Origin of the sequence: Candidatus Arsenophonus nilaparvatae (genome assembly GCF_045346035.1) — a bacterium.
GTDB lineage: Bacteria > Pseudomonadota > Gammaproteobacteria > Enterobacterales > Enterobacteriaceae > Arsenophonus > Arsenophonus nilaparvatae.
This window is the reverse complement of sequence record NZ_CP158508.1, coordinates 57,672-115,342: the sequence shown is the minus strand read 5'-3', so window position 1 is coordinate 115,342 and position 57,671 is coordinate 57,672. Positions and strand designations below refer to the sequence as shown.

General features: G+C 40.7%; 59 protein-coding genes and 6 pseudogenes (2 of these 65 cut by a window edge). 50 read left to right on the top strand and 15 right to left on the bottom strand.

The features are described from left to right. Both WH390_RS15110 and WH390_RS15105 read right to left on the bottom strand, forming a co-directional pair. Positions 1-557 (bottom strand): annotated as a pseudogene (locus WH390_RS15110) (IS91 family transposase); it reaches 659 nt to the left of the window's first position. A gap of 305 nt (positions 558-862) precedes the next feature. Further along, complete coding sequence (locus WH390_RS15105; RefSeq protein WP_406850760.1) at positions 863-1,849, bottom strand: LeuA family protein; 987 nt, start codon at positions 1,847-1,849, stop codon at positions 863-865. Positions 1,850-2,470: 621 nt separating this feature from the next. Between WH390_RS15105 and WH390_RS15100 the strand changes: the two are divergent. The 8 genes and pseudogenes from WH390_RS15100 (at position 2,471) to WH390_RS15065 (ending at position 7,636) form a co-directional block, all read left to right on the top strand. Further along, a pseudogene (locus WH390_RS15100) lies at positions 2,471-3,686 on the top strand (IS91 family transposase). A 431-nt stretch (positions 3,687-4,117) separates the two neighbouring features. Then, a complete protein-coding gene (locus WH390_RS15095; RefSeq protein ID WP_187290943.1) occupies positions 4,118-4,294 on the top strand; it encodes a hypothetical protein in 177 nt (58 codons plus the stop codon). Positions 4,295-4,493: 199 nt separating this feature from the next. After that, entirely contained in the window at positions 4,494-5,414 is a 921-nt protein-coding gene (trfA, locus tag WH390_RS15090; protein ID WP_052044849.1) for a plasmid replication initiator TrfA, read from the top strand. Between the two features lie 218 nt (positions 5,415-5,632). Further along, complete coding sequence (locus WH390_RS15085) at positions 5,633-5,926, top strand: autoinducer binding domain-containing protein (protein ID WP_395971566.1); 294 nt, start codon at positions 5,633-5,635, stop codon at positions 5,924-5,926. Positions 5,927-6,029: 103 nt separating this feature from the next. Next, positions 6,030-6,377 (top strand): helix-turn-helix transcriptional regulator, encoded by a 348-nt coding sequence (locus WH390_RS15080; RefSeq protein WP_052044847.1) that lies wholly within the window; start codon positions 6,030-6,032, stop codon positions 6,375-6,377. Further along, a complete protein-coding gene (locus tag WH390_RS15075) occupies positions 6,374-6,994 on the top strand; it encodes a helix-turn-helix domain-containing protein (RefSeq protein WP_052044846.1) in 621 nt (206 codons plus the stop codon). The genes WH390_RS15080 and WH390_RS15075 overlap by 4 nt, the downstream gene beginning before the upstream one ends. A gap of 47 nt (positions 6,995-7,041) precedes the next feature. Then, positions 7,042-7,332 (top strand): hypothetical protein, encoded by a 291-nt coding sequence (locus WH390_RS15070; RefSeq protein WP_032115171.1) that lies wholly within the window; start codon positions 7,042-7,044, stop codon positions 7,330-7,332. A 109-nt stretch (positions 7,333-7,441) separates the two neighbouring features. Continuing rightward, a complete protein-coding gene (locus WH390_RS15065) occupies positions 7,442-7,636 on the top strand; it encodes a TraY domain-containing protein (RefSeq protein WP_032115170.1) in 195 nt (64 codons plus the stop codon). A gap of 495 nt (positions 7,637-8,131) precedes the next feature. Here the strand turns inward: WH390_RS15065 and WH390_RS15060 are convergent. Then, positions 8,132-9,288: pseudogene (locus WH390_RS15060) on the bottom strand (IS3 family transposase). A 128-nt stretch (positions 9,289-9,416) separates the two neighbouring features. Here WH390_RS15060 and WH390_RS15055 point away from each other — a divergent pair. The 4 genes from WH390_RS15055 (at position 9,417) to WH390_RS15040 (ending at position 11,345) form a co-directional block, all read left to right on the top strand. Next, entirely contained in the window at positions 9,417-9,662 is a 246-nt protein-coding gene (locus WH390_RS15055; protein WP_238565720.1) for a ProQ/FINO family protein, read from the top strand. After that, on the top strand, positions 9,659-9,847 hold the full coding sequence (locus WH390_RS15050; RefSeq protein ID WP_032116592.1) for a hypothetical protein: 189 nt from the start codon (positions 9,659-9,661) through the stop codon (positions 9,845-9,847). The genes WH390_RS15055 and WH390_RS15050 overlap by 4 nt, the downstream gene beginning before the upstream one ends. A 166-nt stretch (positions 9,848-10,013) precedes the next feature. Then, complete coding sequence (parM, locus tag WH390_RS15045) at positions 10,014-11,018, top strand: plasmid segregation protein ParM domain-containing protein (protein WP_032116591.1); 1,005 nt, start codon at positions 10,014-10,016, stop codon at positions 11,016-11,018. After that, complete coding sequence (locus tag WH390_RS15040) at positions 11,019-11,345, top strand: plasmid partitioning/stability family protein (RefSeq protein ID WP_032116590.1); 327 nt, start codon at positions 11,019-11,021, stop codon at positions 11,343-11,345. It abuts the gene before it with no gap. Between the two features lie 80 nt (positions 11,346-11,425). Here WH390_RS15040 and WH390_RS15035 read toward each other — a convergent pair whose 3' ends face one another. The 4 genes from WH390_RS15035 to tnpB all read right to left on the bottom strand — a co-directional run bounded on the left by WH390_RS15035 (position 11,426) and on the right by tnpB (position 16,002). Further along, positions 11,426-14,329, bottom strand: coding sequence for a Tn3 family transposase (locus WH390_RS15035; RefSeq protein WP_395971562.1), 2,904 nt, complete (start codon positions 14,327-14,329; stop codon positions 11,426-11,428). 28 nt (positions 14,330-14,357) lie between these two features. After that, positions 14,358-14,981, bottom strand: a complete 624-nt coding sequence (locus WH390_RS15030) for a recombinase family protein (protein WP_395971560.1) — start codon at positions 14,979-14,981, stop codon at positions 14,358-14,360. Positions 14,982-15,087: 106 nt separating this feature from the next. Continuing rightward, on the bottom strand, positions 15,088-15,633 hold the full coding sequence (locus WH390_RS15025) for a hypothetical protein (RefSeq protein ID WP_395971558.1): 546 nt from the start codon (positions 15,631-15,633) through the stop codon (positions 15,088-15,090). Between the two features lie 114 nt (positions 15,634-15,747). Beyond that, positions 15,748-16,002 (bottom strand): IS66 family insertion sequence element accessory protein TnpB, encoded by a 255-nt coding sequence (gene tnpB / locus WH390_RS15020; RefSeq protein WP_395971556.1) that lies wholly within the window; start codon positions 16,000-16,002, stop codon positions 15,748-15,750. A gap of 709 nt (positions 16,003-16,711) precedes the next feature. Here tnpB and WH390_RS15015 point away from each other — a divergent pair. From WH390_RS15015 to WH390_RS15000, 4 genes and pseudogenes are all read left to right on the top strand, one after another. After that, entirely contained in the window at positions 16,712-16,915 is a 204-nt protein-coding gene (locus WH390_RS15015; RefSeq protein ID WP_406850759.1) for a hypothetical protein, read from the top strand. 341 nt (positions 16,916-17,256) lie between these two features. Continuing rightward, the gene (locus WH390_RS15010) at positions 17,257-17,646 is read left to right on the top strand and encodes a hypothetical protein (RefSeq protein ID WP_395971555.1); all 390 of its coding nucleotides are present in this window, start codon (positions 17,257-17,259) and stop codon (positions 17,644-17,646) included. Positions 17,647-18,021: 375 nt separating this feature from the next. Next, the gene (locus WH390_RS15005) at positions 18,022-18,546 is read left to right on the top strand and encodes a hypothetical protein (protein ID WP_395971553.1); all 525 of its coding nucleotides are present in this window, start codon (positions 18,022-18,024) and stop codon (positions 18,544-18,546) included. Continuing rightward, positions 18,482-18,937 (top strand): annotated as a pseudogene (locus WH390_RS15000) (Tn3 family transposase); the annotation flags it as partial. The gene WH390_RS15005 and the pseudogene WH390_RS15000, both read left to right, overlap by 65 nt. Before the next feature lie 80 nt (positions 18,938-19,017). Here WH390_RS15000 and WH390_RS14995 read toward each other — a convergent pair. The 6 genes and pseudogenes from WH390_RS14995 to WH390_RS14970 all read right to left on the bottom strand — a co-directional run bounded on the left by WH390_RS14995 (position 19,018) and on the right by WH390_RS14970 (position 23,688). Beyond that, complete coding sequence (locus tag WH390_RS14995; RefSeq protein ID WP_032116590.1) at positions 19,018-19,344, bottom strand: plasmid partitioning/stability family protein; 327 nt, start codon at positions 19,342-19,344, stop codon at positions 19,018-19,020. After that, positions 19,345-20,349, bottom strand: coding sequence for a plasmid segregation protein ParM domain-containing protein (gene parM / locus WH390_RS14990; protein ID WP_032116591.1), 1,005 nt, complete (start codon positions 20,347-20,349; stop codon positions 19,345-19,347). Positions 20,350-20,699: 350 nt separating this feature from the next. Further along, positions 20,700-20,945, bottom strand: coding sequence for a ProQ/FINO family protein (locus tag WH390_RS14985; RefSeq protein WP_238565720.1), 246 nt, complete (start codon positions 20,943-20,945; stop codon positions 20,700-20,702). Between the two features lie 355 nt (positions 20,946-21,300). Further along, positions 21,301-22,295: pseudogene (locus WH390_RS14980) on the bottom strand (IS110 family transposase). 82 nt (positions 22,296-22,377) lie between these two features. After that, the gene (locus tag WH390_RS14975) at positions 22,378-22,731 is read right to left on the bottom strand and encodes a hypothetical protein (protein ID WP_032116594.1); all 354 of its coding nucleotides are present in this window, start codon (positions 22,729-22,731) and stop codon (positions 22,378-22,380) included. 3 nt (positions 22,732-22,734) lie between these two features. Then, on the bottom strand, positions 22,735-23,688 hold the full coding sequence (locus tag WH390_RS14970) for an Rpn family recombination-promoting nuclease/putative transposase (protein WP_395971549.1): 954 nt from the start codon (positions 23,686-23,688) through the stop codon (positions 22,735-22,737). Between the two features lie 643 nt (positions 23,689-24,331). Between WH390_RS14970 and WH390_RS14965 the strand changes: the two genes are divergently transcribed. From WH390_RS14965 to WH390_RS14945, 5 genes are all read left to right on the top strand, one after another. Beyond that, on the top strand, positions 24,332-24,493 hold the full coding sequence (locus WH390_RS14965) for a hypothetical protein (protein WP_395971547.1): 162 nt from the start codon (positions 24,332-24,334) through the stop codon (positions 24,491-24,493). 144 nt (positions 24,494-24,637) lie between these two features. Next, the gene (trfA, locus tag WH390_RS14960; RefSeq protein ID WP_395971545.1) at positions 24,638-25,534 is read left to right on the top strand and encodes a plasmid replication initiator TrfA; all 897 of its coding nucleotides are present in this window, start codon (positions 24,638-24,640) and stop codon (positions 25,532-25,534) included. 51 nt (positions 25,535-25,585) lie between these two features. Then, complete coding sequence (locus WH390_RS14955) at positions 25,586-25,726, top strand: hypothetical protein (RefSeq protein ID WP_406850758.1); 141 nt, start codon at positions 25,586-25,588, stop codon at positions 25,724-25,726. Then, complete coding sequence (locus WH390_RS14950; RefSeq protein ID WP_395971543.1) at positions 25,723-26,343, top strand: helix-turn-helix transcriptional regulator; 621 nt, start codon at positions 25,723-25,725, stop codon at positions 26,341-26,343. Before WH390_RS14955 ends, WH390_RS14950 begins: the two co-directional genes overlap by 4 nt. Before the next feature lie 38 nt (positions 26,344-26,381). Beyond that, positions 26,382-26,630, top strand: coding sequence for a helix-turn-helix transcriptional regulator (locus WH390_RS14945; RefSeq protein ID WP_395971541.1), 249 nt, complete (start codon positions 26,382-26,384; stop codon positions 26,628-26,630). A gap of 62 nt (positions 26,631-26,692) precedes the next feature. Here WH390_RS14945 and WH390_RS14940 read toward each other — a convergent pair whose 3' ends face one another. Then, the gene (locus WH390_RS14940; protein ID WP_395971539.1) at positions 26,693-27,970 is read right to left on the bottom strand and encodes a purine-cytosine permease family protein; all 1,278 of its coding nucleotides are present in this window, start codon (positions 27,968-27,970) and stop codon (positions 26,693-26,695) included. 216 nt (positions 27,971-28,186) lie between these two features. Between WH390_RS14940 and WH390_RS14935 the strand changes: the two genes are divergently transcribed. The 19 genes from WH390_RS14935 (at position 28,187) to traN (ending at position 42,476) form a co-directional block, all read left to right on the top strand. Beyond that, the gene (locus tag WH390_RS14935) at positions 28,187-28,894 is read left to right on the top strand and encodes a LuxR C-terminal-related transcriptional regulator (RefSeq protein WP_395971537.1); all 708 of its coding nucleotides are present in this window, start codon (positions 28,187-28,189) and stop codon (positions 28,892-28,894) included. A gap of 411 nt (positions 28,895-29,305) precedes the next feature. Further along, positions 29,306-29,530: a hypothetical protein gene (locus WH390_RS14930; protein ID WP_406850757.1), complete on the top strand. Its 225-nt coding sequence runs from the start codon at positions 29,306-29,308 to the stop codon at positions 29,528-29,530. A 145-nt stretch (positions 29,531-29,675) separates the two neighbouring features. Beyond that, positions 29,676-30,029, top strand: a complete 354-nt coding sequence (locus WH390_RS14925) for a type IV conjugative transfer system pilin TraA (protein WP_395971533.1) — start codon at positions 29,676-29,678, stop codon at positions 30,027-30,029. Beyond that, positions 30,030-30,326, top strand: a complete 297-nt coding sequence (gene traL / locus WH390_RS14920) for a type IV conjugative transfer system protein TraL (RefSeq protein WP_395971531.1) — start codon at positions 30,030-30,032, stop codon at positions 30,324-30,326. Between the two features lie 9 nt (positions 30,327-30,335). Beyond that, positions 30,336-30,905 carry a type IV conjugative transfer system protein TraE gene (gene traE, locus WH390_RS14915; protein ID WP_395971529.1) on the top strand — a complete coding sequence of 190 codons (570 nt, stop codon included), beginning with the start codon at positions 30,336-30,338 and terminating at the stop codon, positions 30,903-30,905. After that, positions 30,902-31,615, top strand: a complete 714-nt coding sequence (locus tag WH390_RS14910) for a type-F conjugative transfer system secretin TraK (RefSeq protein ID WP_395971527.1) — start codon at positions 30,902-30,904, stop codon at positions 31,613-31,615. Before traE ends, WH390_RS14910 begins: the two co-directional genes overlap by 4 nt. Next, the gene (locus tag WH390_RS14905) at positions 31,612-32,934 is read left to right on the top strand and encodes a TrbI/VirB10 family protein (RefSeq protein ID WP_395971525.1); all 1,323 of its coding nucleotides are present in this window, start codon (positions 31,612-31,614) and stop codon (positions 32,932-32,934) included. The genes WH390_RS14910 and WH390_RS14905 overlap by 4 nt, the downstream gene beginning before the upstream one ends. After that, positions 32,931-33,311: a hypothetical protein gene (locus WH390_RS14900; RefSeq protein WP_406850756.1), complete on the top strand. Its 381-nt coding sequence runs from the start codon at positions 32,931-32,933 to the stop codon at positions 33,309-33,311. Before WH390_RS14905 ends, WH390_RS14900 begins: the two co-directional genes overlap by 4 nt. Next, positions 33,308-33,841, top strand: a complete 534-nt coding sequence (traV, locus tag WH390_RS14895) for a type IV conjugative transfer system lipoprotein TraV (protein WP_406850755.1) — start codon at positions 33,308-33,310, stop codon at positions 33,839-33,841. Before WH390_RS14900 ends, traV begins: the two co-directional genes overlap by 4 nt. Further along, complete coding sequence (locus WH390_RS14890) at positions 33,841-35,031, top strand: TraC family protein (protein ID WP_395971519.1); 1,191 nt, start codon at positions 33,841-33,843, stop codon at positions 35,029-35,031. The genes traV and WH390_RS14890 overlap by 1 nt, the downstream gene beginning before the upstream one ends. Beyond that, entirely contained in the window at positions 35,025-36,425 is a 1,401-nt protein-coding gene (locus WH390_RS14885) for a hypothetical protein (RefSeq protein WP_406850754.1), read from the top strand. Before WH390_RS14890 ends, WH390_RS14885 begins: the two co-directional genes overlap by 7 nt. A gap of 248 nt (positions 36,426-36,673) precedes the next feature. Next, entirely contained in the window at positions 36,674-37,246 is a 573-nt protein-coding gene (locus WH390_RS14880; RefSeq protein ID WP_395971515.1) for a hypothetical protein, read from the top strand. Between the two features lie 4 nt (positions 37,247-37,250). Then, positions 37,251-37,592 carry a TrbI F-type domain-containing protein gene (locus tag WH390_RS14875; RefSeq protein ID WP_395971513.1) on the top strand — a complete coding sequence of 114 codons (342 nt, stop codon included), beginning with the start codon at positions 37,251-37,253 and terminating at the stop codon, positions 37,590-37,592. Next, positions 37,585-38,208, top strand: coding sequence for a type-F conjugative transfer system protein TraW (traW, locus tag WH390_RS14870; RefSeq protein ID WP_395971511.1), 624 nt, complete (start codon positions 37,585-37,587; stop codon positions 38,206-38,208). Before WH390_RS14875 ends, traW begins: the two co-directional genes overlap by 8 nt. Beyond that, positions 38,205-38,558, top strand: coding sequence for a hypothetical protein (locus WH390_RS14865; RefSeq protein ID WP_395971509.1), 354 nt, complete (start codon positions 38,205-38,207; stop codon positions 38,556-38,558). Before traW ends, WH390_RS14865 begins: the two co-directional genes overlap by 4 nt. Beyond that, complete coding sequence (locus WH390_RS14860) at positions 38,555-39,259, top strand: hypothetical protein (protein WP_395971507.1); 705 nt, start codon at positions 38,555-38,557, stop codon at positions 39,257-39,259. Before WH390_RS14865 ends, WH390_RS14860 begins: the two co-directional genes overlap by 4 nt. A 5-nt stretch (positions 39,260-39,264) precedes the next feature. Next, entirely contained in the window at positions 39,265-40,251 is a 987-nt protein-coding gene (gene traU / locus WH390_RS14855; RefSeq protein WP_395971591.1) for a conjugal transfer pilus assembly protein TraU, read from the top strand. A gap of 10 nt (positions 40,252-40,261) precedes the next feature. Beyond that, positions 40,262-40,684: a type-F conjugative transfer system pilin assembly protein TrbC gene (trbC, locus tag WH390_RS14850; protein WP_395971505.1), complete on the top strand. Its 423-nt coding sequence runs from the start codon at positions 40,262-40,264 to the stop codon at positions 40,682-40,684. Next, positions 40,677-42,476 (top strand): type-F conjugative transfer system mating-pair stabilization protein TraN, encoded by a 1,800-nt coding sequence (gene traN, locus WH390_RS14845; RefSeq protein ID WP_395971503.1) that lies wholly within the window; start codon positions 40,677-40,679, stop codon positions 42,474-42,476. Before trbC ends, traN begins: the two co-directional genes overlap by 8 nt. On the opposite strand, the gene WH390_RS14840 is transcribed toward traN, so the two are convergent. Next, a complete protein-coding gene (locus WH390_RS14840) occupies positions 42,471-42,620 on the bottom strand; it encodes a hypothetical protein (RefSeq protein ID WP_406850765.1) in 150 nt (49 codons plus the stop codon). The genes traN and WH390_RS14840 overlap by 6 nt on opposite strands. Between WH390_RS14840 and traF the strand changes: the two genes are divergently transcribed. The 10 genes and pseudogenes from traF to mobF all read left to right on the top strand — a co-directional run. After that, positions 42,557-43,234 (top strand): type-F conjugative transfer system pilin assembly protein TraF, encoded by a 678-nt coding sequence (gene traF / locus WH390_RS14835; protein WP_406850762.1) that lies wholly within the window; start codon positions 42,557-42,559, stop codon positions 43,232-43,234. The two genes, WH390_RS14840 and traF, sit on opposite strands and share 64 nt — an antisense overlap. A gap of 2 nt (positions 43,235-43,236) precedes the next feature. Further along, positions 43,237-43,764 carry a type-F conjugative transfer system pilin assembly thiol-disulfide isomerase TrbB gene (gene trbB / locus WH390_RS14830; RefSeq protein WP_395971499.1) on the top strand — a complete coding sequence of 176 codons (528 nt, stop codon included), beginning with the start codon at positions 43,237-43,239 and terminating at the stop codon, positions 43,762-43,764. After that, positions 43,761-44,633, top strand: a complete 873-nt coding sequence (locus tag WH390_RS14825; protein ID WP_395971497.1) for a conjugal transfer protein TraH — start codon at positions 43,761-43,763, stop codon at positions 44,631-44,633. Before trbB ends, WH390_RS14825 begins: the two co-directional genes overlap by 4 nt. Before the next feature lie 229 nt (positions 44,634-44,862). Continuing rightward, positions 44,863-46,078, top strand: a pseudogene (locus WH390_RS14820) (IS91 family transposase). Between the two features lie 226 nt (positions 46,079-46,304). Next, on the top strand, positions 46,305-46,829 hold the full coding sequence (locus WH390_RS14815) for a conjugal transfer protein TraH (RefSeq protein ID WP_406850753.1): 525 nt from the start codon (positions 46,305-46,307) through the stop codon (positions 46,827-46,829). After that, positions 46,830-49,646: a conjugal transfer mating-pair stabilization protein TraG gene (traG, locus tag WH390_RS14810; RefSeq protein ID WP_395971493.1), complete on the top strand. Its 2,817-nt coding sequence runs from the start codon at positions 46,830-46,832 to the stop codon at positions 49,644-49,646. Next, the gene (locus tag WH390_RS14805; RefSeq protein WP_395971491.1) at positions 49,643-50,314 is read left to right on the top strand and encodes a hypothetical protein; all 672 of its coding nucleotides are present in this window, start codon (positions 49,643-49,645) and stop codon (positions 50,312-50,314) included. The genes traG and WH390_RS14805 overlap by 4 nt, the downstream gene beginning before the upstream one ends. A 90-nt stretch (positions 50,315-50,404) precedes the next feature. After that, on the top strand, positions 50,405-51,145 hold the full coding sequence (gene traT / locus WH390_RS14800; RefSeq protein WP_395971489.1) for a complement resistance protein TraT: 741 nt from the start codon (positions 50,405-50,407) through the stop codon (positions 51,143-51,145). Positions 51,146-51,227: 82 nt separating this feature from the next. After that, positions 51,228-53,315 carry a type IV conjugative transfer system coupling protein TraD gene (gene traD / locus WH390_RS14795; protein ID WP_395971487.1) on the top strand — a complete coding sequence of 696 codons (2,088 nt, stop codon included), beginning with the start codon at positions 51,228-51,230 and terminating at the stop codon, positions 53,313-53,315. Positions 53,316-53,326: 11 nt separating this feature from the next. Next, positions 53,327-57,671, top strand: partial view of a MobF family relaxase gene (mobF, locus tag WH390_RS14790; protein ID WP_395971485.1) — the 5' portion only. 602 nt of this gene lie beyond the right edge of the window; only the first 4,345 of its 4,947 coding nucleotides appear in the window; it begins with the start codon at positions 53,327-53,329; the stop codon falls past the right edge of the window.

Genomic DNA, 57,671 nt, shown 5'->3' with positions numbered 1-57,671 from the left:
TTAGCGAGGTCAAATTGCATCGACTTCCATTTTTCATTTTGATTGATGCCGCCCATTGTCCATGAGAGATGAATATGCGTGTTCCAGTTTAGTTTTCTCCCATAGGTATGTAGCGCACCAAAAATACCCATTGTTAATCCCCGTTTTTTTGCTGCATAAAGTAAATTGTCCGCAGCAAACGGGAACAGTTTCCCTAGTAACCATCGATTCAATTCAAAGAGAAGCCAAAGACTATCCGGCATCGTAAACGTACCATGTTGCCATTCGACATCCGGTAAACGCATTATATTTGTGTCTATCCAAGTATCCGTGGCTTTTGTTCCACAGGATGGACAACCTCGTCCCTTGCAGGTAAAACAAACTAACTTCTGATGAGCACAATCTTCATTTTCACAACAGTATTGACGGAACCCCATCATCGTTGTGCCACAGGCTAACATTTTTGTTACCACCTCGATTTCAATATCTCTCAGTTGGGTAGTTTCCATGATCGCCGCCCATGCATTATTCCGCTCAAAAAGCAATTTTAACGGTTTGGGTTGAAAATCAGCTCTCATCGGGAAGTTAACTCACGGAAAAAAGAAACGAAATTAGCCATTTAACGATTAATAACTGTCATGTTTTAGGGTGAAAAAATAATCAATTTTAACGTTGCAGGATTATTTAACCAAATCTTATTTAACTAACCGACAAAACACGCTATAAAACGTCCTGTATCACTTTTTATGAAGAGATATACGATGGGTAATAGGGAATGATAGGTTTTTTTATTTGATAGCCTTAAAATCAATTACAGGCGGTTTTTTTTATGTCTGTACTTACTGGTTATCGATTTGCAGCCGTAGGCTGATTCGTTCATAATCTATAATCTGTTGTAATGAAAACTCCGCTTCATTCCAATGCTTTCCGAGTCTATAAACTCGTATGTTTCTGGGTGCTTTAAAATAGCGCTTTGGTGAATTCCCGCACAAGTGGAGAAAGCATTTTCACCGAGAAGTGGTTTATTGTGATTAGGTTTTTTTCCAATGAGAGTGTAAAAGTATTGGCACACATTAACTATTTCACGAAGTTTTATTTTGCTAAAAATTTTATCTTTGTAGGGATAACAATTATTCAATATTCCTATAACTTCTTCAAAAGAAGCGTTACCGCAGCGTTCACCTATTCCTCCAAGGGTTACTTGAACCTCCTTTACTCCAGCCTCTATGGCCTCTATAGTATTAGCTACCGCTAAACCAAGATCATTATGAAAATGAACACTTAAATTCAGATTTGGGTAATTTTTTACAAAATTATTCAACCGAGATCTTACAGATGATGGCGTCATTGAGCCAACCGTGTCTGCAAAGCAGATGTTGTAAATACCATTCATAATAAGATGGTCTATTAGACCACGTAAAAAATATTCACTACCTCTGCTTGAATCTTCAAGTATCGCATAGATATTACCTTGAAATTTCATTTCTCTAACTTGCATAATTGTGCGATTTAATAAGTTTAATGCCTCAGATTGACTAATTTGAATCTTTTTTTCCAGATGCAGTTCTGAGCCAATACACAAAAGATTGATAGTAGAGTTTGGAAAAGGCCGCAATACCTTAATTGTTTGAGTAATGTCATTTTCGTTAAGGCGGCACAAAGCTGCAATATTAGTATCCCCAGCGATCACCAAAGCTTTCTCAAAAAGTTCTTTACTTTCTTTATCCGTCACCATTCCTAATTCAATTACTGACACGCCGAGTTTAATTAACCTTTTTAATAAATTCAATTTCTGCTCGTTGGTAAGAAGATAACCTATACCTTGTTCACCGTCTCTCATAGTTGTATCGAAAAAACGAATATCATTCATAATAATCTCTACCTTAAAACATTCGTGATCCATATTTTTAATACTTATAATTTACTTGGTAGAAGTGAATATAGCTATAAGCAGAAGATAACTCAGAATGAGTCAGATATATCTGACTCATTCTGAGTTATCTTCTGCTTATAGGGGTTTGGGGAGCAACGGAACGGTAAACGCCGTTAAGTGGTCAATTTAAATAGCCATTAATTTATTTATCAATAAATTAGGTTCTGTCGCATTAAGAATATCTATTTGATAAAATGAAAAGTTAGCTATTTTTATACCGATATGAGATGCCACTATGAATATAGTTAAACAAACTTTGAACGAATCAGCCTACGGCTGCAAATCGATAACCAGTAAGTACAGACATAAAAAAAACCGCCTGTAATTGATTTTAAGGCTATCAAATAAAAAAACCTATCATTCCCTATTACCCATCGTATATCTCTTCATAAAAAGTGATACAGGACGTTTTATAGCGTGTTTTGTCGGTTAGTTAAATAAGATTTGGTTAAATAATCCTGCAACGTTAAAATTGATTATTTTTTCACCCTAAAACATGACAGTTATTAATCGTTAAATGGCTAATTTCGTTTCTTTTTTCCGTGAGTTAACTTCCCGATGAGAGCTGATTTTCAACCCAAACCGTTAAAATTGCTTTTTGAGCGGAATAATGCATGGGCGGCGATCATGGAAACTACCCAACTGAGAGATATTGAAATCGAGGTGGTAACAAAAATGTTAGCCTGTGGCACAACGATGATGGGGTTCCGTCAATACTGTTGTGAAAATGAAGATTGTGCTCATCAGAAGTTAGTTTGTTTTACCTGCAAGGGACGAGGTTGTCCATCCTGTGGAACAAAAGCCACGGATACTTGGATAGACACAAATATAATGCGTTTACCGGATGTCGAATGGCAACATGGTACGTTTACGATGCCGGATAGTCTTTGGCTTCTCTTTGAATTGAATCGATGGTTACTAGGGAAACTGTTCCCGTTTGCTGCGGACAATTTACTTTATGCAGCAAAAAACGGGGATTAACAATGGGTATTTTTGGTGCGCTACATACCTATGGGAGAAAACTAAACTGGAACACGCATATTCATCTCTCATGGACAATGGGCGGCATCAATCAAAATGAAAAATGGAAGTCGATGCAATTTGACCTCGCTAAAGTCAGAAAACGTTGGATGTGGAATATTCGACAATATCTTCTTTCTGTCTGGGGGAAAATTTACCTACCTGAAAGTTTACAGCACATAAGAGATTATGATGAGTGGAAGCGGTTTATTCTGAATGCAGGGAAAAATGCTGAAGGTAAAGATTATTGGCATGTTTATTTTGCCGACCCGACATCCAATGCCCAAAAAACAGCAAAGTATATTGGGCGTTACCTGAAGAAACCGCCAGTCTCTGGCGCAAGGCTAGCGCATTATGATGGAGGAAGTCGCATTACGTTGCGGTTTTTCGACCATAATACCGGTCATTATAAAAATTTAGATTTAACCCAGAAAGAATTAATTTTACGGCTTATCAAACAGATCCCCGAGAAACATTTTCGGATGATCCGTTATTTTGGTTTTTGGCAAATCGAGTGGTGGGAAAATTACTCGATATTGTTAGAAAAGCAGTGGGACAATCGGCATTCAAAAGAAAACGTTCGATGACTTTTACCCTGCTAAGCCAGCGGTTTTTAGGAGTCGATCCGTTTAGTTGCATTCTTTGTGGTGGCAGGATGAAATTTTCTCGTTTTATCGAAGGATTGAGGATAGCTCAATTAGTCGATCATGCTTTAGAGATTGCTCGAATGCGTTACGTCCCCTTTTTGGGGTAAGGGGAGATCTACTTAAAATCCACTCAATTGTACAAAGTTAACTCATATTGTTCATAAAAACATCATTACCGCTTATTGACAAATCTTTCTCTCGCCTCAAAAAGAAAAAAATCACGTTTGATACCCGTTATGCTGCTTAATAATTAATGTTAATTTTTCGTTAAATTATTTTTGAAATTCTTATACATTTATTTTGAACGAATATAAGTTATTGTATTTATTTATTTTTTATTTTTATAACTGCTTTTAGTTAAAGCTATTTACATGTCAATTTTTTTTAGTAATTGTTCCACCCTACCTGCTATCCCGTGCCACCCTACCTGCTATCCCGTGCTTTATTGGGAAATATATATCTGAAAAAATGTTGACAGGAATTATTGGTCACTATATAAGTGTAAGTGTAAGTGTAAGTTTTGCATTATGGGGGAAAATTGAAAAGAATAAAATATGCAGATTATGAAAACGATATAGTTAGGTTGAGAAATGAAGGAGTTAGCTATGCAAACATTGCTCTTTGGCTTGCAGAAAACAAAAAAGAAATGGCCTCTGTTAATGGTGTCAGAAATTTTTTGCTGAAATTGGAGATAAAAGAAAAATCAAGTAAATAAGTGTTGCCCTTATCCAGACAAGAACGCAGGGCAACACTAGGCATCTACATCAATAGAGGAATATTGATATGTCTGCAAAGAACATGATAAGTGTTTATAAAAGGTTATGTAAAGAAGTTACTCTGCGTTTTTTTACAATGCGTGGGGATGCGTTTGCATTATTGTTGTACATACTGACGACATTACGAGCGGAGGTTATGTGAGCAAAAACGTGAAATCTCGTTGGGATGACATTGGTAAACGCATTATGGAGAGAAAAAATAAGTCTCCTGATAGGGTTGCTGATAAAATTAATGCGATCCTTAACCGTGAAGATGAGTTATCAGCATCACCAATACCAAATACAACAATGAATTCTCAATCTCTTAATACTATTTCTAAGGAAGAAAATAAAAAAAAATACTTACCCATTAGTAAAAAAACACAGATACCTGCACCGAATGTGGTATTACGCAGTGCTTTGTTTGGTGTTGTAAAAAGAGGTTCTAGGAAATATGAAAAAAATGTTCTGAAAACTACACTAAATGGCTACACCGTAAAATTTACAGGTGAACAATTAGATCAGTCGGATTTGGATGTATGGCTAGAATGTTTACAACGTTGTCAGGATTCTCCTCTAGGGTATACGGTTCGGTTTGCAGCTCATAATTTTTTGCTTTCAATACAGCGGAATACAGGTAAATCAGATCATGAATGGCTGAAGAATAGCCTCCTACGTTTAAAAGCCAATGCGGTTGAAATTTCTGACGGTAAATATACTTATATCGGTAGTATTATTGATTTAATCTACCGAGATGAGAAAACAGGGGAAAATTGCTTGGCGCTAAATCCTAAAATATCAGCCTGTTTTGGTGATGCAGGTTGGACAGGAATAACTAAAGAAATAAGACTCAAACTTAAAGGTAAACCTTTGACTCAGTGGTTATATGGTTTTTACAGCAGTCATGCTAAGCCGTTTCCCGTAAAAGTAGCGACACTGAAAGAATTGTGTAGTAGCGAAATAAAAGAATTATATAAATTTAGGCAGATATTACAAAAATCTTTGAACGAATTATCTGCTGTTACTTGTTGGTTATATGAAATTGATAACACAGATAAGGTAATACTTAAGAAACATTGAAATAAAAATAACGCTCTTTATACGTGTAACTAGCACGCACAAAGAGCTAACCCAAACCCTAATAACGCTAGGAGTCGGACTATGCGAAATAGTACGCATATTGCACGCATAATGAAAGCGTGCGGCATATCAATCGAGCAGCTTTTGAGCTTTGCTCTCACATCGAAATACCTTACAACCCGTCAGCGTCAGTACCTTCGTAGTATTGGAGGTGAGGTATGAAATATTTAACTTCAAACAACCCACCGAATTTATTTTTGAATGACAAAGAGATTAATTATGTCATCAACTCTTCTTTGGAGCGCGAAATTAATAAAATTGGCACGTTGAAATACTCCTATTCTGTCATGGATAAAAATAATCCGAACCGTTATTTTTGTTTGTCAAATTATCCCGAAGAATGGGTTGAAATTTACAAAGCAGAAAGCTACCAGTATGTTGACCCACTGATTAAAAAATCATTAAACCGGACTTTACCGTTTTTTGGGATGAAAATATTCTCATCAATTTGAAATTGACGTTAAAAAAGATAGTGAATGCCACAAAAATTGTGATTGTTGTGGTGGTCATACTTTCATCTTTCATGACCTCAACCACTATTTGGCGCGGTTAAATGTGATAGTCGATGAGCAAAATTCCCCTGAATTGGAAACACAAATCAAAGAAAAACTGCAAATGTTGCTGATGGTCACGCACAACAAACTGATTGACGCTTATACCGAACGCAGCAATGAGGGTAAAAAGGCGACGGTAATATTTAGCCCGAGGGAAAATGAAATCCTTTACTGGGTGAGTTTGGGAAAAACGTATCTTGAAATCGCGATGATATTAGGTATTAAAACAGGCACAGTTAAATTTCATATGAGCAACGTAGTGAAAAAACTGGGCGTATGCAACGCGAAACAAGCGATAAGAGTCAGTGCTGAACTCGGCCTTATCAAGAGACTTGGGGGTGGTGCATGAAACCTGAGATGATTAAACTTTCGTTGAGCGCTAATGTTCCCTGTGGTTTTAGCAATAGCGAGGGAAAAATTCAGACTGATGCCAAAATGACAGATTTACTTTTTAAGTTAATCCGTACTCCTGAAATGAAAACATTGATAGAAAAAGTACAGATTGAAAGATCCCCATTTTTCGTAATATGCCATTTGCCATCTGATTACAACAAAGCGCCCAAAGTTTGGCAATTCCATTTTTTACCGCTTTTTTGTAGTGAAAATGGCTATCTTGGCACTTTCTTCCACGCCCACGAGTTCTTGTTTTTGTCGCCGCTGGATTATGTCGATGGCATGCAGCCTTATGCGGTTACTACTGAAAAACCAAGCAAACTGTTTACTGCTAAAGAGTGGCAAATTCTATTTTTTATGATGCAGCGATTAAGTCTCAAAGAAATTGCAAGACGATTAGATATCGGAACGAGAACAGCACGCAATCATTTAAATATTATCTATCAAAAAGCCGATGTGCATTCAGGTTGCCAATTAAGGGCATTTGGTAAATCGAAAGGCTTTGAGCGCTATATTCCTTCTGAACTACTGTCTTCTGGCAGACAACGTATTAGTTCCAAAACGGTTAATTGAGCTTATTGCTCTGGTTTTTAATCGAATAGTTAAGGAGCTAATTAATAATGCGTAATGTTGATAGGGGTTATTTTTCTCTATTTTATCCAGTATTTCCTGAGTTATCAAACAATCAAGTTGACACCGTCTTATGGATAAGAATGCATTTTTCTCCAAAAGATATTGCTAGATTGAAAAGCATAAGACATGACTCTTTGAAGAAGGAGTTGTCCAAAATAAAAAAAAAGCTGAATGTTTTTTCCCAAAAAGAGTTAGAGGCGCTTGTAGATAAAAGACTTTTTATCTTCTCATTTTGCCCAGGTGCTTTGTTAGAAATGACAAAAAATCTTTCAAATTAAAATTTCAGATAATGAAAATAAAGCCCCCTACGAGGGGGCTATTCAAGCTCCTTTATTCTTTTATACTTTACACAAAAGTCATACTGGATTTTAAGGATACAAAAACCCTATGAAGAAGGATGAAACGTTTTCATCGGTAGCGACGGTAGTGGAGTTAACACCTGAAATGAATCGCTTGTTATCTCAAGCGGCTGCTCGTTCCAGACGGAGCAAAACACAAGAGGCGACCATTCGACTTTTTGACCATTTAAAGAACTTTCCGGATATTGCAACAGAAGGTCGACGATTTAGAGAGCATAATTAAAAAATATAGCAGATAAGATAATGTTAGGTGTGATTTTTCTGAAATATTTTGTTACAAAGTTAAGAAAAATACCGTAGAAAATACTGTACCCGCTTTTTTTTCTGGCGACTACGTTTAAAGAGTAATAGGAGCAATAACGCTTGTTATTCATAAAAATGCACGATTCCCGATAAAAGAGGCTTGAAATGATAACAACCAAAGATACCGAAAAAAACATATTGTCATTGGATTCATTAAATCAAATTCCATTGATAGCAATCATGGAGCGATCTGGGCTTCCTTGGGGAATTAAAGACACAGAATCTCGATTTGTTTATATGAATCAAGCCGCCATGAACTTTTGTAATATCCCTAAAGGGTTTGATTTTGAAGGTCGTCTAGATGAAGAACTACCTGTTGCTTGGTATGACTTAGCGCCCGAATTAAAAGCCCATGACAGGAAAGCAGAATCAAGCAAAGAAGGGGCTGTAATGGTCAACAAATTCTGTAGAAGATCTAAGCGGCATTCTTTAGTTCATGATATTTTTGATGTGGCGTTAAATAACCAATTGTTGAATGGCGTCGATAATAATTATAAAACTGAATGTAATTTTCAACTTCATAGACAACAGATTGATGATTCATAAACGATAAATGGTTAAGCTTTTCTGTCTTTAAACTCCTAAAAATCTTTCCATCACGGCATTATCGAGGCAATTACCTCGCCGACTCATGCTTTGAGTTATTTTCCGTTCAAAGAGGTGCGCCCTAAACTCCTCCGATGAATATTGGCAACCTTGATCTGAATGGAACATCAAACTTGTCGTATCCGGTAATTGCCGTTCAATGGCGTTATCTAAGGCTTCTTTCACTAATTTCGTATCCGGTTTTGTTGATAAGGCATAACCAATAACTTCTTTGGTGGCTAAATCTAACACGCAAGCTAAATAGCTCCACCCATAGTGATATCTAATATACGTGATATCACCGACATAATAGTGATTATGCTGTTGAGGGGAAAATTGTCGTTTAAGCAAATTAGGGGCATATCGATGTTCGTTACCCGATGAGGGATAGTAATGCTTTTTCGTTGGTCTAATTGCAACTAATTGATTTAATTTCATGATGTTTGATATTTTATAAGTGCCAATCTGGCACCTAAACCCTTTAACTCAGCTTGGATACGTCTTTTGCCATAAGTTTGGCCCGATGTATAAAAAATACGTTTGATTTCGCCACACAGCCTTTCATTTTCAACTGTCGGTATTTTCGTTTCATAATAAAAACTACTACTGCTTACTTCAAAAAGATGGCATAACTCAGTGACCGTAAAATTGGGGTACATAATTTTCATTTGCTTCACGATTTTGAGTTTTGATTGTCGAGGATGAAGTAAGCCGCGGCTTTTTTAATATGTCATTATCCCTCTGAGCACGCTTAAGTTTTGCTTCTAATTCTTGTATGCGCTGTTGCTCGGGCGTTAACGCTTTTGATTTTACAGGCGTATTCCCATTCAACTCGGCAAGATATTGTTGCTTCCAGCGCGATACGGCAGATTTACCCGCACCGGATATTTTTTCAACTTGGATATTGCTATATCCACCTTCAACCATGAGTTTTGCATATTCCAGTTTTTGCTTTGCGCTAAAGGTCACTTTTACTTTTCGTGGCATGTTTATACCTATAAGATTTTGCTTAATTATAAGCTATAAATCTCTACAGTTTTATTAGACCACTACAGTTAGAGGAAGCCATCTCACAGATAACTACGTTTTGGCCTAATCTTTTTCCTGATAGCAAGTTGTGTCCGATGAAAGTGGGTATCCAGCAAGATATGTGGCAAGAAGTGAAGGGAAAAGGCTTACCACTAGCCAGAAGGCGTTTAAGCGCCTGTTTAGGGAGTATTGGACATCACGCTGATTATCGCGCCCTTATCCAGTTAGGCGCGTTTCGTTATGACAAAGACGGCCAGATAGCAGGCGTTGTCACCCAAGCGGATGTTGAGGATAATTTGCAACGTTTGGCAAGGCGAAATAAAGATAAATGAAGGAATCTGAATTAATTGCTCATGCAGAGAATGCGGCTCTGTGGAAAAAATATCGGACATTAACAAGTTGGGAAGTCCGTTTTTTAAATAACGTCATCACTTCATATCGGCAGTGGAATAACATTTCACCAAAACAAAAAGCCACTGCATTTAAAATCCTCCAAAGAGTTGGCGAAATTAAATAAATTTCTTATTAAAAAGTAACACCAAAATAAAACCATATTGGTTTTATTATTTTATTTTTTCATTATCTGGTTTTATTTATTTAACCAAATTGGGTTTATTTTGTGTTTTTATTTTTATTTTTGGTTTACTATTGGTAATTAAATTAATACCAATAAGGATTGTTTTATGAAAAAGATATTTTGTGATGATGGCTCTACTTTCGTGAAGCTGGCTTACGCTGATGAGCAAAAAAAGCTAGTGACAAAAATAACAGAAACCTCATTTTTAGCGGGAAACTGGAATTTTGCTTTTGGACAAAACATTTATAACTATGAAATAGAGGGCAAACGTTATTCTTTTAACGATGGGATTAATAACGCTAGCGAAACCACAACGGTTAATTATCAATATAGCGATGAAAATTTGCTCTCGGTTCATCATGCTTTACTGAATACCGATTTAACGCCCTGCGAAATAGAATTATATGTGACATTACCTTTATGCGAATTCTTCAATGAACAGCGTCAAAAGAACGCAAAAAATATAGAAAGGAAGAAGGTTAATTTATTAAGAGAAATAAAATATCATGATGGAGAAGGTTACAAAGATACCTTCAAAATAAAAAAAGTTCATGTTAGTCCTGAATCTTTAACCGCTTTGCACGAAAGGTTTAAACATGACGACGTTAATGATTATGAATCATCTCTTATTGTAGATTTAGGCGGAACAACGTTAGATTGTGGTGTTGTTTTAGGAAAATTCAGACAATTAACGCATGTTATTGCCGAGCCGTCATTAGGTGTTTCTTCCGTTATTAAAAGAATACAAAAAATAGTTAAATCCGAGACGAATATCGGCTTAAGTTACGCTTCTGCTAATAATTTAATGTTAGATATTTTTTATAAAAAATATGCGTTTTTAAGTTCGTTGGTCAATCGAGAGCAGCAAAAATTAGACATGATAAAATCAGAAACTGAAGATGCTATAAATAATTTATCGGTATTGGTATCCGGTAAGCTAAAAACGTTTAATGAATTTCAGCGAATTTATCTCATCGGCGGGGGTTCATCTTTAATTAAAGATAAAATTGTTAAAGATTTTGAACATTTAAAGAACAAGATATATCAAGTTCCTGATTCGCAATTTGCCTTAGTCAAATCGATTGCTAATATGATTTTAGGGGACGATTAAATGCGTGATAAAAGAAAGAAAATCATTGTACATATTCATCCAGATTCCTTCAGAGAAGACCAATTCGCCGATGAAATGCTTGATCAACCGTTAATCAAAAAAGGCGATTTTCTGAGGAAATGTTTCTTATCAGGCTTGGCTTTGCATTTAGCTGATCATCGATTGCCCAATATGATCTCCTGTCTATTAGATGAAAATTTTAATCTTGAACAATTGCATAACGTTTTGGCTTTGATCTCAAAGTCAGATAACCCTACAAAAAAAGAAGATATTCCAGAAGAAAAAAAAGTTTTAGATGAAATCAAAAATAACTTGTTGCTTGGGTAATATGGGGTTTGGGGAGCAGAGGAACAGTAAACGCCGTTAAGTGGTCAATTTAAATAGCCATTAAACTATTAATCAATAAATTATGCATCTTCATTGAAAGCTCTCAGCTCTCCCTTACTGACAGATTCCGGTACCGTAAATGAATAACGCCCCTGCATATTGATATGCCCACACTGTAATGGTGAAAGTTTCTCAACGTCTGAATCCAGAACCGGATAACCCTCACGCCTGAGCTGCTGAATTGCTGCATTCATGTAAATCGTGGTCCACAGAACAATAATATTGAGCGCCAGACCTAACGATCCAAGCTGATCTTCCTGCCCTTCACGGTAAGCCTGTCTCAGTTCTCCCCGCTTACCATGAAAGACATTTCTGGCCACTGCGTGGCGACCCTCTCCAAGGTTGAGCTGTTGCAACGTTCTTCGACGTTTGTTTTCATCGTCGAGGTAAGTCAGCATATGGATAGTTTTATCAGCACGGCCTATTTCGGCTATAGCCTGCGCCAGACTGGTTGGCCTGTCGCCCGTTTGTAGTGTTTTCATGATGGACATTACGTTCAGTCGACCAAGTTTGAGGGACGCAATCAGCCGCAGAATATCATCCCAGTGTGGCTCTGTTTTTTTTCCAAAATTAAGGCGATGCGAAGATATCGCGTTAAACGGACCGTAATCTGCTTTAGGGTCGGTGCGCCAGAATCTGGCTCCCCCTGTGTCCGCGATCCTTGGACAAAAACGATATCCCAGCAGGCGGAAAAGCCCGAAAATAACATCGCTGTATGCACCAGTATCGGTCATTATCTGGTATGGTACTTGATCCGTTTGTTGCTCCAGAACGACAGCCAGAATGACCAGACTATCCCTGAGCGTTCCAGGAACAACGATGTCGTTTATCCCCGAATACTGGTCAGATATCAGGTTGTACCATGTAACCCCACGTCCTTCTTTGAAGTATTTAGGGTTGGTGCCTGCATGCACTGTGCGCACAGGAACAACAAATCGCATACCATCAGCTGACGCCACCTCACCACCCCCCCAGATGTCCGCCAGGGGGACGCCACTTTGTGCTGCGCCATCGTTACGTATAAAGGGCTCTGGACCGGTGATACAGGCTTCTGCCATCAGCATGGCGCAGATGCTGATATTCAGGTCCGAAACGCGGGAGCTTTGCTCTGATGAATGGGTAAAAGCACCGGTGAAATGTGTCCGGGCATCGATTTCCAGTATCAGTTCAGGCAAATCAACGCGTGGCAACATATCTGCCACCCGCTGCCGTAATGCGATCAGTGATGGTGTTTCTTCAATCGCATCCAGAGGACTCAGGATCAGCTCAGTTTTATCGCCATTCTCCGCAAATCTGACTGCCGGGTTTTCCGGTAGTCGGTCCAGCACATCACGATATGTTAAATCCAGTTCTGTTGCGATGGCCGACAGAGTGGCACCTGGTGCTGATGATAATCCCAGAGAACGGCAGATTATTGGACGCAGAGCTTCCCATTCCTTACCTTCGATGAGTCCTGCCCGAGGATCTGCATAACGCCAGCTGGGATTGACATAAATATCCCGTTTTTTCAGTGTAAGCTGAAGTTGCTTCAGTGCACAAAACGTATAAGCGTGAAAATCTATACTGCCATCTTTTCTTATCACATGCTGTTGCCACGGTTTATTGATTATTTCGCGTGGAGCATCGTTGTCTGTTTTTTTCTTTTTTAAATTAACTTCAATCCAGCATAGCGCTTCAATTAATGCCTCAGCTGAGGCATTGCCTTCAAAATGAATCCTGGAAAGTAAATCAGGTAAAAAACGCCATACCGTTTTGAATTTAGCATCAAGCTCATTGAAGTAGACGTTATTAGCTGGCCGAATAAGTGCCGTCACATTATTTACAGCATGTTTCAGTACATCTTCGGGAATGATATTGAAGATATTACCACGAACATCAGTATCAGGTAACTTGTCGTCAAGGACCATCCGACATGCTTTTGCCAGTATTTCTGCTGCACGATCCAGATCTTTAAGTGTTCGTTGGCGGTTCCGTTTATCTGCCTGAACCGCTTCATTGAACAGATCCCGGAGTAGTGCTTCAAGTAATTCAAGTGCATCATCCTGAGCCGTCGCCTCCATACAGCAGGAGAATGCAACAAGCGTAGCCAGTTTTCTTTTTTCTGGTAAGCGCTGAAGCGCTGTTGTTTTAGCCGTTGAAGCATAACGTGCCAGGGCAGCAATACGGGTATCCGAAACTGGCGTAATTGCTGGTAATGTCACTCCCAGGTTACGTATTGTCTGAAGGCGGCCTATCGCCTGCACCAGTGATGTGGCATTCACTTTAGTGGGTCCGGTACGTAACTGATCGAGTAACGAATAGCGGCTCCCGGCTGGAACCGAAAGAAGCTCCAGTAGCCGTTGTGCCTGAGAGTCATCAATGCAGGCTGCCAGTGAATACCAGAGTCGGTTTTCGACCCTGCTGCGTAACCGGGCTATATAACGTTCGAGCAACGAATATCCGGGTAATAAGACTTTATGTGATAAAAGCCATCCGGTGCATCTTTCAAAAAGAATACCCGGACGACTCGTTCCGGTCCAGCATAAAGAATATAACCAGCGGGTCAGTGAAAACACCACGCGGGTGTCGGTAAACTCCGTGTAACCATATATTTTTGTAATTTCATCTATATGTTGTCGACGTTGCTTTCCTGAGTTATATATATTAACCAGCTCACTACCACTCTCAATACATAGTTGCTCTGCCAGAAAGTCAGTGACAGCAATCGGAATTATAGTCGTTAAATCGGGGAAACGTCCGAGGTAACGGACTGTACATAATAATATGGCATAGCCCAACCGGTTATGGTCTCCTCGTTTTTCTGAAATATTCATCCGGTCAAAATCATCAAGATGAAAATAGCGAGCCAGTGTTTCCTTTGTCAGTTCGCCATGGTAGTTACCGTAACCTGCTTTTTGATCTTCGGAAAGAAAATTAACCGGCATCGTAAACCATCCTTAGTCTAGGGGCATCTCACGAATTTTTTTGCGACTGGTGGATTGCCCAGACGCGTTTGACCTGGCTGATGCTGCATCCGGCCAGCGTGGCTGTGCGCTCAATGGTTAACCCGAACTGCCGAAGAGTAATGATACGCTCATGGGTCACGAGATTGGCCTTCCTGCCTGCGTACTTGCCTGCAACTTTGGCGAGTTGAACCCCCTGTCGCTGTCTTTCCCGCCGTATTTCGTAGTCATCTCGTGCAGTCTGAAGGGCAAGTTTCAGCAGTAGCTCCTGAACAGATTCAAGAACAATGCGGGAGACACCATCATTTTCTGCTACCACTTCTGACAAATCCACTATGCCTGGAATAGCCAGCCGGGCACCTTTGTCTCTGATGGAAGCAATCAGTTTTTCAGCTTCAGGAAGAGGGAGACGGCTGATACGGTCAATTTTTTCGGCTATAACCACATCACCTGGCTGAAGGTCGGCGATCATGCGGAGAAGTTCAGGTCTGTCAGCCCTGGCACCCGATGCTTTTTCCCGATAAATGCCGGCTATATAAAAACCACTGGCAATGGCCGTTTTTTCGATGTCAGCCTGACGTGTCAGATCCTGCTCTGATGTGCTGACCCTTTCATAGATGCGAGCAATTTTCATTCACTGTAGCCAAATACTCATTTTGGCTATCCTAAATGAGGTGGTCAAAAATGGCAATCTGCTATTTAAATTAGCTGGTTTATTTTTGGCTATTTAAAATGACTGCTTAACGGCGTTTACTGTTCCACTGCTCCACAAACCCCTTACCCATTTCTTTGCTGTTATCCCAAATTCTGATCTCATTACGAGCCAGTTGGTCTTCCTGTTTGTTCAGAATGTCATGGGCGGTTAATCTGTCGCCGGAATTTTTTGTGAGGTTTTTCATCCAGGCATTACCATCTGATAAATAAAGCTGAACGTGTTCTTTTGCGCGGGATAATTCCACATAGGTATTATCCATTGCAGCGAGGGTACGCGCTCCTTCATAGACGATGACATAGGGATAAGAAGCTCCTTGTGAGGCATAACTTGTGATGGCGTAGGTGTAATCTAGATGTCTGTCGGCATATTCTTTCTGTGGTTGATAGGTCACGAGCTTGCCGTTTAACTCAATTTGGAGTTTATCATCATCAATACGCTTTATCATGCCCCTGTCGTTATTGGCAATATTGCGGTCTTTATCGGTTGTGGTGAGGCGGATTTTTTTACCTTCTGAGACTTCAATGGTTTTGTCTTCAAAGAGCGCGACGGCGACAGGTATTTTTCCTGCCAATGAAGATTTTCGCGCTGAAAATCCACGATAATTTGTTTTAGTACATTAATATCGTTCGGTAAGTTATCTATCGAGAATTTCATGACGTTACTTTACCATCACGCGGCGAAATATTCACCGAAATTTAACTGGCTGCCCTGTAGTTGAGTGGTTGGTGTGGGCGTATTTTACACCGGCCAACAGCCAATACCACTGCGCTTCGGTGAGATGCAAGGTTTTTTGAGAGGCAGTAGACCAACGGAAAAAATCCCGCTCAAGGCGTTTGTACCAGAGGCAGAACCCTGTTTTATCCCAGTAAAGGGCCTTCACCTTGTCTCGATTTCGGTTGCAGAAGACGAATAGCGCCTCATCGAAGGGCGAATGGGCCATATCCTGCTCGATAATTAGTACCAACCCGTTGATGCTCTTGCGAAGACTTGAATTTTATATGTCTGTACGAAACTCGTGTCTATATCTTCATCAAGGGATTTTAGCGTCGTCAGCAACGCTAGAAGATAATCGTACGGGTTAAGATCATTGATACGTGCATTTATTTTCACCAGGCTCTGTAAACAGCTCACTTCCATGGGCACCCGCTTGTGTATTGACAAACAGCTAGTTCTTGCGCACTTCACAAACGGCTTTATCGCCCGCTCCGCGCGGTGGAGATTTAACAACGCTTACGAATAAGTCAGATATTTCAGACTGCTACTTTGAAATATCTGACTTATTCCGAGTTCTGTTTTAGCTATTTAAAAAAAAAATCTTTTTACTATTCTGTAAGAGCAAATAGGGTTAATTTTTTATCTAAAAAATGCTCTCTTTACCTTACACAATTAAAAAAGGCCAATTTTTTAATTTACCAGTACTAATTTTTATATAGATAAGCCACTTAGCTATAAATTAATAAAGTTTTCAACACCAGGGAATTTTATGAATATAGATACTAAATCTAACTTATTAGAATAACTTTTTTAAACAATTTCTATTAATTTTTTGAGCATAATTCAGCAGTACCTCGATGTTATATAACTAAACGGCGTTAAAATGATTAAAATTTAGTTATTTGTGTATATTATTATGATTAAGGAAAACTATTATGCTTATTAAGTATAAACATAGGACAACGTTTAGGCGACTACAGCCAGGTATGAAAGTTTTTTATAACGAAGAAATCGTGAAAATAATAAAATTAAGTGATCGAAAATTAACAAACAAAGGGTTAATATATCAATATGATGTTGATGGTGGTAATGGATATTTGATAGGCGAAAGTGGAAAGAAAATATTCATACTAGACTAAATTTACAAAAAATAAAAAAATTGTATCAAATAAAGTTTTATTTTTAATATGTTTGAAATAATCAATCTAATCATTATTATACTTTAGGGAAAGGAGAATAAAAAACTCAGGGGGCGATATGAGAAAAATAATAAAATTAAGAGATGGGCTTATTTTTGTTCAAAAAATGAGTAATTAATAGCCTACTATGGCAAAAACATCTTTTGTCTACCTTATTGAATCCTACTTTTATTTAAAGATTGAATTTGCCAACCTCTCAATCTCTTGTTAGTAAAAACAAAATCTTGACAAAGACTATTCTTTGTGAACTAATTAAACATTAGAATTATGGGTCCATGTTAATGCTTTATTTTATAATTTTATTAGTTATTGTAATTTTTTGTTTTATAGTTTCCATTCCAAATAAAACAAAAACGATTAGTCATAAAGTTACCTATGATTTAAAGACACGAAGAGTATTAATCGATAATTTTTTTGTTTTAGTTAGTTTTAGAAATGAAACTATGAATCATAAAGTGTTTGAATATTTAGCCAAAAATGAAAATCAATATGTTACTTATGATGAGTTAGATAAATCCATATTTAATGGAAGAAAGGTAGAACTAAATAAAATTGTTGATGCAATGGGATTTAAGGGAGAATTAAAAAAAATATTGTTTTCATTTGATAGTAAAAAAATCATATATCATCCTAAAAAATTATCAGAGATAACAACTATTAAGTTATATTAGTTACAGAATCATATTCTTGATTATTTGCAATTTTTATTGGTTTATATAATAAATTGTCTTTATTTAGCTATTTTTGAGATATTTTAGTAAGCGCAAAATTCATGGATGTTTAGTTTCTGTTCAGGAATAGGGGGTATTATTGGGTTACATTATCTGATTTTCTAAAGTCCAAATTGGGATCTAATAGATATGGAGAACATGAATCAATCTACTAACGATTTTTTCCAAGAGATAAGATATTAGTAGAAATCAACTAGTATATTGTCACACTATATTAACTTCACACTTGAGAAACTAAATCTCCTCCTTTTACATTAATTTAACGAGAATTTTCAGAGTAAGTCAGATATGTTAATTTATTTAAGAAATTTTCTATTGGCTATTTACGGAGCAATAGGTATATTGGGATGGTATAATTTTATTGAAAAAAAAGAATCAGTTGATGTTCAATGCGATGTTTTTTCTTCGGACATAACGATTAGATATTCTAGATTTGTTTTACGTTTTTATTCAAGAGAATTATTAAGGGAGTTAAAATTTATCTTAGTTAATAATGAAATGACTGATGAAAATAAAATTAATACAATGATATTAAATGCCCTAGAAAATAATATGGAAACTATTATCAGCCAGTTTAATTTCGTTGATACTCCAATAAAAAATCTTGGTAACTGGTATGCCGATAATTTTGATTTTAATAATTTTCAAAAAGAAATTATTACTATAATGTTTGATCCTACCTTAAAGGTTGATGCGAAAATACAAAATATTTCTGATCTTTTAGAAAGTTATCATCTAAAAATAGTATCATTATTAATGAATAAATTAAGAGGTAACACTACAAACGGGCGACAGGCCAACCAGTCTGGCGCAGGCTATAGCCGAAATAGGCCGTGCTGATAAAACTATCCATATGCTGACTTACCTCGACGATGAAAACAAACGTCGAAGAACGTTGCAACAGCTCAACCTTGGAGAGGGTCGCCACGCAGTGGCCAGAAATGTCTTTCATGGTAAGCGGGGAGAACTGAGACAGGCTTACCGTGAAGGGCAGGAAGATCAGCTTGGATCGTTAGGTCTGGCGCTCAATATTATTGTTCTGTGGACCACGATTTACATGAATGCAGCAATTCAGCAGCTCAGGCGTGAGGGTTATCCGGTTCTGGATTCAGACGTTGAGAAACTTTCACCATTACAGTGTGGGCATATCAATATGCAGGGGCGTTATTCATTTACGGTACCGGAATCTGTCAGTAAGGGAGAGCTGAGAGCTTTCAATGAAGATGCATAATTTATTGATTAATAGTTTAATGGCTATTTAAATTGACCACTTAACGGCGTTTACTGTTCCTCTGCTCCCCAAACCCCATATTACCCAAGCAACAAGTTATTTTTGATTTCATCTAAAACTTTTTTTTCTTCTGGAATATCTTCTTTTTTTGTAGGGTTATCTGACTTTGAGATCAAAGCCAAAACGTTATGCAATTGTTCAAGATTAAAATTTTCATCTAATAGACAGGAGATCATATTGGGCAATCGATGATCAGCTAAATGCAAAGCCAAGCCTGATAAGAAACATTTCCTCAGAAAATCGCCTTTTTTGATTAACGGTTGATCAAGCATTTCATCGGCGAATTGGTCTTCTCTGAAGGAATCTGGATGAATATGTACAATGATTTTCTTTCTTTTATCACGCATTTAATCGTCCCCTAAAATCATATTAGCAATCGATTTGACTAAGGCAAATTGCGAATCAGGAACTTGATATATCTTGTTCTTTAAATGTTCAAAATCTTTAACAATTTTATCTTTAATTAAAGATGAACCCCCGCCGATGAGATAAATTCGCTGAAATTCATTAAACGTTTTTAGCTTACCGGATACCAATACCGATAAATTATTTATAGCATCTTCAGTTTCTGATTTTATCATGTCTAATTTTTGCTGCTCTCGATTGACCAACGAACTTAAAAACGCATATTTTTTATAAAAAATATCTAACATTAAATTATTAGCAGAAGCGTAACTTAAGCCGATATTCGTCTCGGATTTAACTATTTTTTGTATTCTTTTAATAACGGAAGAAACACCTAATGACGGCTCGGCAATAACATGCGTTAATTGTCTGAATTTTCCTAAAACAACACCACAATCTAACGTTGTTCCGCCTAAATCTACAATAAGAGATGATTCATAATCATTAACGTCGTCATGTTTAAACCTTTCGTGCAAAGCGGTTAAAGATTCAGGACTAACATGAACTTTTTTTATTTTGAAGGTATCTTTGTAACCTTCTCCATCATGATATTTTATTTCTCTTAATAAATTAACCTTCTTCCTTTCTATATTTTTTGCGTTCTTTTGACGCTGTTCATTGAAGAATTCGCATAAAGGTAATGTCACATATAATTCTATTTCGCAGGGCGTTAAATCGGTATTCAGTAAAGCATGATGAACCGAGAGCAAATTTTCATCGCTATATTGATAATTAACCGTTGTGGTTTCGCTAGCGTTATTAATCCCATCGTTAAAAGAATAACGTTTGCCCTCTATTTCATAGTTATAAATGTTTTGTCCAAAAGCAAAATTCCAGTTTCCCGCTAAAAATGAGGTTTCTGTTATTTTTGTCACTAGCTTTTTTTGCTCATCAGCGTAAGCCAGCTTCACGAAAGTAGAGCCATCATCACAAAATATCTTTTTCATAAAACAATCCTTATTGGTATTAATTTAATTACCAATAGTAAACCAAAAATAAAAATAAAAACACAAAATAAACCCAATTTGGTTAAATAAATAAAACCAGATAATGAAAAAATAAAATAATAAAACCAATATGGTTTTATTTTGGTGTTACTTTTTAATAAGAAATTTATTTAATTTCGCCAACTCTTTGGAGGATTTTAAATGCAGTGGCTTTTTGTTTTGGTGAAATGTTATTCCACTGCCGATATGAAGTGATGACGTTATTTAAAAACGGACTTCCCAACTTGTTAATGTCCGATATTTTTTCCACAGAGCCGCATTCTCTGCATGAGCAATTAATTCAGATTCCTTCATTTATCTTTATTTCGCCTTGCCAAACGTTGCAAATTATCCTCAACATCCGCTTGGGTGACAACGCCTGCTATCTGGCCGTCTTTGTCATAACGAAACGCGCCTAACTGGATAAGGGCGCGATAATCAGCGTGATGTCCAATACTCCCTAAACAGGCGCTTAAACGCCTTCTGGCTAGTGGTAAGCCTTTTCCCTTCACTTCTTGCCACATATCTTGCTGGATACCCACTTTCATCGGACACAACTTGCTATCAGGAAAAAGATTAGGCCAAAACGTAGTTATCTGTGAGATGGCTTCCTCTAACAGCAATCGCTTTTTAGTTACCGTCTTGAAAGTCAACCTTAAAAACTAAAAATAACCCATGAATTTAATTCTATAATTTTAGGTTAATTCCGCTTCCTCGCCCGTTCGCTTGCTCTCGGACTCCGGTGAGCGGATAGAGTTAGCTTAGAGGAGGTTTTGTCGCTTAAAGCCAAAACTGGGTTTGCGTTATCATCCGTAAATTGATTTTAAGCCACCTAGGAAGCCCGTAGCACCATTTTCTCTATCTAAGACATCCAAAGTGCCACCTAAAATCTAAGATGGCTCAAACTCGATTTTATGAATTCAAAGTTGGGCTTGAGTAGTTTTGGTCATAAGCTAGACCCGTTTTCAATACTCCATAGCACAGGTGAACTAATTTCCTCATTGCTGCACCTAGAGCTGACATTTTTGACTTACCTCTTGTTAATAGACGATCATACAATGACTTAATATGTCGGTTATGGCGTATTGCTGTTAGAGCTGATAAATATAATTTAGCGCGAATTTCAGATGGTCCTATTTTAGATAGATGGGCACGCCCGTTAACAGAGGTACCTGATCGGCGTTCTACAGGCACTAATCCTAAATAAGCAGCCGCCTGCTCAGCACTATTAAAATCATGACCGCGTAATACCATCAGCATATGACTTCCTACTTGAGTCCCAATTGATTTGATTGATGTCAGTAACTCCATGTCTTTTTTCAACTCAGGATGGTTATTGATATGCTTGGAAATCTCAGATTCAATAGCCAATAACTCTTTTTCTAATACTTTTATGCACTTAACAAGTGATTGCCTAACAACTTTTGGCGTAGGCGTTGTTAAGGTCTTTTCCTGACGGTTTTGTTCACGTAATAAATCAGCTAAAAGCGCTTCTCGACGTTTGATTAATGATTTCAATGCTCGAATTTCTAGTGATGGAGCTATCCATGCTGAAGGCTTTTTTAGCTCCCCATAACAAGCTAAAACGAAGGCATCCACTCTATCTGTTTTAGTTAAAATACCCATGCCTTTTGCAAACTCTCTTATACGATAAGGATTTACGATGGAAACATGAATACCCATATCATAAAGTTCGGTGCAGAGTTGTTCGTGATAAGTTCCTGTAGATTCAAGAGTAATTCTTACATCTTCGAGTAAGCATTTTTGTGTTTTCAGCCACTCTATCAATGTGTTAGCTGAATGTTGATCATTTTTAATGACTTTGTTTTTTGTTTTCCCTCAATACCCTTAGCTAACAGGCAGATATCTAGCTTTTTTTTACTGACATCTATTCCGATTTGATACATGAGAATACTCCTTTCACATAATAAACCATCATGCCTATTCCCCTTGTACATACAGAGTCAATGCTCTCGGTAACCGTTCAATCTAAATGCTGGCATGAAAGGAGAAACAGAGGGCTTTAACTAAAAAACAAGGTTGTCCCATTGGCGGAGTCACAAGCTCACTCTGTTTCATGTGATGGTAGCTAATCATCACAAATAACAAGATACAAGGCGGTATGGGTGGTTTTGGTGTTTTAACCTTCACTTCCTGTTTAGGTTTAACGACAGGTTTCTTGGGTTGCTGTTTTGCTACTTTGGGAGGATGAGGCTTTTTTACCTGTTTTTTGGGCACAGCATTGACCCATACCTTTTTACCGTAAACGGGGTTACTTGAGGTTTGTTCTTCTGGTGAAGCCTTTCTTGGGCGATTGAGACTTAACTTTTTTCGTTCCGTCATCGTTTAATATTTAAACAGGTTACTCATTTCAGTATCAGTGAGACCCGTTGATAATTTCACGATATCTCTTTCTACGCCTTTTTCAAGAAGTTGGCGCGCTATCTTCATCGAAGCCTGTTTTTCACCTTCTTGAATGCCTTCAAGTTTACCTTTTTGCATCCCATTTTGTTCACCAATTTGAATACCCTTTTGAATACCCATTTCTTCAATTTGTTGAGCAATAGTCATAAGTGCTCCTTCGTGTTTTTCTGATTGTTTGGCTATCTCAGTGATAAATTCCATAGGTTTTTTTGCATTACCTTCCTGGATGAGATAGTTAAACAGGGTGATAATTTGATTATCGGTATAATAATTATACGACAGCAGTGTCACAATTTCATCAAGAAGCTCTGTCATATCCCGTCGGCGAATGTGCTTTTGTATCAACTCTAACAAAGCTATTCGCCTATGTTTCATAATCTCACCGTCTTCGAGTGTGGTGACATCTGCCAACTTAAACGGTTGCGTATAGATACGTTCGGCGAGTTTTCTGTCATGAAAACAGTCCAGCCAATTCGTGCTATAGGGGTGAGGGCTTTTTTCACCTGTATAAAACAGGATGGGGAAAACTAACGGTAATTGCTTATGTCCATTCTCTAAATGTTTATGCATTGCCGCCATACTATAACGCATCAATCGCCATGCAATGAGCTTATCAGGGGTGGATTGAGCTTCAATCAATACATAGATATATCCGCTTCCTTTCGTGGTGCTGACTGAATAGAGAATATCACTCTGATAGTTTTTCATTTCACTATCGACAAATGACCCTGATTCTACTTTTAAGCTGTCTAAGTCACACAGGGCTTTAATCTCATCCGGTAGCCAAATATCAAAGAAATCTTTAGCCGTCTCTTTCTCACTTAAAAACTGCTTGAATACGGCATCATGCGGGGTTGGGGTAAATTTTTTAGTCATTAAGGTTAATGCCTTGTTTTACCTAACTGTGGGTTATTGAACAGGTTATCACAATGGCATAAAATTTTACTGTTAAGGTAATTATTTTCTTCTTCCAGATTTCTTTAACGTTAAAATTTCTACGCTCGCCGCAAGTCTGTGACCGAGCGGAGCGAGTGAGCAGACGAGGAAGCGGAATACACTATTAGCAAAAAAGAAATGCGGTCACTCAGTAGTAACATATTTTTCAATTAAGGGTTTTTGTTAGAAGAAAAGTTATCAACAGGGGTAACGCTGATTAAAAAGATTATTTTTTTATTATAAAAGATTATCTGCCTTTGGGGGTGGATTTATTATTTTATTTTTCTTTTTTTTTCAATAGTTTACGATATATCTTTATTGTTTTTTTTACATTAAAAATCAATAACTTATAAAGTTAGTATGTCGAGCTATTACCTTCTTATTTATTTTACTGAATAAATATAACTTACTGTATTTACTTATTTTATATGTCATTAAACTACTTTTTATTATGCTTATTCTGTATTTTTTTCTAATCTCCCGTGTTTGCGTCCGCGCTATCCCGTGTTTTTTATTGAAAATTAATTGATATTTTGACTTAACTAGATATAATAACTTAAATGACTTATATGGAGTTTTTTTGATGAATAAACCAAAAGGTCATAAGCGAAATTTATTAAAACCTTACGATAAAGAGATGAGAGAAATGCGAGAGAGAGGGTTTTCTTTTCAGCAAATATCAGATTTTCTTTTGACTAAGAAGATTATTGTATCAAAAGATACAGTGAGGCTTTTCTTAAAATAATCTACTGCCCCTCTCACATATCAATATTCAAGGGGCAGTAAGACGGCCAACTAACCTATTCAGGAGGTTTTATGTTAGCAAACAATATGATAACTATTTTTAAGCTTCTTTTCAAAAGAATTATTGAAAGAGGCTAAATAAATAATGAAAAGTATTTGGGAAAGAACACAAAACATAGCCAATAAGATTGCAGAAAAAAAAGATAATTCAATTAAAAAAACTAAAGAATCAGAAATAAATAAGCTCATATCTAATGGAAATGATAATAATTCAGATTATAACGATAACGTATATAAGGAAATATACTTGCCAATTAGTAAAAAAACTCAAATTCCTGTGCCTAATACAATATTGAGAAGCGCATTATTTGGTGTTGTTGCTAAAGGCACTAGAAAATTTGAAAAAAGTGTCTTAAAAGCCACAATTAATGGATATCAAGTTAAATATACCGGAGAACAGTTAGATCAATCAGATCTTGATGTTTGGTTAGAATGTTTACAACGTTGCCAAAAAAAATCACTAGGGAATAAAGTAATATTTTCTTCTAATGATTTTTTAAAGAGTATTTCACGTAATACAGGAAAATCTGATCATGAATGGTTGAAATCTGTCTTTTTAAGACTAAGGGTTAGTGATATTGAAATCTCAGATGGAAAATATACTTATGCCGGAGGTTTAATTTTTGAACATTATAGAGATGAAGAAACTGGTAAAAATATTGTTGTTTTGAACCCCAAAATAGTAGCTTGTTTTGCTGATTATGCTTGGACTGGGTTAACGAAATCCTTACGTTTAAAACTAAAAGGAAAACCATTAACACAGTGGTTATATAGCTTTTATAGCACTCATGCAAAACCATTGGCTATCAAAGTTCAAACATTAAAATATCTTTGTGGTAGTGAGCGGCGTGAGTTAAGAAAATTTAGATATGATTTAAAAAAATCTTTATCAGATCTATCTGAGATAACTGGTTGGAATTGTATAATTGATCAAACAGATAAAGTGATTGTAAACAAAAATAACACTCTATTGCAGTGCTGATAACACTGCAATAGAGCTAACCCAAACCCTAAGACAACTAGGAGTTGAGCTATGCGAAATAGTACGCATATTGCACGCATAATGAAAGCGTGTGACATATCAATCGAGCAGCTTTTGAGCTTTGCTCACACATCAAAACACCTTACAACCCGTCAACGTGAGTACCTTCGTAGTATCGGAGGTGCGGTATGAACTCCGAGATGATAAAATTCTTTTTGAGTGGTGGTGTTCCTTCTGGTTTTGTTGATAGTGAAGGCAAAATCGATACCAATGTCAAAATGACAGATTTACTCTATTTGCTGATTCGTTTGCCTGAAATGGGAACGCTATTAGAGAAAATTCATACTGAAAGATCCCCTTTTTTCGTAATATGCCATTTGCCTTCTGATTTCAAGAAATCGCCCACCGTTTGGCAATTTCATTTTTTACCGCTTTTTGGTCACGATAAGGAGTACTTAGGCACGTTCTTCCACGCCCACGAGTTCCTGTTTTTATCACCGTTGGAATATGTCGATGGCATGCAGCCTTATGCGGTTACCACAGAAAAACCTAACAAGTTGTTTACTGCTAAAGAGTGGGAAGTTCTGTTTTTAGCGTTGCATCGCTTGAATAGCAAGGAAATCGCCAGACGGTTAAATATTGCCACTAGAACAGCAGAAAAACACATCAACATTTTATACGAGAAGGTCAACGTCCATTCTGCTTGTCAGCTAAGAGCTTTTGGCAAATCGAAAGGCTTTAACCGCTATATTCCTTTTGAATTATGTAATTCCGATGCTGTTAGCTCGAATTATTCTTGTGAATTTTGATGTTTCTATATCATCTATTGTGTGTGGAGACATTCAAAATGAAAGAATTTGAAGTCAATGAATATCTTGAATTGTTGCCAAAACTTTCAACAAGAGAAATCCAGATTTTGGTAATGACCTGCTCTGGTTTTAGTAGAACAGAGATAGCGCTTGAGTTGAATGTGAGTCTTAATACCGTCAATTCGCATTTCAAAAACGCGCTAAAAAAATATGATTTAAATACTTACGCTCAATTGCAGTCCCTATTTTTCTTTAATTTTTTAAGGAATTTAAAAAAATTACGTTAGTTTTTTAATGCAGTGTGGCTTTATTGGGGGCAGATTAGAGATCGGAAAACTGCCCCTTATTTTTATTTGTTATTTTTTGTTTTCATTAATAACCAATAAGCTATTCCCGATGTTAAAATAGAATTTAAAGAAGGAATGCCAAAATTAAATATTACCCCAACAACAGTACCTATAATACAGGCAATAATAGCCGACCAGCCAATGAGTGGCGTAGAGGAATCGTCAGGTAATAACCCTTTTTCTCTGGTTTCATCTAGTATTTTTCGACTCGTTTTCAAAATATAATAATCAACCAGCATCACACCGGCTATTGGTGGAAAAATGACACCAAGCATAGAGAGGAAATCAACGAAATGATTTAAGATGCCCGCCATTGATAATGCTGTACCTGCTAATCCAACGCAAATTGTTAGTTTAAAATAATCCCATTTCTTTCCAGTGAAAGCATGAAGTGCATTGGCTAATCCTAAAGATGCTGAGTATAAATTAACATCATTCACTTTAATGACAGATAGTATAATTGAAGCTAATCCGATAACTCCTGCATTACGAGTCATAATGGTCACAATATCAGCAGTATTAAGTCTATGTGCTATATATATTGATATACCATTTATAATAAATTCGCCCACTACAATACATAATGTTATCATCCAAAAGAGATGATTTTGATTTTTACAGTAACGACTAATATCAGGCGTTGTTACTGCGCCTACCATAAAACCCCCAGCAACTACTGTTGCAGCCTGAGTGATACTTAAGTGAGATGTGTTTGAATAATTTTGAATAATAATATCGTTTTTAAAAATTAAGAATAAAAAAATATATAACATAACCATAAAAAATAAAGGCACGGCTATTTTTGCTGTCCATGCTAACGCTTTAAAGCCAGAAGCGACTAAAAAAGTCAGCAATATGCCTGAAAAAAAAGCGATTACGCCAGAATTAATTTTATACTCTACTGCATGTAGTATGCCTTTCGTAAAAATAGTATTTTGGACACCAAACCAACCAATTAAACTAATGACAATAACTAAACTTAATAGTACTGAACCGATACGTCCAAATCCACAATATTTCGCTAATAAGCTAGTTGAAAGCCCTTCTTTCATTCCAGCAAATCCAAGGCCAAGACTTATGAATTCTATAATTAAACTCCCTAAACATGTGGCAAGCATAGCGTTCCAAAATGTCATACTATGACCTAAAGTGGCTCCTATTATGAATTGGGGTAAAGTTGTTGCCATTCCCATCCTAACTAACGTTACGCTAACTAAGCTCACTTTGGCTTTTTCTGGGATTCTATTGAGCGAGTAAATGTCATCAAAATTCTTTTTCATTATCCTTATTTCCTTTAGATGGAAGAGAAAGGTAGCCCGAAAATCGATTAATGGAATAATTTATTTACTATAGTTTATTAAGTAAAATAACGTTCTACCTGATATTCAGGTACTCTAATTTTATATAATTAACTAAAATTTAATATGAATATAAGTTACTGTAATTTAGTTAATCATTTATCATAAAATTATATTAGTAATAAAGGAATTAATACGATGACTAATAATGAAAATGATCTAAAAAAATATATATCCTCACCGCAATCTCTAATTTCATTCATGGAACACAGTCAAGCTTTTTGGGGAATTAAAGATTTAGATTCAAAATGGATATATGCGAATAATTCATCACTAGATTTTTATAGAATAGAAAAAGGATTCAATATAGAAGGAAAATTAGATAGTGAAATACCAATGCCTTCTCAGGAGATCAGCGAAGATTTAGTTCGTGCTGATCAGGATTGCATGAACCGTAAGAAAAGAATCACTTCAATAGAAATTCATTACTATGGAAAAAATAACATAGATACTCCAATTCCTAGCCTTTGCTATAAATCCCCTTTGTACGATGATAATGAAAATATAATTGGAGTAATTTGGCACGGAGAAAAAATTAATGCACCTGAATTGTTATATTACATGGACAGATTAAATAGAAATACTATTCAATTTGACGCACCTAATGATCTTTTTACCAAAAGAGAACTCGAAGTCATCTTTTGGGCACAACAAAGACTTGGCATTAAAGAGATAGCTAGACGATTAGATATCGTACCTCAAACAGTAGAAGTGCACATAAAAAATATTTATAGAAAAGCGGATGTACATAATTCAATTCAGTTAGTTGAGTATTGCAAGCATGAAGGACTTGATCGATATATTCCTGCTGACTTTATTCGTAAAGGTGTACAAATTATGGCATAGATTTTTTATCTACCTTAATTTCAGGTATTCCTACTTAATTAAATCTTATTATATTTAAATTAAATTCATTACAATTATAAATAATAATCAAATACTCCATTCTAATACCAGGGAAATATTGAAACATAGCAATTTAATCACGTTATATTTTGACGATTAATAGTTTTTATTATCAATAAAAAAGAAATATAAGTCTCGATTAATTTTTGTTGTTTTTAAAACCCCAAAATCTAAAAATTTAGAAATGAATATCAACGAATGCAGGAAAAGGCTGTTTAGTTAACTGTCTTTATAAAAAAACTGTAAATTGGTTATTTTTTAACCGAAAAATCACCTTTTAGGTGATACCAAGTCCTAATTTTTTGAGGCATGATGTTGTCAACGAAAAACGATGCCGGAAAGGAATTAAATATGTTCAAAGGTTTGTCTAGAAGAGGGAAAAGTATTTATATCGGTGCTGATGTTCGAGACAAGCTAGACAAGATTGTGCTCGACATCGGTCATTATGTAGGAAGACCTGTGACAGTTAGTGAATTTATCCGCTATTCGGTTGAGAAGTGCGGCGATGAGATAAGGGATAGGCTCAAGGAAATTTTAGGAAGTGCAGAAGAAAGGAAAGAATCTGGGGAAATATAAGTTTGCACTGAAATAAAAATTAATTTTTGGGGTAACCTTTCAAGAGGAAATAAATAAAGCAAAAAACGAAAAGCAATCTATTTAATCAAGTGTAAGAAGTAGAAACTTATTTAATTTAATCATTAACCGTTTTAAGGAGACTTAAATGAACGGCAAGGTCACTTCATGCCTAAAAAACCCTTTCACTGTGGGTGCGGTAGCTATCCGTAAGGTGTTAAAGCAACAGCAATCATTATTCACTCTGACGTTTTTTGGATTGTTAATCTTTATTCCTGCGATGCAGGTTTATGCGGATCCACCGACAACCGGGGATTTATTCAGTGGCGGCAAGGAGGTGGTGAAAAGCACCTTTGGTAAGGGCTCAACCGTTGTCTGGATTTTGTACGTACTGGAAATTTTGGCCGCGATTTTTGCTTATGTAAAAACTAAAAATCTAGCAGTGTTTGGCGGTATTGCTGCGGTGATTGTCTTTGTTAACGTGGTCTTCGGGTTGATTTAAATGGATGCCGCTTCTCGCTATCAGTTTCCGACCACGCTCACCCATCAACGTCGTTTTTGTGGGCTGATGATGGATGAGGTGGTGGTTTATTTGCCGTTAATTATCTGCGCGATTTTCGTCAATATGTGGATATTTGCGCCCGCCTTAGCCATAGCTTTTGTTGGGCTTCGCAGGCTTAAGCAGGGCAAAGGGTCAAGTTATCTGTTGGGGCTGGCGTACTGGTGTCTACCGACTTCCATTATGCGTTTTTTTATCACTGTTTTACCCGAGAGTTTCAAACGGTACTGGATAGCGTGAGGGGCGTGCATGGATTATCAACTGCGGAAATCATCACAAAAGCAATTAGCCATCGGGGTCGTGACCTGTGTGGTGATAACGGTGTTAAGTTTAGGTGTTTGCTACCGACTGCTGATGCAGAACAGGGAATTGACTTCTCAGCTTCTTAACAATCATCAAACGATTGTGACCCCAATGGTTGCCCACGAAGGTTTTAGTTTTTACGGTACGCGCGGTGATGCGCGTTATCTTCGCCTGATGGCGTTGAGTCTGCTTAACCTGCGTCTGAATGTCTCCGCGCAAACCATCAAAGATAGTCATGATTTGTTGCTGGCTTACAGTGATACCCATTTACGCGAAAAATTAATCGAAGTGTTAGCCGAAGAGCGCCAGCGGATGGCTATCAATGAAGCCAGCTCTACCTTTTATCTGAAGGAGGTTAAGGTGAGTCCCGATACTGGTGTGGTGGACATTACCGGCGAATTGCACTTTTTTTACGGCATTAAAGCGGTGGAGCCGGTCGATAAGCACTATCGTTTGCGCCTCGAGACCCGCGACGGGGCATTGAAACTAACGGATTTTGTGGAGTTGCCGGCATGAAAAAACTGCTTTTTTGCTTAAGTTTTATGTTGATTTCCACATTCATTTGGGCAGAGAACCTGACTGTTACCCCTCATAGTGTGGTGCGACTTTCCGTGAGCAATCGTGAACCCAATGTGATTGCGGTGATGAATGACCGGATAGTGGAAGCCAATAGCACCTCCGGCAAGCTCGCCGATAAAAAATCCACCGGCAGTGGGGCACTGATTTTTACCACCGAAGAAACCGCGCCGTTTTCGCTCTACATCGAAACCGAAAAGGGGTTTGGTTTTACCGTCAATGCCATCCCCGTCAAAAAATCCCAGGGCATCAATGTGAGTGTCATGAATGCTGAGGCGAAAGCTGACGCGAGTGCTCAAGAATGGGGAAAAACCAGCGATTCTTACAGTCAGTTTATCACTCGGACTTTAACGGCAGCGATAAACGACAACATCCCCTCTGGTTTTGTTAAGAATGGTCGTGTCAACGTCAACTGGTCAGCGTCGGCATTCGCTAACTTCCGCTTTCGGGACAGTGTGAGCTTTCAGGGTAAACAGTTTCGGCTATTGCGGGTGAATATTGAGAACAAAACAACCCAGCCCATTCAGTTAAATGAGCGGGTCTTCTGGGTTCCACAAACGATCGCTATTGCGTTTAATCCGACCGTTAACACCTTGCGACCGCATGAGCAGGTTACCTTGTTTCTTCTGATTAAGGATAAACCGCAATGAACATCAATCATTTTATTCGCAAAAATCAAAAGATGTTATTTGGCGGGATAGGGGTCGCGGTGGTGGCGATTTTCACGCTGCTGTGGTGGATAAACAAACAAGCCTCAGGCGTTGAACTCACCGCCACTGATAGCACCGCACAGTCAGGTAATCCTTCTGTTCAGGAGCCAGATTTAACCGGTGCGGTTACCAATACCTTTGATAGCAAGGTGCAAGGCAATGTGGTCACCGATGCCCAGTTAAGCGAAAGAGAAAACCGCCAGGCAATGGCGGGACTATTAAAGGAAATTCAGGGGATTAAGCGCGATTTTGATGCGGTTAAAAATGAAAATAGCCAATTGAAGGCCAATGTGGGTCAGCTTCAGGCTGAAATTCAGAGCAATAAAAAAGCGATGGAGGGGGATGGCAGTCCAACACCAGGAGTAAGTCAAGTAAATCATCCTCCTCAAATCGCGATCCTGCCACCGAAAGGCCAGCTTGAAAGTACCCGTTTTACTTATCCAAAAAAAGAAAATACGCCATCGGGCTTTTATGTCCCCTCGGGGACGTTTTCAACCGCCATTGTACTGGAAGGCGCGGATGCCAATGCGTCAGTGAAAGGCGAAACCAAAAAAGTCGCCATGCAGTTTAAATTAACTGGCCTTGCCCATCTACCTGGCAACCAAAAGCTCGACAAATTAACCCATTGCTTTGTCACCGCCTCTGCCTGGGGTGAGATTTCCAGCGAACGGGCAGAAGTGAGACTCGAGCGTCTGTCGTGTGTCATTAATAACAAACATATTGACCAGGTGGTTGAAGGACATGTCGGTTTTTATGGCAAAAATGGTATTAAAGGCATACCCGTTATGCGAAATAGCACTATGTTAGGCCTTGCTTTTGGCGCAGGGGCATTAGGCGGTTTGGGTAACGCCTTCTCACAAATTGGCAGCACTACCGTCGGTATGGGCGCAACCCATCAGGCCACCACTCAGGAAGTCGCCAGACAGGCATTAGGCAGTGGCGCATCAACGGCAGCTAATAAACTAGCGGACTACTACATTGAGCGTGCCGAGCAATATCATCCGGTTATCCCCATTGGCGCTGCCAATCGCGTCGAAGTGGTTTTCCAGAAAGGCTTTAAGGCCGAATTTATTGAAGATTTGGAAGCAAGAAAAGCGGCTGAGTCACCTACCCAACTGGCGAAAAACGCCAGCAACAGTTTAAAAACCAACCTTCCACCGGAGTTGCTCAATCAGTTAGGCAGTGCCGCCTCAATGGATTTATCCGATTTTGTCACACCCACAAAACCACCGTCAAATAACGGAGGCGTGAAGCCATGAATACGTTAGCGCAGAGAACTATCATCAAACACTCACTCCTTAATAGGGTGAAAACAAAAAGCAACAACATTTTGTCGGTTAGGCAAAAAGTGTCAGTCGTTAAAAGAACCGCTCTGCAGTGCTTACAATTAGTATTGAATGTCAGTCTTTATTTTCCAATAACGTTTATTTGGCTCACAGTCGCGTTTGCATTAAGCGGTCATTTTTCAATGTCCTATCCCTTTGAACCGGATGCGATGTACTTAACGTTCGATAAAGTTATTGACCTACTGACACCTGTTTTTCGTCTGTCCGTCGCCATCACGTTAATCATTTGTCTGTTGCGTCAGACGGCCGTGATTTATCAAGAAAAATTTAACAGAAAGGAGTCAACATGATGTTGAACTGTCGGGTATGGATTATTAGCGGTATTGTGTTGCTCTCTGGCTGCGCTGGCATGAATAGCGAGTTTGAATTTGGCAAACCTGCCAAAGATTCCGGTTACTGGATGAGTGAGGCCGATGAGATGACCAATACTGCCAGTTATTCAGTCGCCCAATATAAAGGCGAGGTCGTCAAGTCCGCTAAAGGATTTACGCTATCGGCTTATCGCTTAATTCAATTAAACCCGATGCAAACAGCGGTAACATTTTTAACTGAGCGCGCGATAAGTGCAAATAATCCAAACTCAATGAAGGTTAAATCACCTGCATCACGCTGGCTAACGAACAACGTCATCGCACAATCCCCTGCTGCGTGTCCGGCAAGTCCTTGTCTGGGAGAAGTGACTACCCCCTCTCGGCAAGCTGAGCGTATCACGCGCGCCTGGATAGCGCCTTATGTGTCACCCGATGAGGTCGTCCATGCTGGCGAAGTGGTTTATTTCGTGACCACCCCATCCAGCTGGGCAAATGTGGAGACGATTTGATGTTAAAACACGTCAATCCGCTTAAAATCATCGAACTGGTGGGTAACGCCCTGATGGAAAAAGACACCACCCGTGAAACAGCAAAAAAGCTCGAATCGATGGATTATCCGCATTTGCGCGACCTGTTGCCGTATCGGGATTATGACGGCGACCATCAGCTTTTTATTAACCAGCAATCATTAGGATTTTTACTGGAAGCGCAACCCTTAATTGGCGCGAATGAAAAGCTGGTCGAATCACTGGAAGAGCTGGTGAAAAACAATCTGCCACGCGATATTCCACTGCAGGTGATTTTACTGTCCAGTCAGACGGTGTATGAGAAATTAACCACTGGATTGCGTGATTTCAGCTGGCAAGGGAACCGTGCTGATGAGTGCAATCAGATAACGCAGGGGTTTTATCTGGATGCGGCGCGCCATCAGTTTGCCAATCAACAGAATCTACCGTTGACGCTCAGAGATTATCATCTGTTTTTTGCCTTCTGCCAGCCATGGAAGCGGATAACGGAAAGTGAAATCATTAAAGTGCGTGAAATCCGCCGTAACCTGTTAAGTGCGCTCAATGCCTCGGATATTCATGCCGAAAATGCGTCAATCACCCGTTTTTTGCAGATGATGCGCGAAATGATTAACCCGGATACAGAAAGATTAACACCGTACTCATCGCAGTGGATAGAAGATAAAGATATTAATCAGCAGATTGTGCAGAACAATACCTGCTACTGGTTTAAGCCTGGCTATGTGGAAATTACCGGACGCAATGAAGAAGACAAACCGTTTTCCACCCGCGCCATTCACTTTAATCTCGACAGTAATCCCAGAGAGCACTATCTCTGGCAAAACGGCAATATTATTTCTAATCTGCTCAATCCGCAAAACGGCATCCGTTGCCCGTTTGTGATGAGTTTTATCATTCAAACCGAAGACCAGTCCCGTAGTCAGGGTGAAGCCAATAAGCAGTTTCTGGATTTGGAGCGGAAAGCCTCCTCGTCTTATGCCAAATATATCCCGTCAACCAAACGCCAGCACGCCGAATGGAAAAGTCTGCGTGAAGGCTTGCTCTCTACCGCGACTTCACTGTCCGGATATTACTTTGGGGTCACGCTCTTCTGTCGTGCTGATGAAGAGGAAGCCGCTAAAGAAGCCGAGCGCACCAAAAAGCCTTTTCGATGCAGGGACTCAATATGGTGAGAGCGGATTTAATGCAGATGCGCAATTTCCTGGGGCATTTGCCTTTTGCCGTGGGCGATAATCCGAAGCTCTGGAAAGACTTTTTAAAAACCGGAGCGATTCAGCGAGCAGAATCCTTTCAAGCGGTCAATCTAATGCCAATTATCGCCGATAACAAACTCAGTCAGGCAGGGATAGTATTCCCGAGTTACCGCCATCAACTGGCGTTTCTGGATATTTTTGATGGTAGTTTACCAAATACCAATTTCAATTGGTTTGCATCCGGTACCGCAGGGGCGGGGAAATCGGTGCTGGCACAAACGATTGCCCGACAGGTGCTAGATAGCGGCGGTTATTTGTCCATCTTTGATATCGGCGACAGCTACAAAGCTTTTTGCCAGAGTGTGGGGGGTACCTACATTAACGGGGAAACCTTGCGCTTTAATCCGTTTGCTAATATCACTGATATCACCTTGAGCGCTGAGCGCATTCGTGACCAGTTGTGCATTCTGGCCAGTCCCAATGGATTGATGGATGAAGTGCATGAATCACTGATACTGGAAGCGATTACCGAATCCTGGCCTGACAAAAAACAGGATATGCGTATTGATGATGTGGTGGCATATCTTAAAAACCATCGCGGTAAAATCGAGGCAGCCAGTCGCATCACCGGTCGCATTGATGAAATTCTGGTGCTGCTAAACAAATACACCACCAAGGGAATATACGGCAAATACTTTAACAGTAGTGAACCGACCCTAAAGCCGGATATGCGCTTTGTGGTCACCGAACTCGGCGGCTTGAAAGCCAATCGGGATTTGCTTATGGCGGTGTTGTTTACCTTAATGCTCTGGTCAGAGAATTTGATGTACAACACACCACGCAGTTTACGCAAAATGAACATCATTGATGAAGGCTGGAAGCTGCTTGATGCCGAAAGCCCCAAAGTCAGGGCTTTTATCGAGGAAGGTTACCGTACCGCCCGTAAACATAATGGTTCATTTGGCACCGTGACTCAGGGTATCCGTGATAAGAACCTAAGTACCGCGTCACTGGCGTGTTATGACAATAGCAGCTTTAAATTCACCATGATGCAAGACGTCAAAGCCTTTACCACCTTTCAAAAAGAAGAACCCTCCACCTTTAACGAGATGGAATGGGCATTAATCCAAAAGTTTCCTCCCGCCAGTCGTGCCGGATTTAGTGCGGTGCATTTAAGCGTCGGCGGTTACAGCAGTTTTCATCGATTGATGCTCGACCCGTTAAGTAATGAGCTTTTTTCCTCTCGCGGTGATGACTTCACCTATCGGGAGATGCGCCTAAAGGAAGGGGCAAATATCAATGACATTATTTTTGAAATGGCGCAACAGAAAGACCCTGCGTTATTGGCGAAATTAAAGCAGATAAAGCCGTGAGAAAAGGAGGTGTGAATTGAACATCATAATCATCATGGCGTTGATAATCATCGCGTGTTTGGGTGTGCTTCTCAAGTTACATCCGCAGTCAAGGTGGCGCTGGGTGATTCAGGTGGTGCTGGTAGTTGCGATGACCACTGAGTTTTTCATGATTTCAACAAGTATTCGGGGTATCACCCAGGTATGTCATGGGATAGGGCTTTAGTGAGCGTTTGTCATATCAATTAACTTTTTTGGAGAAACTCAACATGCAAAAAATAATTGCATTGCTCACAGGATTAACGAAAACGCATGCAATAAGTAAAGCGATCAACTCCGGTTTCGCTTCGTTTTTCATGCTGTTGGTGTCTTGTTTTTATACCGTTGGGGTAGGGGCAGGCGGGATATCGTTCAACGCCGTCACCCAACTAATAAAACAAAACCCTAACCTTGAAATCCTGGCGTTTTTTTGGGGGATGACCCTGACACTCTGGATTTTAGGTGTTTTTTGTTTGGGCTTGGCAATCGTTGAGTATTTTAGCCAAAAAACAACAAAACCTCACTGGATGAAAGTCTGGTTAAAGCCAAACGCTGATTTTAAATGGATGGGTAACATGCTGTATGGGTCAGCGATAAGTTTGCTGATGGTGGGATTCACTGCTCGCAATCTCGGGCTGGATGTCAGTCAAATTCAGCTGTTCGCCGTTAACACCAATCTACCCTCATCGCTGATATTTTTCCTTTCTTTAGGGCATGCAGCATTAGTGTCTTCAGGTTTATTTGCCCTATTAGGCGTAATAGATAACCTGCTTGCGCTGAAAAAGCCTGTCAAAAAGGCTTAACCGCATGAAAAAGACTGCCATCATCAAATTTATTGCGAGTAGCCTGTTAATTGCACTGCTGATTGTTTCTGCACAATACTGGCTTTTTCCGCCGACGAACATTGTCACGTTTGATATGAAAAAGACCACTGATCGCTTTTTAGTGCAGGTCAGCAAACTGGACTTGCCGGAGGCGCAAAAAGACCAACTCATTGCGAAATACAACAACACCCTAAAGACCGTTTTAGAAAAAAACGCGAAAGGTAACACGTTGATATTAGTGAGTGGTGCAGTGATGGCAGGTGCAGTGGATAAAACGGCTGATATCCAACAACAAATTGCTGAGGCAATGAAAAACCATGAATAAGTGGCTGCCTTGTATCGGTATTCTGATGAGCTTTAGTGCGGTCACTCTAGCCACTGAAATCGGCACATTTGGCGATGTGTGGGGGATTGCTGAACAAAACCTGCTGACGGTGATTGAAGGGCGGGTGGAAAGTGCTTTTTTAGGCAATGAGGAAAAAATTCATCAGGAATGGCGGGAACGGGTAACAAAAAATGCCGAGCGGCCGGAGCCGGTTCAGGGACTTACCAAAGCGCTAAAAAATACCACACGGACGTTTGACCCCAGCTTTACGGTCACCAAAGATATTCCTGACCACAATGGTACCGTTTTTGCGCGCAAAGGACAGAAAGTGAATCCGTTTGATATCACCCATTTTAATGAAACGCTCTATTTTATCGATGGCGATGACGAAAAACAACTTGCCTGGGTTGCCGCGCAAAAACCCAAAACCGCCATCAATAAAATAATTTTGGTGAACGGGAATATAAAAACAACGGCGGATGCCTTAAATCAGCGTATCTACTTTGACCAGGGTGGCGTTTTAGTTAGCAGGTTTAGCATTGAGCGATTACCCAGCGTAGTCGATGAAATGCCGAATCAACCTTTACTGCGGATAACTGAGGTGGCAGTGAAATGAACAGATTTGAGGAGTTAGATTCTAATCCGCAAAAAACGGGCAATGACCGCATTCATCTTTATCTTCACAGCTCAAACATTGGTGAAGAAATTGGGGAGCAGATAAGCCCCCTGATTGCTTTTGGGGTTCACAATATAAGCATTAAACTCTTGTATGTCGCAGAAATTGAACATTTTGACGTTTTAATTGAATTCAGCCATCAAGTAGCCCGTGAATTTTCGCCTGACGACGAAGTTTATGTTTTTGATGAAACAAAAACGGATACCAACATTGGTGATGAATTATTCAATCGGCTGACGAGCTTAAAAAAAGGCACCGAAATCAGAATACAAAAACAGGAGATTTTATGAAAAGTCGTATCACAGTGGGTTTATTAATGAGCGCATTATTGTTGCCGGCTGCGGTATTAGCCGAAACAACACGCTGTACGCCAAAACATACCGAGGGCGATACGATTATTGCAGTAGATTGTAAAGTGCTGAGCACCGAAGAAATCCAAAAAAGCGCCATTGAAAATCTCAGCACAAATTTTGGTGGTATGCATCCGGTCATTAATACAAAAGGAAGCGTCACGCTTGTTGCGGTTTATGATTATGCGTGTGCCGACTGTAAAAAAATGGCACCGCGGTTGTTAACGCTGGCAAAAAACCACCCCGATATTCGCGTGATATTTCGAAATACGCAAGGTGAATCATCGAATGCCCAATTAGCGGCGCAGGCTGAAAAAAAGGTCTGGATATTGCAGGGAGAGAAGGCCTTTATGCACTATTTTAGCCAGCTATTTAAGGGGAAATCCGTCAAGGATGCGATGTTTGGCGTAGGAATTGCGTTTGCTGGCACGAAAGAGGAGCTTTTGGGATGGGATACCACGAGCGACAAGATAACCAGGCAAACCAAAGACTTCCTGGAAGAGTTAAATATAAAAACCACACCCGCGTTCATTCTCACTGCCACCAAAAATCCAGATGTGAACACCACCACGATGTTAACCGGTGTGGTCGATGAAAAGACGTTATTATCCGCCGTTCAAAAAGCGAAGCGAGGCGAATAATGAAAATGCGCCGCTTGCACTTAATGTTCGCTTTTTTGCTATTTAACCCGATGTTATCGGCGAAAGCGTCATTGTGTGAGGGTCGTTGGGTTAATCCCATTACCGATATCTGCTGGCGTTGTCTGTTTCCAATCAGCCTTGGTGATATCAGTTTAAATAGCAGTAGTCTACCGGATACTCGTAATCCTTCCTCACCGATTCAGCTATGTCCTGCGCCCCCGCCGTTATTTCAGCGCATTGGTCTGGCGATAGGTTTCTGGGAGCCGTTTGCTATGACCGATGTGACGCGCTCACCGATGTGCATGGTCAATATGGGTGGTTTCACCATTCCGATAGGACAAATTGGCATGGGAAAAGGCACCAAAGGCGCGAATGAAAATCCAGGCGGCATGTACCACGTTCACTGGTACAAATATCCGCTGATTAGCTGGCTTAATATCTTAACCACCATCGGCTGCATGCAAGGCGGGGAATATGACATTGGTTATCTTTCTGAACTTGACCCGATGTGGATGGACGACAATCTGGCGCTTTTTACCAATCCAGAGGCAATGCTGTTTGGCAACAGCATCGCGCAGTTAGCCTGTGCTGCTGATGCGATTGCCAGCGAAGCCCGCTTGCCACTCGATGCGCTCTTTTGGTGCGCGGGTTCACACGGCTCGATGTATCCGTTTACGGGGACGATTTATTCAGAAAGCAGTGGCATTAATAGTGCGCTATTACTCACTGAGCGGATGAATTTTAAGTTACATCGCCAAGGCATGATTTGGGACACGATTGGCGAAAACAAGGCGGTGTGTCAGGAATACCCGACCGTCATTATGCCCAAAAGCCGTTATCGTTATCAGATGGTCAATCCCGTGCCGGATGCCAATCAGTGTCATCCCACCGGTCGCAGTGTCATTCGCTGGCAAACCGGTAAAGAAATGCCCAATACCAAAAAGAATTACGGCTATCTGGTGTGGAAAAAACGCAACTGTGTACTGCTTTAGGAGAATAACGATGCGAAAACTCACCTTACTCTCTCTCTTAATCTTGCTGACTTCAACCACCACACAAGCAGAGGAAGGGATGTCGTTAGAAGGGACACAGCAAGAAACCGCCTATTTTTTGTCATCCAGTATTCCAGAAAAAACGCTAGTGCCCTTATTAAAATCGGCGCAAGCAAAAGGGATCCCGGTCTATTTCAACGGTCTGATTGACAACAGTATGGAAAAAACCGCCCGCTACTTACTTAATCTGATACAAAAATATCAGGTAGCGGGCATCCAGGTTGATCCGCTGCGCTTTGACTACTATGGCATTACCCAGGTTCCTGCGATGGTTAAACGCTGTGGCAAGACATTTGATATTGTGTATGGCTCAGTGGCGTTGGAGGAAGGATTAACGCAAATCAGTCGTCATGGAGCGTGTCGTGATGAATAAAATACTGACCGTGCCACTTTTGATGTTTGCGATATCGGCTTTTGCCAACGATATGGATAGTGCCGCGAAAGAAGGTTATGACCTGGCTGAACAAACGCAAAAGCAGACGGAATCTGCGCTAACGAATTTTCAGCCACAAAAGGAATTACCTAATTTTACCCCTAACCCCAATGAGGCAAATTTCTATCAAGATGCATCGAAAATAGGTAATGCTGCCAACCAGTCCCTTAATGACAGTGAATTAGGCAAGCTCGCCCGGGAAACCTATATCAATAATCCAAAGGATAAAATCGACTGGCAATCGGACATGGTAAAAAACAGCCAAACCATTCAGGAAAATGCCGAAGGGATTACCGCAGGCAGTGCCGAGCAGTGCAGTAAAAAAAGCATTAGCCAATCGACATTTAAAGAGCATGTCTGCGAACGGGGAAAAACGATAGTCAGCACCTGTACCAACACAGCCAGCGTTGAGTGGACAAGTGAAACGCAAACCAGAACCGTCACGCGAGAATATCAATTACAAAACCTACCGTATCACAAAGAAGGAAGGCAGATTGTTGCGCTTATCACGCCGGATGTGGATGGCACAATAGAAAAAGTGACTTACACCTATCCAGGTTGTTACCGTTGCTACCACAGTGTGGGCATTTCAGGGATGGGTGATAGTTTTATTTATTGGCTCGGCGGGAAGGCATCTATTAGCGGTGAGCTAAAAATAACTAACCGACAATTCATTAAAGGCAAGCCAATCCCGTTTTCACACAATGATAAAAGCAGCTCTGGTGCCTATCACTTTAATCAGCCCGCCAAATTAACCTTGCGCTTTACCGTGAAAGTCAAAGAGACAATCTGGCACCCAAAAGTCGTTTGGACAGCGAACTGCCCTGTGGATAAAGGCAATGCGGTCAAAACAAAAGCCTGGTGCAGTCAAAAAGGCGAAACCCGTTATGTCGTTAAAGACGGCAAACGTTATCCTGTCACGCTCCCTTGCTGGCAAGGATCCGAGGAGTGGGTCGTCTCTGAACGGGATGATAATACCTGTGGTCGTTGGGAAAAAGACCCGAATTGCAGTGAAGGGACACACCAGTGTTTGCAGAAAATCGGCAATTTATGCGTTAAAGAATCGGTGAAATTCCAGTGTCAACAAACCACCCAGGGGGAAGGCTTTCTCTGTGGCGGCAAATTCTACTGCTCAGACGGCAAATGTGCCGCTATTGCCTCCGGTAAAAACAATGATTTTGGTGAAGCGGTATCACAATTAGCCGCACTCGCGAAAGCCGGTAAAGACATCAGTGGGGACGGCAAAAATATCAGCGCCTTTACCGGTAAACCGATGGCGTGTCGTAAAACCGCGATTGGTTTTAGCAATTGCTGCAAAAGCAGCGGTTGGGGGCATGAGATTGGTCTGGCCAGTTGTGACAGTGAAGAAAAAGCGATTGGTAAAGCCAAAGAAAAAGGATTGGTAGTTGATGTGGGGGAGTTTTGCGCTGAAGACGTGTTAGGGGTGTGTTTGCGTAAAAAGCACAGTTATTGTGTGTTTGACAGTAAGCTCGCGCAAATTGTGCAATCCCAAGGTCGGGGTGGTCAACTAGGAGTAGGATTTGGTAGCGCGAAGCATCCTGATTGTCGCGGACTCACCATTGACGAGTTGCAACGGGTGAAATTTGATACCCTCGATTTCACTGAATTCTATGACGAACTCAATAGCCAGACGAAACTACCGGACAGTCAGAAGCTCACTGAGAAAATCAGCCAGCAGATTAAAAACGAGTTACAGGGGCGCAAATCATGAAACGCCTTTTGTTAAGCAGCGTGCTGTTATCGGCGATGGTGACCGCAAAGCCCGACGATGGTTATCACTACTCCCCTGCCATCGGCTGGCATTGGTATAACGAACCTGCACCGCAACAGGAATCGCCGGAAGCACTGTCATCACCGCAAAAACCGCCTTCAGCGGTGGAAACCATGCAAAAAATCAAAGCGCTGGGCGATGAATTGCGTAATGCCGCGGTGCTTGACCCGAAATCACCGGAGAAACTGGCGCGCTGGATGGCATTCCAAAACTACTGGTCGGATAACGCCAGTCAGTTTTCAGCCACCTGGCAGAAGGTGCTACTACTCAAACCGGAACTGGATTACAACAATCGGCATTCCCATTACAACGCCACGGCAACCTTGTCTTATGCGAACGAGCGCAAAGAACAAGCTAGTGCCATTAAAGCGGTCAATGAACGCTATGGGGTCTTTTTCTTCTATCGTGGCAAGGTACCGTTGGACAATAAATTAGCCCAAGTGGTGCGGGAATTTGCCCAGCAATACCAGATGGCGGTGATGCCAATTAGTGTCGATGGTGTGATAACCCCTGAGTTACCTAACAGCCAGAAAGACCGAGGGCAGGCAGCCAGGATGCAAATTCGCTATTTCCCTGCCCTTTTTTTGGTTGACCCGAGCACGGGTAGTTACCATCCACTGGCTTATGGCTTTATCAGCCAGGATGATTTAGCAAAACGGCTGCTTAATCGCGTGACTGATTTTGCCCCGAGGGATTAATGATGAAAACGATACTCGCATTTTTAGTGCTGTTGATGACATTACCCATTGCTGCAAGCGTGCTCGATGAAATCGCCGCACTCGAAAAACACAAGACAGGGGCAGGGAATAACCCAACGCAACCGCGCACAGTGCCCAAAGCGAAACCACAGACCTTTCGCTTATCAAACGGACAGGCGATTAATATCACCCATTGGCAAATCGTGCATTTCATGAAATCCGATTGTCAGTATTGTCAGCAGTTTAACCCTGTGCTGAATAGCGTCGTGCAGCAACTGGGTATTCCGGTTTTTGTCTACAGTTTTGACGGACTCGGTGATAGCACCTTTACCAACGTATTACCGGTAACCCCTGATGTGATTGGGGAGTTTTTCCCTGAATTACCGCAGGTGACGCCCACCGATTTTATCGTTAATACCCAAACCCTGGTGGCCATTCCGGTTTCGCAAGGCATGCTGAGCGCAGAAATGTTTGTTAACCGACTGGAACAGTCTTTTGGGCTTGCTGAAAAACTGGGAGTCTTGCAATGAAAAAACAATACAAATTAATTGCCATGATGCTGTTTTGTGCCACAACGCATGCCGGTATCAATGAAGATTTAAACAAATTCTTCCAGGAGCTCAATAGCGGCAGTGGCGCAAATGTCACGCAAGCAGCGGCGTGGCAGGGACAGGCAGCCGGTTATCTCACGGGTGGGTCACTGTTTCTGCGTAATCCCGTACGACAAATCCAGCTTATCTCGGTCACCTTACCCGAAGTGAAATCCGGTTGCGGTGGCATCGATGCTTATCTGGGGTCATTTAGTTTTATCAACTCCGACCAGATAAAGGTGATGGCGAAACAAATTTTAAGTAATGCCGCCGGATACGCGTTTGACTTGGCATTGGAAACTGCACTGCCGCAAGTTAAGGCGGTTAAGGATTATTTGCAAAAGCTCGCCTCGGACATTAACAACATGAACATTTCTACCTGTCAGGCGGCGCAAGGGATTGTCGGCGGGCTATGGCCAAAATCACAAGCAGCGAGCCAGCACGTCTGTCAGGATATCGCAGGAAATCATAGCGTTTTTGCCGATTGGGCAGCCTCCCGTCAAGGCTGTGGCGTGGGCAATGAAACTAATAAGGTGTTTAACCATGCCAATGACGAAGAGAAAAAGCGTATACCGCGCAACCGTAATTTAACCTGGAGTGCGTTTGAGAAAATCAATCAGTTTATAAGCTCAGACAGGGAATTAAAGGAGTTGATGATGTCGCTGGTTGGCACCGTGATTTATGGCAATCAGGGAGAGTTATCAATATTACCAGGGCTTGGAGCGAATGACGGTGTGATGAACGAATCAGCCTACGGCTGCAAATCGATAACCAGTAAGTACAGACATAAAAAAACCGCCTGTAATTGATTTTAAGGCTATCAAATAAAAAAACCTATCATTCCCTATTACCCATCGTATATCTCTTCATAAAAAGTGATACAGGACGTTTTATAGCGTGTTTTGTCGGTTAGTTAAATAAGATTTGGTTAAATAATCCTGCAACGTTAAAATTGATTATTTTTTCACCCTAAAACATGACAGTTATTAATCGTTAAATGGCTAATTTCGTTTCTTTTTTCCGTGAGTTAACTTCCCGATGAGAGCTGATTTTCAACCCAAACCGTTAAAATTGCTTTTTGAGCGGAATAATGCATGGGCGGCGATCATGGAAACTACCCAACTGAGAGATATTGAAATCGAGGTGGTAACAAAAATGTTAGCCTGTGGCACAACGATGATGGGGTTCCGTCAATACTGTTGTGAAAATGAAGATTGTGCTCATCAGAAGTTAGTTTGTTTTACCTGCAAGGGACGAGGTTGTCCATCCTGTGGAACAAAAGCCACGGATACTTGGATAGACACAAATATAATGCGTTTACCGGATGTCGAATGGCAACATGGTACGTTTACGATGCCGGATAGTCTTTGGCTTCTCTTTGAATTGAATCGATGGTTACTAGGGAAACTGTTCCCGTTTGCTGCGGACAATTTACTTTATGCAGCAAAAAAACGGGGATTAACAATGGGTATTTTTGGTGCGCTACATACCTATGGGAGAAAACTAAACTGGAACACGCATATTCATCTCTCATGGACAATGGGCGGCATCAATCAAAATGAAAAATGGAAGTCGATGCAATTTGACCTCGCTAAAGTCAGAAAACGTTGGATGTGGAATATTCGACAATATCTTCTTTCTGTCTGGGGAAAATTTACCTACCTGAAAGTTTACAGCACATAAGAGATTATGATGAGTGGAAGCGGTTTATTCTGAATGCAGGGAAAAATGCTGAAGGTAAAGATTATTGGCATGTTTATTTTGCCGACCCGACATCCAATGCCCAAAAAACAGCAAAGTATATTGGGCGTTACCTGAAGAAACCGCCAGTCTCTGGCGCAAGGCTAGCGCATTATGATGGAGGAAGTCGCATTACGTTGCGGTTTTTCGACCATAATACCGGTCATTATAAAAATTTAGATTTAACCCAGAAAGAATTAATTTTACGGCTTATCAAACAGATCCCCGAGAAACATTTTCGGATGATCCGTTATTTTGGTTTTTGGCAAATCGAGTGGTGGGAAAATTACTCGATATTGTTAGAAAAGCAGTGGGACAATCGGCATTCAAAAGAAAACGTTCGATGACTTTTACCCTGCTAAGCCAGCGGTTTTTAGGAGTCGATCCGTTTAGTTGCATTCTTTGTGGTGGCAGGATGAAATTTTCTCGTTTTATCGAAGGATTGAGGATAGCTCAATTAGTCGATCATGCTTTAGAGATTGCTCGAATGCGTTACGTCCCCTTTTTGGGGTAAGGGGAGATCTACTTAAAATCCACTCAATTGTACAAAGTTAACTCATATTGTTCATAAAAACATCATTACCGCTTATTGACAAATCTTTCTCTCGCCTCAAAAAGAAAAAAATCACGTTTGATACCCGTTATGCTGCTTAATAATTAATGTTAATTTTTCGTTAAATTATTTTTGAAATTCTTATACATTTATTTTGAACACCATTCTAAAGGGTGGTTCAACGGAAGTGTATCGTTGTGATAATGTCACCCAGTGCCTGAAACCGACCAAAAGCAAAATCACCGTACCGACCAACAAGAGTATGATAGCACAAATCCAAAAGTTATTATCAAGCCTGTTTAAAAAATCCACTACTGATGCGGCGTTAACCGATAAGGAAACGGCCTTGATTGGCAGTACCCGCGTCCAAATCCTGCGCTACGTGATTGACAGTGCCTCGTTAAGCCTCGATGAATCGATTGTCACGTCGCTGGCTGAGTACATCGCCAGCGACATGGTGGTGAGCTATATCGACGGTCTGATTGATTTGGTAGAGGTGGCAGGAGCCGGCAGCCTCAATACCGAAGAAGAAAACAGACAGTTTCAAAACAGCCTTAAAACCGTGCGCGAAAAAATGGCGCAGCGCTTAACCAAAATGCGCATTAATCAAAGTCATCTGCTGGAGCTTGAGCGCAATTTGCACTATTTGCGCCAGCAACTTTCATCAGGGTTGTCTGCCCGATTGATGAGCAACTATCAGTTTGGAGGGTAAATGGTATTAGATACCTGGTTTATCAGTGGCGGCGATATGGTAACCCAAACCTTAAATGCGGTGGCAGCCATGGCCAATCACCGCACTTGGGGTGGGCTGCTTTATTTGGCAGAAACCTTGGGTATTTTAACGTGTGTCATGACGTATGTGAAAACCCATGACCTAAAAGGGCTTTTTGCCTGGGGCTTTACCTTCGTTTGTGTGACAGCATTATTGCTCACACCCAAAGTCACCGTGGTGGTCAACGACCTGACCAGACCCGATAAAATCAATCGGGTGGATAATGTGCCGGTAGGATTGGCCACGCCACTTTGGTTACTGACCGGTATCGGGCATTCCGTTGCGACCTTTTATGATGATTTTTTCCATCTGCCAGAGAGCGTCGCCTATAGCAAAACGGGCTTGATGTTTGGCCAGAAACTGATGCAGGAATCATTAACCTTTCACAGTCACAGCCCTGAGATTAATGCCAATTTCAGTGAATACGTGAAAAACTGTGTCATCCCTGATATCCAGCTAAACCACAAATACAGTTTAAGCCAGCTACTCAACACCCGCGATATTTATAGTCTGATTTTCTCAAAACCGAGTCCCTTAAGAGGCATTTATTATCAGGGGTGGGAGGCTGAGAACACCGAAGGGGCACGCAGTCAGTTTATGACCTGTCAGCAAGCCACGGTAAAACTTAAAGCGCTGCTTAATCTCGATACCACAGGCACCGGCAGCACGCTGATGTTTTATGCACGTAAACTCTTTCCAGGCCGCCACGATGCCTCGGTGGTGTTACCGCATATGCTCGAAGGCAGCTACAACTACTTTATGAAAGCAAGCCAAAGTGCGGCGGATATTTTAAAACAGAACATCATGATAGCGGGCTTGAGAAAAGGCTTTAACGCCTACGCAGCCGCCATGAATGACCCAGCAGGGTTAAATCTCATGACCACCGAGCAATCGCTGGCCAAAATGCGCTTATCCCATCAGGCCAGTTATCATCTGGCCAGTGAAATGCTGCCGCAACTCAATACCGTGTTGATGTTGCTCTGCATTTCCCTGTTTCCGATTATGGCTTTAGCGCTTTTTGTGAGAGAAATAACGTACAAAGTGATAATTAATTACCTTAACATTATGGGCAGCCTCATGTTATGGCCTGTAATGTTTGCTATCTTTAATCATGTTTACAACTTCATGATGGCAACCACGCTAAATGGCGAAAATGTGACGTTTTCTAATCTGGACAGACTCACCCAGACCGGCAGCACCACGGCAGGGATTGCCGGCTGGATGATGATGTCTATTCCGTTTTTAAGTTTCAAACTCTTCACCTCCCTCGGCCAACAGATTGCCAGTGCCGGCTCCTATCTGGGTAATGCTCTGGCAGGGGCGACGACCGCAGATGCGTCAGCGGTGGCAAGTGGCAATTACAATATGGCCAATATGCAGGTGGAGAACATCAACGGCTTTAAAACGGATTTAAACTGGAGTTTCAAAGCGGGACTCTCCAGCCAGCAAATCGATAACGGGGCGATGATTAGCACCACACAAAGTGGCCAGCATATTGTCGATACCACGCAAGCCATCTCGAAACTGCCGTTTAGTCTGGACACCAGTTCGATGCTTGACACCAGTTTTAGCAAAGCCTTAAGCAGTCAACACCAGGAAAGTGAAAGTTACCATCAGGGCTTAAAAAGTGCCATATCGGACACCTACAATATCTCAACGGCGCTCAGTAACCAGTTTAGTAAGCAGGGATCGCAAGACAGTAAATTATCCAGTGAACAGCGCCAGGCGATTGAAGATGTTCAACGACAATCCCAATATGCAAAAGAAGCTATGTCTTCAAATAACAGTACATCCAGAGAGGATAGAACTTCAACCGATAGTACCGATGTTGCCGGTTTTGGATTTGGGGCAAAAGGAAGCCTGAGTGTTAGCAAGGGATCATCAAACGCAAAAGCCAGCGCGGAATTAGATGCTAACGCAAGGTACAATCATGAATGGCGAGACACTAATACAGACTCTGCGTCAAAAAGCAATAAAACCAGCGAAGATATGCAAGTGGCAAAAGATTTCGCATCGAGTCAGTCAGCAACCGTTATTAAGAATATGACGGACGATGAAATTAGTCGCATCTCTAATTCGGAAACCCGTTCTTTAGTCAGAGATCTAAGAGCCTCACTGCAAAATACCAGTGAAAACTTTGCCGGATTTACGGCCAGTAAAACTAAAGAACAGCGCATATCAGAACAAGCCAATTTAACCGAAACCGAACGTTTAAGTGCTTCGCACCGCCTGGAGCAGGAGTTTACCCAGTTTGCGTATTCGCGTTTAGGTGAAGCGGAAGCAGGTCGTGTATTAGCGGATGCGGGAACACCTGCGGTCAGGGCGCAACGTGAAGCGCTGGTCAGCGAGTTTAGCGATCGGATAGCCGACGATATCCGCCATAATCACTTTGCCAGTCAAACGGTAGTGGCCAGTCATTATCAGGGTATGCAGGTATCTCACGATGCCAGCCAATATAATCCAGCCGGCTTTAATCAAAATGCGGCACAATTGGAAACGCAAGCCGATAAAGGTCAAATCCGGCAACACCAGACTATTGTTAACCCCGAAACCGGTGAAAGCAATAAAGTCAGTCTACTTGAATCCGCAGAAGCCAATACCGGTGAATACGCAAAAGCAATACGGGCAGAAAAAACCGATTTTGGGCATAACGTGGCACCCACGCAGGATAAAATAACCGCCAATGAGAAGGCGATAAATAAGGAAAAATCCGCTAATCTTAAAAGGTACGAGGATAAAGGAGGAAAATCAGAATGAGATTTATTGCATTTATCATCACAATAGTCATCCTCGAAACACTATTTTTGTTCTACTTTAAGCAAGCCTCCTCGATGATCGCCATGAGCGTCATTAACCTGAGCGCTTTATTTTGTTTTTTTTCAAAAAATTGGCGTGAAAGTGAAAAAGTATTCAAATACCCACTGTTAGTTGGTTTTTTTATCGGAAATATTTTAATTCTCTCAAGAGAATTTTTAGAGATATCCGCAAAAAATGATGGATATGTGTTTTCCGAAGTTATCTATGGGGGGATAATACTATCCGCAATTATTTCATTATTTATTGCTGGCGCCATTCTTTTTTCTTACGCCCCTCAAGATTGGCAACGGAATAGATATTCAGATCATTCATCACATAACTTTTCTCCTTTCAATAGTGAACACGCAAATAGCAATCTTTTTGATGAAGAGATCTCTGATAGATTAGATACTAATCCAGCCACAGGGCTATCAATGAGTGGATGTGGTTCAGATTGTGCGGGAAATATGTACGGTTCCGGCAGTTATGATATAGGCGGATCTTTATCTTCCTATTCTTTTGATAGTTCATATGATGATTCATCACTTAATTCATCTAGTCACTATGACAATGATTTCAGCACGACAAGCGGGTTTGATCATGATGACTATAGCCGTCGTGACAGTTAATCCTTAGATAACCTTTTTTTATCAGAATGTTACTTGAACAGCATCTTGTTCAAGTAATCTCTTATACCTTTAACAAGGAGTTAATTAAAAATGGCACACCCTTTTAAGCGTTTATTGCTGGTTAGTTTAATATCGACATCTGTGGCTATAACAGGCTGTAGTGCAGTCAGCACGGCAGTGAAAAAACGCAATCTCGAAGTAAAAACCCAAATGAGTGAAACCATCTGGTTAGATCCGGCTTCTCAGAAAACCGTTTACCTGCAAATTAAAAACACCTCCGATAAAGATATGTCAGATTTGGCGAGCTTAATTAGAAGAGCGGTGGAAGCAAAAGGCTATACGGTGGTGAATAATCCCAATGCCGCCTATTACTGGATACAGGCCAATGTGTTAAAGGCCGATAAGATGGATTTAAGAGATGCCCAGCGCTTTTTATCGCAAGGTTATGAAGGGGCTGCCCTTGGCGCAGCGGTGGGCGCAAGTGCGATGGCTTATAACGTCGATTCCACCGGCGGCGCATTAGGTGTGGGATTAGCCGCAGGGCTGGTTGGCGCGGCGGTCGATGCGATGGTGGAAGATGTAAATTACACCATGATCACCGATTTGCAGATTAGCGCATTAAGCAGCGGCACGAAAGTGACGGTCAATGATGTGGCAAGTCTACAGCAAGGCACCTCAGGCGCTAAACTTCAAACCAGCACCGAAACCACCAACCGTCATAAATACCAAACGCGGATTGTGTCCAATGCCAACAAGGTCAACCTGAAATTTGAAGAAGCAAAACCGGAGCTGGAAAACCAGTTAGCGAAAAGTATTGCCAATATTCTTTAATTTCTTTCCCGTCTTAAAAAGCCCAATAATTAAAACTTTCTTGATAGAAAATTGGGCTTCCTGTTGCTAAGGAACCGTAATTATGAGTCTTGATGCCAGAAACATGACCCAGGGTGGTCAGGTGATTAAATACATGGTGGCGATGTTTATGCAGATTGCCAATATCGTGGCGTTCTGGGTAATTATCGCCACGGTGATGGTCTTTTTTACCACCATAGCCTTTCAAATCCCGTTTGAGAAGATGATACACGGGTTATCCTATTGGGCAATGGATACCCTAGTGATACCGCTACAGGAAGCGATTGGCACTAGCGAAGGAGGCACCTTCACCTTCCACTGGTTAAATCCCCGAACCGGTCAGGTGGTTGAATTTGAAAAAACCTCCCGCGAGGTACGCCTCGATAGGTATTTTATTCATTGCTATGTGTTATTGAAAGACGCCGCATTCTGGGCGTGGGGAGTCGCCTCCTTTACCTTTGTTGGCTTGATTGTGGCGGTGTTCTGGTGGTTAGGTAAAAAAGGCGCGCAACAGCGGAAAAATGAGATTATCGGCGGTCGTTATCTGGCAGGGTCAGTGAAAGAAATTAACCAGTTTTTAAAAGCCAAAGGAAAACTCTCATCGCTTAAGATTGGGGATTTGCACCTGGTTGAAAACAGCGAACAACAAAATATTGGGCTGCATGGCACCGTCGGCACAGGGAAAAGTACGGTGATTAATGACCTGTTAATGCAAGTAAGAAATCAGGGGAAAAGAGCCATTATCTACGATAAAGGTAATAACTTTATTCCGCTTTTTTATCGCGAAGGCAAAGATATCATCTTAAACCCAATGGATGCACGTTGCCCGAACTGGGATTTATGGAGAGAGTGCCAAGACCGCGCCGATTTTGAAACCTTTGCGCTGCCGTTATTGCCTGATGCAAGTGGTGACCCGTTCTGGCTGATGTCTGCTCGCCTGTTGTTTGTGGCGACCGCTGAGCATATGCGCCCCCACCCTGACCGTTCGATTAAAAAACTATTGCAACGGTTATTGTCCATTTCACTGTCCGAGTTGCATGATTTTGTACAGGGCACCGATGCGGCCAATCTGGTCGATGGCAGTATTGAAAAAACGTCGATGACCATCCGTACCGTGTTAAGTGCTTATGTCAAAGCCTTGCGCTACTGTCAGGGATTGGAAAAAGAAGGCAAGCCACCTTTCTCTATTCGGGAATGGGTGCAAAATGCCGATGAAGATGCCTGGATTTTTATCTCGAGTGATGGTCGCTTACATACTGCCTTAAAACCGTTAATCAGCACCTGGCTCAATCTCACCATGCAATCGGTACTGGCGTTAACACCAAGCAGAGAAAGTCGTATCTGGACAGTGTTAGATGAATTACCGAGTCTTCATAAACTGCCGGTCATTAGCGATTATCTCTCCGAAGCCCGTAAATTTGGTGGGGCAACCCTTATCAGCATTCAAAACTTCTCGCAACTGGAAGCAAACTATGGTGCTCATGACGCTCGCAATATCTGGGATTTGGCGAATACCACCTTGTATTTTCGTGCCCCCAGTGGCAGTGTGGCCGAGTGGGTACAAAAAGAACTGGGTGAAACTCGTTTATTGAAATTCCGCGACCAGTATAGCTACGGCGTGGATACTATTCGGGATGGGGTGAACTTTTCGAAAGAAGATACTCGTGAAAAAATTGTCAGCTTCTCCGATATTCAGAATCTGGATGACTTGGAGTGCTTTGTCTCACTCCGCGGGAATGTGCCGATTGTTAAACTCACGCTGGAACATAAACAATATAAAACGATTGCCGCAGGGAAAATCGAGCGTGATGTCTCCGCCATTTTTGATAACCAGATTGAGCAGGAACTGAATAAATCGGGAATTGAAAATAAAGCTGAGGCCATTGCCAGCAACACGTTCAATAATAACAAAAAAGCAAACACCAACAGCGGCGAAGGTAATAAAAATGAAGAGGAAGCTTCTACGTCGACGGCTAACGATGATTTACCATCAGGAACCGACATCACTTTGCCTTGGGAAGCATCAACATCAGATGATGTGGCACCAAGAAACCTTTATCATGAAGCCATTACCACTAACGTTCCTCTCGATGAATATCAGGACATCAACAACAATAACCCGCGAAAAATCGAGCATGAAAAATCGGTGTAAGGAAAGTCGATATGTTGACCGTTAATAAAATTACCAGCTCTGCCGGTGCAGCCAGTTATTATGAAGAAAAGGATAATTACTATTTTAACGGCGCGGATAACACCCAGTGGTATGGCACAGGGGCAAAAATATTAGGTTTAACCGGCAGTGTGAATAAAAACGATTTTTTACAGGTGCTTGACGGTAAGTTACCGGATGGCAGCGATATGACGCATGTATCAAAAGGCAAAAACACCCATCGTGCCGGTTACGACTTTACCTTTTCCGCACCAAAAAGCGTTTCCGTACTGGCATTGGTGGTCGAAGATAAAAAAGTAGTTGAAGCACATAAAAATGCGGTAACAAAAGCCCTTAATGAGATAGAGCGGATGGTCTCTACCCGTACCATGCATCAGGGTGTCAGCACCTTTGAAAACACGGGTAATTTAGTCTCCACCCTTTTTTTGCATGACACCAGCCGAAACCTTGACCCACAACTCCATACGCATGCGGTAATTGCCAATGTCACACAAAACAAGCAGGGTGAGTGGAAAACGCTATCATCAGACCGTCAAATGGGTCAGGGATTTGTTGAGGTGACTTGGAATAATCAGGTGGCATTAGGCGCATTATATCGTCAGTTCTTGAAGGAAGAACTAACCGGACAGGGCTATCAGTTTATTGCAGTAGGTCAAAACGGTCAATGGGAAATAAAAGGCGTACCCACCGAGATTTTCTCCAGTCGCCGAAAGGAAATCATTGCAGCGGTAGGTGAAAAGGCAACCGCAAAACAAAAAATGGTGGCCACTTTAGATACTCGCCAGAAAAAAGATTTTTCCAATATTGAAACCGTCCGTCAGGAATGGAAACAAAAGTTACAGGCCACCGGATTTGATAAAAATACCATCATTAAACCAGTAATACATGAAAAAATCGACCGGCAACAACAAATTACGCTGCAACAAGCCGTTAAAAATGCCATTCAGTCACTGGAAATGCATCACCACAGATTCACCTATGACAAACTCTTAACACAGGTGATTAGTCAGATACCTTATGAATCTGGCATGATAAATAGCATAAGAGCTGAAATTGGACATTTTTTGGATGAAGGGGCTTTAATTCCGGTTAATAGAGAAGGTACCGCCTTAACAACTCCCCATCAGCTAAAAGAAGAAAACGCCGTATCACAGTTAATAACTCACTTAAGCGCCAAAGAAAGTGGGTTAACCTCAACACAAGCCAGCCCGTTGACAACCCGTCTGGTAAAAAATAATGCGGCAGTCAATGTTGTCAATCTAAAAGGGGATGCAAATCACCATCTCAGCACGCTTTCCCAGATTCAGACGCTGGCAAAGGAAAATCGACAACCCCATATTATTGTCGTGCCGAATGTGACAACCAAAAACAATTTGGTTGCCGAGCTTAAAAATGACATAAATGTAATGACGTTAAAAGAAATCAGACAGAATGAAAGGGTTGTCAAAAATAGCCTATTAAGCGTCTATCAGTCCGAAAAGATAGGGCTTGATAAGATGAAATTTCTACTGCAAACCGTAAACTACCACAATGCGAACGCGATTATTTTTGATAGCACAGCAGGTTCAGAAGCTGGATTGATGAAACAGATTGTCAGTAACCTTACTATCCCAACGATTAACTGTCATCAGGTCAATACCAGCAAACGGCTTTATTTTGTCGAAAAAGTCGACAAAAGAGACAGAGCACAGCTTGCGGCAAACTATTATTCTCTGTTACACGCCACCAACAAAGAGGCTATCATTCAGACAGGGAGTAATAAACTGAATGCTGAGATAACACATAGAGTCCGTAACACATTAATAGAAAAAGGATTGCTGTCATCGCAATCTGTCACCATTTCAACGCGAAAATCAGTGTTTCTCGATGCTTCAAATCGTAACAACCGCAATACCTATCAGGTTGGTAATCAATTAGAAAGAATTAACGGCGAGCAGAAGGAAACCTTTTTAATTAAGGACATCGACAAAAAGACCAACACCCTTGTGTTATTAAATGGTGACGGCTGTTATACGCAGCTCCCTATCAATAAAATATCAAATCACTATCAACTGTATAAGACCGAAAACTTAGAGCTACGGATGGGGGATAAAGTGAAATCAGAGCGGCGATTTGGTGACAATATTCCTGCCGGTAAAGCCTTTACCGTCAGCCAGATAAGAAAAGGAAATTTTTTGTTTCGGGATAAAGTCATCCTGGAAGATAATCACGGCAAGACCTTTTCCTTTTCACCGAAAACCGGAGCCTCATTAGCGTACTATTACTGTGAATCGTTAGGAAAGCGCTTGTCAAAAACCAAAACGGTGATTGCTATCACCAATGACCGAGAACTCAACGATAACACGATTAATCAGATTAAGCGCAGCGGCAAAACGGTCATTGCCATCACTGGACACGATAAAGCCACTATTAATAAAAAAATGGCCTTTAACGATGTAAAAATGGAAACCATCAGTGCAGAAAAAACCGATTTTTATAAGGTAATAAACAACCAGACCGCAAAACAAAATCCGCAAGCTGATATACAAAAAGCCATCGAGATTGCTATCGATAAAGTAACCGGTTCAAAGGTCTTTTTTAATGGTGCAGCAGCCATCACAAAAGCGGTTCAGTTATTACCTCATACATCCATTGAACAGATTGCCGCTCAGTTTGAAAAACAGTTAAAACAAGGCGATTTTATCGCTATTGGTGGCAGTTTTAACACACTGATGGGGAATTTTATTGAAAAATCAACCTTTGAAAGAGAATCACTCATACTTAAACAGATTTTAAAAGGTAAAAATACCCAGTTACCCCTGATTAAACAAAATTTGCCTATTGACACCACTGGACTCACACAAGGACAACAAAAAGCCACAGAGAAAGTCTTGCGTTCCTCTGACCAGATTATCGCCATTCAGGGTTATGCAGGCGTAGGAAAAACCACCCAGTTTAAAACCGTGGCAACATCCCTCAAACAGAATAGACCCGACATCACGCTAATGGGACTCGCCCCCACCCACAAAGCGGTGGCAGGACTTAAAGAAGCCGGTATTCCATCCCAGACCATTGCCAGTTTTCTGAATGAAAATAATAACGAAACCAACTTTAAGAATACCCTGTTTATCATTGATGAAAGCTCAATGATAGGCAATAAAACCTATGCCACCTTATTAAAAACCATTACCGAAAAATCAGGCCGCATTGTGCTTTCCGGTGACCGACAGCAACTCAAATCTTTTGAAAGTGGCGTACCATTTAAAGTCACGCTAGAGCGCAGTGCCGCAGACACCATAGTGATGCGTGAAATTGTTCGACAAAATCCGGAATTAAAACCCGCAATCGAAGCCGTAATAGCAGGCAATATCAAACAATCGCTCTCTGTCATTAATAGCGTGCAGCCAGATACCGTAATGCGTATGAAAAATAATGATATTCCAGCTAATTCAGTGGTTGACTTCAAAGGGAAAACGCAGGAGGAAAAAATAGCCACGATTGTAAATGATTTTACCAGTAGAACAAAAGACGCACAGGATAACACCCTGATTGTCACCCCATTAAATCGTGACAGAACAGCCATTAATGAAGCGATTCATCAAACACTTTACCCAGATGACAAGCAAAGCCTGGCTATCCCCACCTTGCAACGTATTAATCACGCTGCCGCTGACATCAAAACCGTGGATTTTTGGCAAACAAACACCGGTAACATCGCCAAAATCAATCAAACCTATTATCACATTAATGAAACGTCAGCAGATGGTACCCTTTCACTGCACCAGTCTGACAATCAGCAAGAGCGTTATCTGTCAGTCATAACCCTTAATCCGGATACCATCACATTGTATCAAGCGCAGACGATAACCGTCAGTCCAGGCGAAAAAATTAGGCTGACCGTCACCGATAAAGAACGCATGGCGGCAAATAATGAGTTGGGGATAATCAAAAAAATCGAAGACGATACCCTGTTAATTGATTTTAATGGCAAGACGTTAACCTATCAGCCCAATCAAGAGATGAGCGACAGACATCTTGATTATACCTATGCCGTTACCGCTTATGCTTCACAGGGTGCATCCGTGCCTTATGTGATTGTGTATGATGGTGCGAGTGACAACAAAGCAAAACTGGCCGCGCTGGATAATACCTATGTCGAATTTTCCCGTAGTAAAGCCCATGTACAGGTTTATCTGGACGATGAAGATAAATGGATAAAACACATTGAAACCCATAGCGGTGAGCGCTTTTCAGCCCATGATTTTATCAAACGTCAGGATGACCAGCGTGCAGTGAGTGAAAAAAACGTGTGGGAACAAAGCAAAGTTATCACCCAAACCGCATTAGCGAAAAAAGTAG

What these genes read in the sequence shown, in the direction of transcription:
- WH390_RS14930 (WP_406850757.1), top strand. Translation starts at nt 29,306, where the DNA reads ATGTTCAAAGGTTTGTCTAGAAGAGGGAAAAGTATTTATATCGGTGCT.
- traW (WP_395971511.1), top strand. Translation starts at nt 37,585, where the DNA reads ATGAATAAGTGGCTGCCTTGTATCGGTATTCTGATGAGCTTTAGTGCG.
- parM (WP_032116591.1), bottom strand. Translation starts at nt 20,349, where the DNA reads ATGAAAAAGATATTTTGTGATGATGGCTCTACTTTCGTGAAGCTGGCT.
- WH390_RS14950 (WP_395971543.1), top strand. Translation starts at nt 25,723, where the DNA reads ATGAACTCCGAGATGATAAAATTCTTTTTGAGTGGTGGTGTTCCTTCT.
- WH390_RS15040 (WP_032116590.1), top strand. Translation starts at nt 11,019, where the DNA reads ATGCGTGATAAAAGAAAGAAAATCATTGTACATATTCATCCAGATTCC.
- WH390_RS14945 (WP_395971541.1), top strand. Translation starts at nt 26,382, where the DNA reads ATGAAAGAATTTGAAGTCAATGAATATCTTGAATTGTTGCCAAAACTT.
- traV (WP_406850755.1), top strand. Translation starts at nt 33,308, where the DNA reads ATGATGTTGAACTGTCGGGTATGGATTATTAGCGGTATTGTGTTGCTC.
- traD (WP_395971487.1), top strand. Translation starts at nt 51,228, where the DNA reads ATGAGTCTTGATGCCAGAAACATGACCCAGGGTGGTCAGGTGATTAAA.
- WH390_RS15065 (WP_032115170.1), top strand. Translation starts at nt 7,442, where the DNA reads ATGAAGAAGGATGAAACGTTTTCATCGGTAGCGACGGTAGTGGAGTTA.
- WH390_RS14875 (WP_395971513.1), top strand. Translation starts at nt 37,251, where the DNA reads ATGAAAAAGACTGCCATCATCAAATTTATTGCGAGTAGCCTGTTAATT.
- WH390_RS14940 (WP_395971539.1), bottom strand. Translation starts at nt 27,970, where the DNA reads ATGAAAAAGAATTTTGATGACATTTACTCGCTCAATAGAATCCCAGAA.
- trbB (WP_395971499.1), top strand. Translation starts at nt 43,237, where the DNA reads ATGAAAACGATACTCGCATTTTTAGTGCTGTTGATGACATTACCCATT.
- WH390_RS14935 (WP_395971537.1), top strand. Translation starts at nt 28,187, where the DNA reads ATGACTAATAATGAAAATGATCTAAAAAAATATATATCCTCACCGCAA.
- tnpB (WP_395971556.1), bottom strand. Translation starts at nt 16,002, where the DNA reads ATGGCCCATTCGCCCTTCGATGAGGCGCTATTCGTCTTCTGCAACCGA.
- WH390_RS14925 (WP_395971533.1), top strand. Translation starts at nt 29,676, where the DNA reads ATGAACGGCAAGGTCACTTCATGCCTAAAAAACCCTTTCACTGTGGGT.
- WH390_RS14880 (WP_395971515.1), top strand. Translation starts at nt 36,674, where the DNA reads ATGCAAAAAATAATTGCATTGCTCACAGGATTAACGAAAACGCATGCA.
- traL (WP_395971531.1), top strand. Translation starts at nt 30,030, where the DNA reads ATGGATGCCGCTTCTCGCTATCAGTTTCCGACCACGCTCACCCATCAA.
- WH390_RS14905 (WP_395971525.1), top strand. Translation starts at nt 31,612, where the DNA reads ATGAACATCAATCATTTTATTCGCAAAAATCAAAAGATGTTATTTGGC.
- parM (WP_032116591.1), top strand. Translation starts at nt 10,014, where the DNA reads ATGAAAAAGATATTTTGTGATGATGGCTCTACTTTCGTGAAGCTGGCT.
- WH390_RS14970 (WP_395971549.1), bottom strand. Translation starts at nt 23,688, where the DNA reads ATGACTAAAAAATTTACCCCAACCCCGCATGATGCCGTATTCAAGCAG.
- WH390_RS14805 (WP_395971491.1), top strand. Translation starts at nt 49,643, where the DNA reads ATGAGATTTATTGCATTTATCATCACAATAGTCATCCTCGAAACACTA.
- traU (WP_395971591.1), top strand. Translation starts at nt 39,265, where the DNA reads ATGCGCCGCTTGCACTTAATGTTCGCTTTTTTGCTATTTAACCCGATG.
- traG (WP_395971493.1), top strand. Translation starts at nt 46,830, where the DNA reads ATGGTATTAGATACCTGGTTTATCAGTGGCGGCGATATGGTAACCCAA.
- WH390_RS15085 (WP_395971566.1), top strand. Translation starts at nt 5,633, where the DNA reads ATGAAATATTTAACTTCAAACAACCCACCGAATTTATTTTTGAATGAC.
- WH390_RS14900 (WP_406850756.1), top strand. Translation starts at nt 32,931, where the DNA reads ATGAATACGTTAGCGCAGAGAACTATCATCAAACACTCACTCCTTAAT.
- WH390_RS15035 (WP_395971562.1), bottom strand. Translation starts at nt 14,329, where the DNA reads ATGCCGGTTAATTTTCTTTCCGAAGATCAAAAAGCAGGTTACGGTAAC.
- WH390_RS15010 (WP_395971555.1), top strand. Translation starts at nt 17,257, where the DNA reads ATGCTTTATTTTATAATTTTATTAGTTATTGTAATTTTTTGTTTTATA.
- trfA (WP_395971545.1), top strand. Translation starts at nt 24,638, where the DNA reads ATGAAAAGTATTTGGGAAAGAACACAAAACATAGCCAATAAGATTGCA.
- trbC (WP_395971505.1), top strand. Translation starts at nt 40,262, where the DNA reads ATGCGAAAACTCACCTTACTCTCTCTCTTAATCTTGCTGACTTCAACC.
- WH390_RS14890 (WP_395971519.1), top strand. Translation starts at nt 33,841, where the DNA reads ATGTTAAAACACGTCAATCCGCTTAAAATCATCGAACTGGTGGGTAAC.
- traT (WP_395971489.1), top strand. Translation starts at nt 50,405, where the DNA reads ATGGCACACCCTTTTAAGCGTTTATTGCTGGTTAGTTTAATATCGACA.
- WH390_RS15075 (WP_052044846.1), top strand. Translation starts at nt 6,374, where the DNA reads ATGAAACCTGAGATGATTAAACTTTCGTTGAGCGCTAATGTTCCCTGT.
- traN (WP_395971503.1), top strand. Translation starts at nt 40,677, where the DNA reads ATGAATAAAATACTGACCGTGCCACTTTTGATGTTTGCGATATCGGCT.
- WH390_RS15030 (WP_395971560.1), bottom strand. Translation starts at nt 14,981, where the DNA reads ATGAAAATTGCTCGCATCTATGAAAGGGTCAGCACATCAGAGCAGGAT.
- WH390_RS14865 (WP_395971509.1), top strand. Translation starts at nt 38,205, where the DNA reads ATGAACAGATTTGAGGAGTTAGATTCTAATCCGCAAAAAACGGGCAAT.
- WH390_RS14965 (WP_395971547.1), top strand. Translation starts at nt 24,332, where the DNA reads ATGAATAAACCAAAAGGTCATAAGCGAAATTTATTAAAACCTTACGAT.
- WH390_RS14860 (WP_395971507.1), top strand. Translation starts at nt 38,555, where the DNA reads ATGAAAAGTCGTATCACAGTGGGTTTATTAATGAGCGCATTATTGTTG.
- WH390_RS14975 (WP_032116594.1), bottom strand. Translation starts at nt 22,731, where the DNA reads ATGACGGAACGAAAAAAGTTAAGTCTCAATCGCCCAAGAAAGGCTTCA.
- WH390_RS15070 (WP_032115171.1), top strand. Translation starts at nt 7,042, where the DNA reads ATGCGTAATGTTGATAGGGGTTATTTTTCTCTATTTTATCCAGTATTT.
- traE (WP_395971529.1), top strand. Translation starts at nt 30,336, where the DNA reads ATGGATTATCAACTGCGGAAATCATCACAAAAGCAATTAGCCATCGGG.
- WH390_RS15050 (WP_032116592.1), top strand. Translation starts at nt 9,659, where the DNA reads ATGAAGGAATCTGAATTAATTGCTCATGCAGAGAATGCGGCTCTGTGG.
- WH390_RS15015 (WP_406850759.1), top strand. Translation starts at nt 16,712, where the DNA reads ATGCTTATTAAGTATAAACATAGGACAACGTTTAGGCGACTACAGCCA.
- WH390_RS14825 (WP_395971497.1), top strand. Translation starts at nt 43,761, where the DNA reads ATGAAAAAACAATACAAATTAATTGCCATGATGCTGTTTTGTGCCACA.
- WH390_RS14910 (WP_395971527.1), top strand. Translation starts at nt 30,902, where the DNA reads ATGAAAAAACTGCTTTTTTGCTTAAGTTTTATGTTGATTTCCACATTC.
- WH390_RS14995 (WP_032116590.1), bottom strand. Translation starts at nt 19,344, where the DNA reads ATGCGTGATAAAAGAAAGAAAATCATTGTACATATTCATCCAGATTCC.
- WH390_RS15105 (WP_406850760.1), bottom strand. Translation starts at nt 1,849, where the DNA reads ATGAATGATATTCGTTTTTTCGATACAACTATGAGAGACGGTGAACAA.
- WH390_RS14955 (WP_406850758.1), top strand. Translation starts at nt 25,586, where the DNA reads ATGCGAAATAGTACGCATATTGCACGCATAATGAAAGCGTGTGACATA.
- WH390_RS14885 (WP_406850754.1), top strand. Translation starts at nt 35,025, where the DNA reads ATGGTGAGAGCGGATTTAATGCAGATGCGCAATTTCCTGGGGCATTTG.